This window comes from Pseudomonas trutticola BRTCR10 (genome assembly GCF_056155105.1).
Window position 1 is genome coordinate 2,489,661 of the sequence record NZ_CM149552.1, and the last position, 55,991, is coordinate 2,545,651.

The 55,991-nt window shown below is 59.6% G+C and carries 53 protein-coding genes and 1 pseudogene (2 of these 54 cut by a window edge); 27 read left to right on the top strand and 27 right to left on the bottom strand.

Translation table 11 applies throughout. The annotated features are described in order from the left end of the window. Both ACVVH8_RS11160 and ACVVH8_RS11165 read left to right on the top strand, forming a co-directional pair. Positions 1 to 358: the final stretch of an HvfB family MNIO-type RiPP peptide maturase gene (locus tag ACVVH8_RS11160; RefSeq protein ID WP_475230091.1), read on the top strand. Its footprint begins 482 nt before the window's first position; the window shows 358 of its 840 coding nt (coding positions 483-840); the start codon falls outside the window, past its left edge; the stop codon is at positions 356 to 358. Next, the gene (locus tag ACVVH8_RS11165; RefSeq protein WP_475230094.1) at positions 351 to 1,100 is read left to right on the top strand and encodes an HvfC family RiPP maturation protein; all 750 of its coding nucleotides are present in this window, start codon (positions 351 to 353) and stop codon (positions 1,098 to 1,100) included. Before ACVVH8_RS11160 ends, ACVVH8_RS11165 begins: the two co-directional genes overlap by 8 nt. A gap of 120 nt (positions 1,101 to 1,220) precedes the next feature. Here the strand turns inward: ACVVH8_RS11165 and ACVVH8_RS11170 are convergent, their stop codons facing one another. Both ACVVH8_RS11170 and ACVVH8_RS11175 read right to left on the bottom strand, forming a co-directional pair. Then, on the bottom strand, positions 1,221 to 2,528 hold the full coding sequence (locus ACVVH8_RS11170) for an ATP-binding protein (RefSeq protein ID WP_475230097.1): 1,308 nt from the start codon (positions 2,526 to 2,528) through the stop codon (positions 1,221 to 1,223). Next, positions 2,525 to 3,265, bottom strand: coding sequence for a response regulator (locus tag ACVVH8_RS11175; protein ID WP_064392669.1), 741 nt, complete (start codon positions 3,263 to 3,265; stop codon positions 2,525 to 2,527). The genes ACVVH8_RS11170 and ACVVH8_RS11175 overlap by 4 nt, the downstream gene beginning before the upstream one ends. A 295-nt stretch (positions 3,266 to 3,560) precedes the next feature. Here ACVVH8_RS11175 and ACVVH8_RS11180 point away from each other — a divergent pair, with 295 nt between their 5' ends. Genes ACVVH8_RS11180 through ACVVH8_RS11190 form a run of 3 tightly spaced genes read left to right on the top strand, consistent with a single transcriptional unit; the run spans position 3,561 to position 5,324 of the window. Continuing rightward, complete coding sequence (locus tag ACVVH8_RS11180; RefSeq protein ID WP_103306915.1) at positions 3,561 to 3,824, top strand: DUF2790 domain-containing protein; 264 nt, start codon at positions 3,561 to 3,563, stop codon at positions 3,822 to 3,824. Positions 3,825 to 3,851: 27 nt separating this feature from the next. Beyond that, on the top strand, positions 3,852 to 4,064 hold the full coding sequence (locus ACVVH8_RS11185; protein WP_475230100.1) for a hypothetical protein: 213 nt from the start codon (positions 3,852 to 3,854) through the stop codon (positions 4,062 to 4,064). A 48-nt stretch (positions 4,065 to 4,112) separates the two neighbouring features. Beyond that, positions 4,113 to 5,324: a cytochrome c biogenesis protein DipZ gene (locus ACVVH8_RS11190; protein ID WP_475230102.1), complete on the top strand. Its 1,212-nt coding sequence runs from the start codon at positions 4,113 to 4,115 to the stop codon at positions 5,322 to 5,324. Between the two features lie 17 nt (positions 5,325 to 5,341). Here ACVVH8_RS11190 and ACVVH8_RS11195 read toward each other — a convergent pair whose 3' ends face one another. Then, positions 5,342 to 5,803 (bottom strand): GNAT family N-acetyltransferase, encoded by a 462-nt coding sequence (locus ACVVH8_RS11195; RefSeq protein ID WP_401299925.1) that lies wholly within the window; start codon positions 5,801 to 5,803, stop codon positions 5,342 to 5,344. Positions 5,804 to 6,040: 237 nt separating this feature from the next. Here ACVVH8_RS11195 and ACVVH8_RS11200 point away from each other — a divergent pair, with 237 nt between their 5' ends. After that, positions 6,041 to 6,313 carry a DUF4242 domain-containing protein gene (locus ACVVH8_RS11200; RefSeq protein ID WP_103306919.1) on the top strand — a complete coding sequence of 91 codons (273 nt, stop codon included), beginning with the start codon at positions 6,041 to 6,043 and terminating at the stop codon, positions 6,311 to 6,313. A 33-nt stretch (positions 6,314 to 6,346) separates the two neighbouring features. Then, positions 6,347 to 7,159 (top strand): class I SAM-dependent methyltransferase, encoded by an 813-nt coding sequence (locus ACVVH8_RS11205; protein ID WP_401299922.1) that lies wholly within the window; start codon positions 6,347 to 6,349, stop codon positions 7,157 to 7,159. A 145-nt stretch (positions 7,160 to 7,304) separates the two neighbouring features. On the opposite strand, the gene pcsA is transcribed toward ACVVH8_RS11205, so the two are convergent. After that, complete coding sequence (pcsA, locus tag ACVVH8_RS11210; RefSeq protein ID WP_213028257.1) at positions 7,305 to 8,027, bottom strand: phosphatidylcholine synthase; 723 nt, start codon at positions 8,025 to 8,027, stop codon at positions 7,305 to 7,307. 260 nt (positions 8,028 to 8,287) lie between these two features. Between pcsA and ACVVH8_RS11215 the strand changes: the two genes are divergently transcribed. The 8 genes from ACVVH8_RS11215 (at position 8,288) to ligD (ending at position 20,583) form a co-directional block, all read left to right on the top strand. Then, the gene (locus ACVVH8_RS11215) at positions 8,288 to 9,037 is read left to right on the top strand and encodes a tellurite resistance TerB family protein (protein WP_475230104.1); all 750 of its coding nucleotides are present in this window, start codon (positions 8,288 to 8,290) and stop codon (positions 9,035 to 9,037) included. Positions 9,038 to 9,392: 355 nt separating this feature from the next. After that, positions 9,393 to 12,983 (top strand): toxin VasX, encoded by a 3,591-nt coding sequence (locus ACVVH8_RS11220; RefSeq protein ID WP_475230107.1) that lies wholly within the window; start codon positions 9,393 to 9,395, stop codon positions 12,981 to 12,983. Then, on the top strand, positions 12,973 to 14,103 hold the full coding sequence (locus ACVVH8_RS11225) for a hypothetical protein (protein WP_475230110.1): 1,131 nt from the start codon (positions 12,973 to 12,975) through the stop codon (positions 14,101 to 14,103). The genes ACVVH8_RS11220 and ACVVH8_RS11225 overlap by 11 nt, the downstream gene beginning before the upstream one ends. Further along, positions 14,100 to 14,345: a hypothetical protein gene (locus ACVVH8_RS11230; protein WP_475230113.1), complete on the top strand. Its 246-nt coding sequence runs from the start codon at positions 14,100 to 14,102 to the stop codon at positions 14,343 to 14,345. The genes ACVVH8_RS11225 and ACVVH8_RS11230 overlap by 4 nt, the downstream gene beginning before the upstream one ends. Next, a complete protein-coding gene (locus ACVVH8_RS11235; RefSeq protein WP_475230115.1) occupies positions 14,335 to 15,444 on the top strand; it encodes a hypothetical protein in 1,110 nt (369 codons plus the stop codon). Before ACVVH8_RS11230 ends, ACVVH8_RS11235 begins: the two co-directional genes overlap by 11 nt. Positions 15,445 to 15,623: 179 nt before the next feature. Next, on the top strand, positions 15,624 to 17,000 hold the full coding sequence (locus ACVVH8_RS11240; RefSeq protein WP_475230118.1) for an iron-containing redox enzyme family protein: 1,377 nt from the start codon (positions 15,624 to 15,626) through the stop codon (positions 16,998 to 17,000). Positions 17,001 to 17,011: 11 nt separating this feature from the next. Then, positions 17,012 to 17,965, top strand: a complete 954-nt coding sequence (locus tag ACVVH8_RS11245) for a methyltransferase (protein WP_401299906.1) — start codon at positions 17,012 to 17,014, stop codon at positions 17,963 to 17,965. 17 nt (positions 17,966 to 17,982) lie between these two features. Beyond that, positions 17,983 to 20,583 carry a DNA ligase D gene (ligD, locus tag ACVVH8_RS11250; RefSeq protein ID WP_475230121.1) on the top strand — a complete coding sequence of 867 codons (2,601 nt, stop codon included), beginning with the start codon at positions 17,983 to 17,985 and terminating at the stop codon, positions 20,581 to 20,583. Here the strand turns inward: ligD and ACVVH8_RS11255 are convergent, their stop codons facing one another. From ACVVH8_RS11255 to sodC, 3 genes are all read right to left on the bottom strand, one after another. Beyond that, positions 20,584 to 20,985 (bottom strand): hypothetical protein, encoded by a 402-nt coding sequence (locus ACVVH8_RS11255; protein WP_315448186.1) that lies wholly within the window; start codon positions 20,983 to 20,985, stop codon positions 20,584 to 20,586. A gap of 80 nt (positions 20,986 to 21,065) precedes the next feature. Further along, positions 21,066 to 21,380 (bottom strand): DUF2388 domain-containing protein, encoded by a 315-nt coding sequence (locus ACVVH8_RS11260; RefSeq protein ID WP_103303299.1) that lies wholly within the window; start codon positions 21,378 to 21,380, stop codon positions 21,066 to 21,068. Between the two features lie 140 nt (positions 21,381 to 21,520). Beyond that, positions 21,521 to 22,042, bottom strand: coding sequence for a superoxide dismutase family protein (sodC, locus tag ACVVH8_RS11265; protein WP_213028265.1), 522 nt, complete (start codon positions 22,040 to 22,042; stop codon positions 21,521 to 21,523). Positions 22,043 to 22,288: 246 nt separating this feature from the next. Here sodC and ACVVH8_RS11270 point away from each other — a divergent pair. The 3 genes and pseudogenes from ACVVH8_RS11270 to mqo all read left to right on the top strand — a co-directional run. After that, positions 22,289 to 23,044 (top strand): annotated as a pseudogene (locus ACVVH8_RS11270) (MCP four helix bundle domain-containing protein); the annotation flags it as partial. A gap of 132 nt (positions 23,045 to 23,176) precedes the next feature. After that, complete coding sequence (locus tag ACVVH8_RS11275; RefSeq protein ID WP_475231156.1) at positions 23,177 to 23,902, top strand: methyl-accepting chemotaxis protein; 726 nt, start codon at positions 23,177 to 23,179, stop codon at positions 23,900 to 23,902. A 586-nt stretch (positions 23,903 to 24,488) separates the two neighbouring features. Continuing rightward, complete coding sequence (gene mqo / locus ACVVH8_RS11280) at positions 24,489 to 26,135, top strand: malate dehydrogenase (quinone) (protein WP_103303302.1); 1,647 nt, start codon at positions 24,489 to 24,491, stop codon at positions 26,133 to 26,135. 81 nt (positions 26,136 to 26,216) lie between these two features. Here mqo and ACVVH8_RS11285 read toward each other — a convergent pair whose 3' ends face one another. Further along, entirely contained in the window at positions 26,217 to 26,645 is a 429-nt protein-coding gene (locus tag ACVVH8_RS11285) for a nuclear transport factor 2 family protein (RefSeq protein WP_213028266.1), read from the bottom strand. Positions 26,646 to 26,804: 159 nt separating this feature from the next. On the opposite strand from ACVVH8_RS11285, the gene ACVVH8_RS11290 reads away from it, so the two are divergent. Both ACVVH8_RS11290 and ACVVH8_RS11295 read left to right on the top strand, forming a co-directional pair. Continuing rightward, a complete protein-coding gene (locus tag ACVVH8_RS11290; protein ID WP_177431377.1) occupies positions 26,805 to 26,972 on the top strand; it encodes a hypothetical protein in 168 nt (55 codons plus the stop codon). 86 nt (positions 26,973 to 27,058) lie between these two features. Next, positions 27,059 to 27,505 (top strand): NUDIX hydrolase, encoded by a 447-nt coding sequence (locus ACVVH8_RS11295; protein WP_475230123.1) that lies wholly within the window; start codon positions 27,059 to 27,061, stop codon positions 27,503 to 27,505. Between the two features lie 39 nt (positions 27,506 to 27,544). On the opposite strand, the gene ACVVH8_RS11300 is transcribed toward ACVVH8_RS11295, so the two are convergent. The 11 genes from ACVVH8_RS11300 to ACVVH8_RS11350 all read right to left on the bottom strand — a co-directional run bounded on the left by ACVVH8_RS11300 (position 27,545) and on the right by ACVVH8_RS11350 (position 39,077). Next, a complete protein-coding gene (locus ACVVH8_RS11300) occupies positions 27,545 to 28,306 on the bottom strand; it encodes a PoNe immunity protein domain-containing protein (protein WP_475230126.1) in 762 nt (253 codons plus the stop codon). Further along, on the bottom strand, positions 28,306 to 29,082 hold the full coding sequence (locus tag ACVVH8_RS11305) for a PoNe immunity protein domain-containing protein (protein ID WP_475230129.1): 777 nt from the start codon (positions 29,080 to 29,082) through the stop codon (positions 28,306 to 28,308). The genes ACVVH8_RS11300 and ACVVH8_RS11305 overlap by 1 nt, the downstream gene beginning before the upstream one ends. A 93-nt stretch (positions 29,083 to 29,175) precedes the next feature. After that, the gene (locus tag ACVVH8_RS11310; RefSeq protein ID WP_103303307.1) at positions 29,176 to 29,376 is read right to left on the bottom strand and encodes a hypothetical protein; all 201 of its coding nucleotides are present in this window, start codon (positions 29,374 to 29,376) and stop codon (positions 29,176 to 29,178) included. 152 nt (positions 29,377 to 29,528) lie between these two features. Continuing rightward, positions 29,529 to 30,917, bottom strand: a complete 1,389-nt coding sequence (locus ACVVH8_RS11315; protein ID WP_475230132.1) for an amidohydrolase family protein — start codon at positions 30,915 to 30,917, stop codon at positions 29,529 to 29,531. 13 nt (positions 30,918 to 30,930) lie between these two features. Beyond that, positions 30,931 to 32,286, bottom strand: a complete 1,356-nt coding sequence (locus tag ACVVH8_RS11320; RefSeq protein ID WP_103303309.1) for a nucleobase:cation symporter-2 family protein — start codon at positions 32,284 to 32,286, stop codon at positions 30,931 to 30,933. 246 nt (positions 32,287 to 32,532) lie between these two features. Beyond that, a complete protein-coding gene (locus tag ACVVH8_RS11325) occupies positions 32,533 to 33,594 on the bottom strand; it encodes a CobW family GTP-binding protein (RefSeq protein WP_401299875.1) in 1,062 nt (353 codons plus the stop codon). A gap of 87 nt (positions 33,595 to 33,681) precedes the next feature. Continuing rightward, complete coding sequence (locus ACVVH8_RS11330; RefSeq protein ID WP_475231158.1) at positions 33,682 to 34,296, bottom strand: UbiX family flavin prenyltransferase; 615 nt, start codon at positions 34,294 to 34,296, stop codon at positions 33,682 to 33,684. A gap of 11 nt (positions 34,297 to 34,307) precedes the next feature. Continuing rightward, on the bottom strand, positions 34,308 to 35,693 hold the full coding sequence (locus ACVVH8_RS11335) for a UbiD family decarboxylase (protein ID WP_475230135.1): 1,386 nt from the start codon (positions 35,691 to 35,693) through the stop codon (positions 34,308 to 34,310). Between the two features lie 323 nt (positions 35,694 to 36,016). Continuing rightward, on the bottom strand, positions 36,017 to 36,922 hold the full coding sequence (locus ACVVH8_RS11340) for an amidohydrolase family protein (protein WP_103303313.1): 906 nt from the start codon (positions 36,920 to 36,922) through the stop codon (positions 36,017 to 36,019). Positions 36,923 to 36,926: 4 nt separating this feature from the next. After that, positions 36,927 to 37,856, bottom strand: coding sequence for an amidohydrolase family protein (locus tag ACVVH8_RS11345; RefSeq protein ID WP_103303314.1), 930 nt, complete (start codon positions 37,854 to 37,856; stop codon positions 36,927 to 36,929). Positions 37,857 to 38,186: 330 nt separating this feature from the next. Further along, positions 38,187 to 39,077 carry a LysR substrate-binding domain-containing protein gene (locus ACVVH8_RS11350; protein ID WP_103303315.1) on the bottom strand — a complete coding sequence of 297 codons (891 nt, stop codon included), beginning with the start codon at positions 39,075 to 39,077 and terminating at the stop codon, positions 38,187 to 38,189. A 118-nt stretch (positions 39,078 to 39,195) separates the two neighbouring features. On the opposite strand from ACVVH8_RS11350, the gene ACVVH8_RS11355 reads away from it, so the two are divergent. From ACVVH8_RS11355 to ACVVH8_RS11380, 6 genes are all read left to right on the top strand, one after another. Beyond that, positions 39,196 to 39,660, top strand: a complete 465-nt coding sequence (locus tag ACVVH8_RS11355; protein ID WP_475230138.1) for a (2Fe-2S)-binding protein — start codon at positions 39,196 to 39,198, stop codon at positions 39,658 to 39,660. Further along, positions 39,660 to 41,873 carry a xanthine dehydrogenase family protein molybdopterin-binding subunit gene (locus ACVVH8_RS11360; RefSeq protein ID WP_475230140.1) on the top strand — a complete coding sequence of 738 codons (2,214 nt, stop codon included), beginning with the start codon at positions 39,660 to 39,662 and terminating at the stop codon, positions 41,871 to 41,873. Before ACVVH8_RS11355 ends, ACVVH8_RS11360 begins: the two co-directional genes overlap by 1 nt. Before the next feature lie 6 nt (positions 41,874 to 41,879). After that, complete coding sequence (locus tag ACVVH8_RS11365) at positions 41,880 to 42,764, top strand: LysR substrate-binding domain-containing protein (protein ID WP_103303318.1); 885 nt, start codon at positions 41,880 to 41,882, stop codon at positions 42,762 to 42,764. Positions 42,765 to 42,998: 234 nt separating this feature from the next. Next, entirely contained in the window at positions 42,999 to 44,495 is a 1,497-nt protein-coding gene (locus ACVVH8_RS11370) for a PAS domain S-box protein (protein WP_475230142.1), read from the top strand. Between the two features lie 136 nt (positions 44,496 to 44,631). Next, on the top strand, positions 44,632 to 44,889 hold the full coding sequence (locus tag ACVVH8_RS11375) for a DUF1652 domain-containing protein (RefSeq protein ID WP_103303320.1): 258 nt from the start codon (positions 44,632 to 44,634) through the stop codon (positions 44,887 to 44,889). 1,149 nt (positions 44,890 to 46,038) lie between these two features. Next, positions 46,039 to 46,635, top strand: a complete 597-nt coding sequence (locus tag ACVVH8_RS11380) for a trimeric intracellular cation channel family protein (protein ID WP_475230145.1) — start codon at positions 46,039 to 46,041, stop codon at positions 46,633 to 46,635. Between the two features lie 3 nt (positions 46,636 to 46,638). Here the strand turns inward: ACVVH8_RS11380 and ACVVH8_RS11385 are convergent, their stop codons facing one another. From ACVVH8_RS11385 to ACVVH8_RS11395, 3 genes are all read right to left on the bottom strand, one after another. Further along, entirely contained in the window at positions 46,639 to 47,745 is a 1,107-nt protein-coding gene (locus ACVVH8_RS11385; protein ID WP_475230147.1) for a Gfo/Idh/MocA family protein, read from the bottom strand. Between the two features lie 132 nt (positions 47,746 to 47,877). Then, positions 47,878 to 48,645, bottom strand: coding sequence for an SDR family oxidoreductase (locus ACVVH8_RS11390; RefSeq protein ID WP_041480848.1), 768 nt, complete (start codon positions 48,643 to 48,645; stop codon positions 47,878 to 47,880). Positions 48,646 to 48,667: 22 nt separating this feature from the next. Next, positions 48,668 to 49,735, bottom strand: a complete 1,068-nt coding sequence (locus ACVVH8_RS11395; protein WP_475230150.1) for a phosphotransferase family protein — start codon at positions 49,733 to 49,735, stop codon at positions 48,668 to 48,670. Positions 49,736 to 49,925: 190 nt separating this feature from the next. Here ACVVH8_RS11395 and ACVVH8_RS11400 point away from each other — a divergent pair, with 190 nt between their 5' ends. Further along, positions 49,926 to 50,321, top strand: coding sequence for a DUF4280 domain-containing protein (locus tag ACVVH8_RS11400; protein WP_103303324.1), 396 nt, complete (start codon positions 49,926 to 49,928; stop codon positions 50,319 to 50,321). Between the two features lie 143 nt (positions 50,322 to 50,464). Here ACVVH8_RS11400 and ACVVH8_RS11405 read toward each other — a convergent pair whose 3' ends face one another. The 5 genes from ACVVH8_RS11405 to tssH form a co-directional block, all read right to left on the bottom strand. Beyond that, positions 50,465 to 51,007 carry a toxin-antitoxin system YwqK family antitoxin gene (locus ACVVH8_RS11405; RefSeq protein WP_475230153.1) on the bottom strand — a complete coding sequence of 181 codons (543 nt, stop codon included), beginning with the start codon at positions 51,005 to 51,007 and terminating at the stop codon, positions 50,465 to 50,467. Between the two features lie 12 nt (positions 51,008 to 51,019). Next, positions 51,020 to 53,029 carry a type VI secretion system Vgr family protein gene (locus ACVVH8_RS11410; RefSeq protein ID WP_475230156.1) on the bottom strand — a complete coding sequence of 670 codons (2,010 nt, stop codon included), beginning with the start codon at positions 53,027 to 53,029 and terminating at the stop codon, positions 51,020 to 51,022. A 16-nt stretch (positions 53,030 to 53,045) separates the two neighbouring features. Beyond that, positions 53,046 to 54,074 (bottom strand): endonuclease/exonuclease/phosphatase family protein, encoded by a 1,029-nt coding sequence (locus tag ACVVH8_RS11415; protein WP_103303327.1) that lies wholly within the window; start codon positions 54,072 to 54,074, stop codon positions 53,046 to 53,048. Between the two features lie 84 nt (positions 54,075 to 54,158). Beyond that, positions 54,159 to 55,022 carry a hypothetical protein gene (locus tag ACVVH8_RS11420; protein WP_103303328.1) on the bottom strand — a complete coding sequence of 288 codons (864 nt, stop codon included), beginning with the start codon at positions 55,020 to 55,022 and terminating at the stop codon, positions 54,159 to 54,161. Between the two features lie 47 nt (positions 55,023 to 55,069). Then, a protein-coding gene (tssH, locus tag ACVVH8_RS11425; RefSeq protein ID WP_475230159.1) for a type VI secretion system ATPase TssH crosses the window boundary here: on the bottom strand, positions 55,070 to 55,991 show its 3' end. 1,619 nt of this gene lie beyond the right edge of the window; only the last 922 of its 2,541 coding nucleotides appear in the window; its start codon lies beyond the right edge, outside the window — the gene reads right to left on this strand; its stop codon occupies positions 55,070 to 55,072.

Consider the following 55,991-nt stretch of genomic DNA (forward strand, 5'->3'; position numbering starts at 1 on the left):
CACCAACGCCGTGCTGCGCGAGGCCGATTGCGACCTGCTGCTGGACGTCAACAATGTCTACGTCAATTCGATCAATCACGGCTTTGATCCACAGGAATTCCTCGCGCGGATCGAGCCGGGCAGGGTGGTCGGGATGCACGTGGCCGGGCATTTCGATGAGTCCGACACACTCAAGATCGACACCCATGGCGCCTCGGTAAAACCCGTGGTCTGGTCATTGCTGGCCGAGGCTTATGCCCGGTTTGACGTGCAGCCGACCTTGCTGGAGCGGGATTTCAATTTTCCGGCGTTCAGCAAATTGGTCGCCGAGCTACAGACCATCCGCCGTCTGCAAGGCGCAGGAGTTCAACGTGGATAACCTTCAACAGCAACAACAGGCGTTGACGCGCTATCTGCGTGATCCTGACCATCAACCACCACCCGCCGATATGAACATCGCGCGGGTCAATGTCTACCGCGATCTGCTGTTCAACAATCTCTCGCAATTGTTGAGTGGCACTTTTCCAGTACTGATCCGGATCATCGGCAAACAACGCTGGAACCTGCTGGTTCGCGGTTTTTTGCGCGACTATCGCGCACAAACGCCGAAATTTTCTGAGATTGCCGAAGCGTTCCTCGACTATCTTGCCGCGCAGCCTGACGTGTTGCGTGAAGGTCAGTGGCCGGCGTTTCTGCTGGAGCTGGCGCATTACGAATGGGTCGAGATGGTCCTGCAGCAATCCGACGCCGAGCCGTTGCCGGCGACGGATGCGCAGTTGTTACTGGAGCGGCCATTGCAGGTCTCGGCACTGGCGTGGCCACTGGCGTATACGTGGCCGGTGCAGTTGCTCGGGCCGGATCACCAACCCTCGGTCGCACCGCAACAACCGACGTTGTTGTTGGTGCGGCGGGAGGCGGATTTCAGCGTGAAATTCTCGGAGCTGAGCCCGCTGACCTGGCGGTTGTTACAGCGCATCGGCGAGTTTGCGGGATTGACCGGGCGTGAGCAGTTGCAGGGTTTGGCGCAGGAGGCGGGGCAGTTGGCGGACGCGTCGTTCATGGATAGCGGTTTGGCGCTGTTGCAGCAAATGCATGAAAGCGGCGTTGTCGGCATCCTTTAAGTCACCGCAAGACTCTGTGGGAGCGGGCTTGCCCGCGAAAAGGCCGGCACAGTCAACCTCTTCATTGACTGTCCAGACGCCTTCGCGGGCAAGCCCGCTCCCACAGGTATTCAGGTGTTTTCAGGACCTCAGCGGCAGCTTGAGCTCGGCGCACAAGCCGCCGCCCTGGCGATTGCTCAGAGTCAGCGAGCCGCCCAGGGCCATCGCCAGTTGCTGAGCGATCGCCAGACCCAGCCCGGTGCCGCCGGTATCGCGGTTGCGCGAGTTTTCCACGCGGTAGAACGGCTGCATCACCTGCGCGAGTTCCGCTTCGGCAATCCCCGGACCGCGATCCATGACGGTGATCGACAGGCTGCCCTTGTTCGCTTCGACCCACACTTCAGCGGCGCCGGCGAATTTCAGGGCGTTGTCGGTCAGATTGACCAAGACCCGGCGCAACGCGTGCGGACGGGTGTCGACGACTGCCTCACTCTTGCCGACAAGCTGCACGTCTTTGCCCATGTCCTGATAGTCGAACACCAGGCTTTCGAGAAAGGAGTCCATGTTGGTGCGCCGACTTTCTTCGGTCGAACCATGGATGCTGCGGGCGTAGGCCACGCCTTCGCGCACCAGGTGTTCCATCTCGCCGAGGTCGTTGCACAGTTTGTCTTTTTCCGCCGAGTCGTCCATGAATTCGGCGCGCAGTTTCATCCGTGTGATCGGGGTTTGCAGGTCATGGGATATCGCGGCCAGCAGTTGCATGCGCTCTTTCAGATAGTCCGCAATCCGCGCCTGCATCGCGTTGAACGCGCGGGCGGCGTAGACCACTTCGTTCGGGCCTTTCTCGTCCAGATGAATCGGGTGGGCGTTGGGGTCGAGGGTTTCCACGGCGTTGGCCAGGCGGGTGAGGGGGCGAATGGCAATGCGCACCGCCAGCCAGGTGCAGGCAATCATCAAGGCCAGTTGGCCGAGCAATACCGCTGGCAACCAGGGCGACAGCGGCACCATCGAGGGGCGCACGTCGATGGTTACCGGGCTGCCGTCGCTCAGGCGCAAATGGCCCTGGAAGTGCTTTCGCGGGCCGGGAATGTCGGTGAAGGTCAACGGGTATTGGTCGCCGATGGCATCTGTGATCGAGGTGACTGCAATCGGCACCTCGCCCAGCCCGATGGGCGTACCGGGTTCGCCTTCGCTCAACAGATACCCGTAGTTGGCCCGCGCCAGACGCTTGAGCCACGCCGGGCGCTCCTCGGCGGGTAAGCGGTCGAGGATCGCAATCGAGGTCGAGACGTCGGTTTCCAGATTGCCCAGCATGGTGTTTTTCGCGCTCTGGTAACGCTCGTAATACTGCGCGCCGAACGACAGCGCCTGGGCGAGGATCAGGCCGATCAGGAAAATCAGCGACACCCGCGAGGCGAGAGTGCGCGGCCAGTGCAGGTTGAGGCTCATGCCGGGGCACCGAGGATCTCGACCGGCAGTGAAAACACATAGCCTTCGCTGCGCACGGTCTTGATGTAGGCCGGTTCGCGGGCGTCATCCAGCAGGCGCTGGCGCAAGCGGCTGACCAGCAAATCAATCGAGCGATCAAACAGATCGGCGTCGCGGCCCTGGGTCAGGTTGAGCAATTGATCGCGGCTGAGCACCCGTTGCGGGTGATCGAGAAACACCCGCAGCAAGCGGTACTCGGCACCGCTGAGGGCGACCATGGTGCCGTCCTTGTCGAGCAGGTGGCGAGCCGAGGTGTCCAGCTGCCAACGGCCGAACGCCAGCAAACGGCCGGCTTCGGTGACCACCAGGTTCGGCGGCAGCATCCGCGTGCGGCGCAGCACGGCGTTGATCCGGGCCAGCAATTCACGGGCGGCGAAGGGTTTGGTCAGGTAGTCGTCGGCGCCCATTTCGAGGCCGATGATGCGGTCGGTTTCATCGTTACGGGCGGTGAGCATCAGCACCGGCGTGGCCTTGTGTTTGCCCACGCGTAATTCGCGGCACAGCTGCAGGCCATCGTCACCGGGCATCATGATGTCGAGCACGATCAGGTCGACGGTGTTGGCCTCGAGAAAGCTGCGCATCTGCCGGCCATCGGCGACAACGGTGGTGCGCAGACCGTTTTTCTTCAGGTAGTTGCCGACCAGTTCGCGAATTTCGCGATCGTCGTCGACGATGAGAATGTGATCGACATGTTCCATCGGGCCAGGCCTCTTTAAAGGGGGAATGCCGTGCAGTCTATCGAGCCTTTACGCGCTCGCCTGCCTGCCTTTGTATTGCAGTGTATCTGGCGTCGCAGACGATACACGGGAACGCAAAAAGACGATTTTTTCCGGCTTTTGTATCGCTGTGTATCCCCGGGCGGCAGGGATACATAGCCATTTATAGCCGCTCGTTTCCGACACATTCGCGATACCTCGCGAGGCTTCAATGAGCTCCATCGAGGCACACCATAACGCCTCGGCTCAAACCCACTGAAGCCTTGAGGAACACGCCATGAAAAATACATCGGTTATCGCCGCCTGCCTGTTTGCCGCCCTGAACATCTGCACCCTGTCGGCCCGCGCCGAAGCCACTGTTACTCCACAAACCTACAACTACGGCACGCACCTGGACATCCAGAAAGTGATCTCGCTGACCCAGGACAATTCGGTGATGTGCGGCGTCATTGATGCGCGCATGACATACCTGGATTCGGCCAACAAAACCCACGTGCTGGATTACCGCAAGTTTGCTGACGACTGCAACAACGACAACTGATTCGTCACTTTTTTGCAGGAAAGAACCATGAATAACCTCTCTCGTCTCCTCACTGCCGTTGCTTTCTCTTTCGCCGGTGTCGCCGCGCATGCCAACGCTGCGGTCGAACCGCATAGCTGCCATGGCAACAGCTGTTTTCAACTGACGCCTATCACCAAGCCAGGCGCCGACGCCTTGCTCGCCGCTGACGGCTCCAACCGCACGCCGCAAGGGCTGAGGCTGGAAAGCCAGAACGCCTGACTCCCTCGCCACAGGGCTCAGTGCTCACATCTATTCAGGGTGACCCTTATGTATCTCATCGCTTTCCTCGGCGGTCTTTTGACCGTCCTCAGCCCGTGCATCCTGCCGGTGGTGCCGTTCCTGTTTGCCGGGGCTCACCGCAGCCGCTCTTCGATCCTGCTGACCCTCGGCGGCATGACCCTGACTTTCGCGCTGATCTCCAGCCTGGCCGTGGTCAGCAGTGAGTGGGTGATTCAGGCCAGTAACAGCGGACGCCATATCGCGCTGATCGTCATGGCGCTGTTCGCGCTGTCGCTGATCTCGGCGCGTATTGGTGACTGGCTGGCGCGACCGTTTGTGTGGCTTGGCAACCGACTCGATCCCGATGCGCAGAAAAAGGCCGGCCCTTTGGGCTCGCTAATGATCGGCGTCGCCACCGGGCTGTTGTGGGCGCCGTGTGCCGGGCCGATCCTCGGGGTGATCCTCACGGGCGCCATGTTGCAAGGCGCCAACGCGCAGACCAGCCTGTTGTTGCTGGCCTATGGCGCGGGCAGTGCGTTGTCGTTGGGCACGCTGATCTTCGCCGGTCGCGGGTTGGTCAACCGCTTGAAACCGTCGATCCCGTTCACCGCTTGGTTGCGCCGTGGCGCCGGTGTCGCGGTACTCGCGGCGGCGGCCGTGATTTCCACCGGCACAGATAAAACCCTATTGGCCGGAACATCCTCGGAAGGCGTCGCCAGTGTCGAAAAAAGCGTGCTGGAGAACGTGCCGAAAGTGCTCGACTTCCTCGTCAGCAAAGTTCGCGCCGATTCGCTGACGGGCGACAGCAAAGGCGCGATGCCGTCGCTGGCCGGGGCGGTGCAATGGCTCAACTCGCCGGAACTCAGCGCCGAATCCCTGCGCGGCAAAGTGGTGTTGGTGGACTTCTGGACCTACGACTGCATCAACTGCCAGCACAGCCTGCCGTACGTCAAGGACTGGGCGAAGAAGTACGAAAAGGATGGTCTGGTGGTGATCGGCGTGCACACCCCGGAATACGGCTACGAGCGGATTATCGACAACGTCAGGGAGCAGGTGCGCAAATTGGGTATCACCTACCCGGTGGCCATCGACAACAACTACGCGATCTGGCGCAACTTCGATAACCAGTACTGGCCGGCGCACTACCTGATTGACGCCAAGGGGCAGGTGCGTTTCAGCCACTTCGGCGAAGGCCGCTACGAGGCTCAGGAGCAGGTGATTCGGCAATTGCTTGAAGAGGCCAAGGCGCCTGCGGCCTGATCAATCCGGCCAATGGCTCAGAGGTCGCGCACCATGAGCCATTGGTCGTTGTCCCAGGCGCGAAAACGCTCCAGCACCTGCCAGCCGCGTTTGCCGTAGTAGTCCTGCTTGCTCTGCGTGTGCAGATAAAGACGCGCCAGGCCACGGTTTTTCGCTTCCTGACAAATCCCTTCGATCAATTGCTCGGCCAAGCCTTGCCCGCGAGCTGCCGGGTCGACGAATACGCAGGCCAGCCAAGGGCCGAGATCGGGCCGATGCGCGAGATCATCGCGAGCCAGCGCTGCACCGCCGACCAGTCGTTCACCGTCCAAAGCGATCAGGCAAGACCAGTCACCATTGCTTTGACCTTCGGCAAATTCCCGTTGCCATTCGACCAAGGGTTGATGGGCGTACTCGTAGTGAAATTGCTGGTGGATCCAGGCGGCATAGGTGTCGCTGTGTTGCAGGTGGCGGGCCAGCCAGTCGAGGCGCACGGGCATGATTCGAGTCCGTTCAGAGGGCGAACGTGCATCAGAAACCAATCGACCGCTGCTGGCAATGCCGAGGGTGTTGCAACCGCTTAACAGATTTCCACCACTCATCGGCAAAGCCGCGGTTTTCCTGAATCTGCAGACGACTGGCAGGGACGCCGGCCGCGCTCGGCGCGATAGTGGACGAGCAGGGCCACTGCCGGCCCCGCCACAGACGCCATACAACAAGAAGAACGCGAGGTTGCCATGCCGAAATTCGTGATTGAACGCGAGATTCCAGGGGCCGGAAAGCTGTCGGAGCAAGAACTCAAAGCCGTTTCACAAACGTCCTGCAATGCGTTGCGTGAACTCGGGCCACAGGTGCAATGGCTGCAGAGTTACGTCACTGCCGACAAAATCTACTGCGTGTACATCGCCCCCGATGAAGAGCAGGTGCGCGAACACGCTCGCCTCGGCGGTTTCCCCGCCAACAGCGTGGCGCGGGTGATGACGGTGATCGACCCGACTACCGCCGAATGAAGCCAGTTTCCACCTGTTGCGGAGCACCTCTTCATGAGTACCCCGATTGATCTCACTGCCTTGAAGGAACGCCAGAAGGTCGCTTGGGCCAGTGGCGACTACTCCTTGATCGGCACGACCTTGCAAATCGTCGGTGAAAATCTCGCCGAAGCCTGCGACCTGCGTTGCGATGAGGAAGTGCTGGATGTCGCGGCCGGTAACGGCAACGCAACACTGGCGGCAGCGCGGCGCGGCTGTCTGGTCACCTCGACTGACTACGTGGCAGCCCTGCTGGAGCGCGGCCAGGATCGCGCCCGGGCCGAACACCTGGACGTGACCTTTCAAGTCGCTGACGCCGAAGCACTGCCGTTCGCCGACGGCAGTTTTGCAGCGGTGCTGTCGACGTTCGGGGTGATGTTTGCCCCGGATCAGGACCAGGCGGCGGCCGAACTGGCGCGGGTTTGCTGTCGTGGCGGGCGGATCGGACTGGCCAACTGGACGCCGGAAGGTTTTGTCGGCCAGATGTTCAAGACCCTCGGTCGCCATCTGCCACCGCCGGCCGGTGCTCAGCCACCGTCGAACTGGGGCACGGAAGCGTGGCTCCACCAGCATTTCGATGACCGCGATTTCGTCGTGCAGGTGACTCGCCGCGAGTTCAATTTCCGCTATCGCTCGGCGGCGCACTTCATCGATATCTTTCGGCATTGGTACGGGCCGGTGCACAAGGCCTTTGCGGTATTGCCACCGGAAAGCGGCCAGGCGCTGGAGAGTGATCTGGCGGATTTGCTCAACCGCCTTAACCGGGCAGGGGAGGACTCGCTGGTGGTGCCGAGCGAGTATCTGGAGGTGGTGATCAGCAAGCGCTGAGTCGAACTCGATCCTTCATCTGAAGGGAGATCCTTGTGGGAGCTGGCTTGCCAGCGATAGCGGTCTGTCGGCAATGAATATGCTGACTGACCTTCCGTCATCGCTGGCAAGCCAGCTCCCACAGGTTTTCGGGTATGTCTTGGGGCTATTTCGCTTGGGAGCGATCAAACCATTCCAGTGCCGTGCGCCAGATGCAGATCCCCAGGAAGTACGCCGACATCAGCAGCCACAAGCCCATCACCATTGGATTGATCACCGGGTGATTGAGCACCAGTGACAAGCTGCACAGCAGCCAGATTGCCGTTACCGCAATGTTGATCGGCATGAAGCGGCGCACGCGGAACGGGTGGAGGAACTTCATCCGCGTTACCGTCAGCAGCGCCAGGCCGATCACGGTCAGAAAGGTGATCCACGGTCCTGGCCCGATGATGTACAGGCACAGTGCGACCACGTTCCACGCGGCGGGGAAACCGACAAAGTAGTTGTCCTTGCTTTTCATGTTGACGTTGCAGAAGCAGAACAGTGACGACACCAGAATCAGCGACACCGTCAGCAACAGCGTGTAATCCGGCAGCGGAATGTAGCGATAGATAAACAGTGCCGGAATGAACACGTAAGTCAGGTAGTCGATGACCAGATCGAGGATCGAGCCATCGAAACTGGGCAGTACTGATTGCACATTGACCTTGCGTGCCAGTGCGCCGTCGAGGCCGTCGACGATCAGCGCCACGCCCAGCCACATCAGGCAGTGGACGGGCTGGTTTTCCAGCAGGGCGAGGGTGGCCAGAAACGCCGTGACCACGCCGGTCGCGGTAAAGCCATGGGCGCCCCAGGCCTTGAGCCTGGCAATGTGGACGGTGGATATCACGGGGGCGTTCTCCAGAAAGTGAAGCAAGCCGGGTAACACCCTTGGACAGCAAGGGCGCCGGCTAACCGGGTCGGGGTTGCAGCTATCGACCGGTCATGCCGGGATAAGGTTCACCCACCATGAATCTTAGCTCGCCACTGAAAAAATACGCAGGCGAAAGCTGTAGGCCTTTTCTGTGTCGGCCAAACGGTGCTGGCGCAATGGCCGCAGCGGTCTATTGTTGCCAGACGCAGTCACTGCCAATGCTTGAGGATGACGTCATGAATACCAGCGATTTGCTCGAACAACTGCTGCGGGGCCAGGCCTCGACGGGTCAACAAAGTGGTGCCGCCGGTGGTGGTCTGGGTGGCCTCGGTGGTTTGCTGGGCGGGCTGCTTGGTGGCGCGGACTCCACCGGCACTCGCGGCGGCTCGCCTGCCGGAGGGGTTGGAGGTTTGGGCGGATTGCTCGGTGGCTTGCTCGGCGGCGGTGGGTTGGGCAGCGTTTTGGGCGGCACTGGCGGCACGCAAAGCCGTTCCGGAGGCACCAATTATGCGGCACTGGCATCGTTGGGCATGATGGCGTTCCAGGCGTATCAGGCATGGCAACGCAGTCAGGCCAGCGCAGCGCCACAGCAGACGCCGCAAACGGCCAATCTGCTCGCCGGCCCCGAAATCGAAGAACACAGCCATGCCGTGCTGCGCGCGCTGATCGCGGCGGCCAAGGCTGACGGGCGTATCGACGATAGTGAAAAACAGCTTATAAGCAGTGAGATCGGCAAGCACACTGATGATCCGCAGCTGAAGCAGTGGCTTGATGACGAAGTCGCCAAGCCCCTTGACCCCAATGAAGTGGCGCAGTCGGCAAACAACGACCCGGCGGTGGCCGCGGAAATGTACCTGGCCAGCGTGATGCTGGTGGACGACCAGCAGGACGCCGAGCGCAGCTATCTGGATGAGCTGGCGGCGGCGTTGCAGATTGATCCTGAATTACAGGTGCATCTGGAGCAGCAGGCCAAGGGCACAGCCTGAGGCAGGACGTCGCTACCCCGTGCAACAAGTGGATCGCCTTTTTCTGCGGTAATGTCTGTAGGACATTCTGCGTGAGACTGTCCGTCTTATCCTAAATGGAACCGTCCTACATAGAGCGTCGATTCATCTGACTTCACCAATTTAGCCATCACGCCCCACAGTCCTGTGCCTTAAACAGACACAGGGACATGTGGATGCTTACCGTTGGCAGGTTCATCGTTTTCATACGGGGTAAAGAAGGTTTTTTCAGCGGTTTTCGCGTGTGCGGGCATGCCGGGCTTCTGCTGGCTCCTGGCGGGTGCGGTGCGCTGGCCGCTGATCTGGCGCAGCGCTGGGCTCGTCAGGGGGGGCGCCAATGACCCATCCCGCCATTCTCGACGCCGCAGCGGCTTCGAAAGCCCCAATTGCTACTCCTACGGCGTGCCCGCTACGACAAACCCACGTGCAACTGCTGCCGCTGAGTTACGGCTTGGTGGAAAGAGAGCACGATCCCGGCGCCGAGCTGAATTTGCCGTACACCCTGAGCGCGCGCCCGATGGGCATCCGCCGGTTGCGCGACGGCTGGTTGTACATCATCGACAGCCTCAGCGGCGATTTGTACGAATACCGGGTACTCGACGGCATCATCACGGCGTTGCTGCATCAGGGGAAATCGGTCAATGAGGATCAGCGCGGAGCCATTGAAGAGCGCCCGGCGCTGATCTTTTCGCGCAAAAGCACGCTGTACGTGAGCTTCGCCGAGGTGCAGTGGACGGCCCGCAAATGCTCTCAGGTGCTGGACAGCGCTGAGGAGCGCGGGCATTTCATGCAGCCGGTCGATCTGGGGCCGGTGAATTGTCTGGTCGGTGGCGAACATTTGCTGACGGTTGCTCAGGCGAAAAAATGGCTGGCGGAAGTGGCGACAGGCGCTGAGCCGGTCGCTGAAACGGACGCAACACGGATGCCTGCCGTGCAGGTCAGCGATGCCCCCGAGCATGAACGCGAACCGTATTTGTGGGAGCAGCCGAAGCGTTTTCGTGCCGCACACATCGGCGAGTTTCTCGGTCGGGTACGCGGGCCTTATCAGGACGACACACTGTTTCTGCTGGTCAACGATGATCTGGGCGTGCTGCGCGATCTGGCCGAGTATCAGGACCGCGTGGTCGGCTGGGTCGAGGCGTGGAGCAACACTGATAACAACGAGCGTGATTATCTGCTGGCCAGTTACATCGAATCGCTCAGCCAGCTCAACGACAAAGATTTCGACAGTCTGGCCAACGCCAGTGACCAACCGCAGGCCAAAGCCCTGTTTGCCGATATCGAGCAGTTGCCGGAACCGGATCGTGAGAACACGCGCAAGGCGTTGCTCGATTATTTGAACAAGGGCGGCAGCATCGAGCCGACCTCTACAGACGCGACGCCGGAACTGAATCAACTGCGTGAAAAGGCCCTCGATCAGTCACTGGCCCTGAACCGTTTCGACGGCGTCGCGCCAGATTTCACCGCCCATGATCGCGCCACCGCCGAGGCGGATCGCCGTTACTACACGCGTCAGTATTTCGAGGCAGTCGCCCCCGAAGATTTCGTCGAGCGACACCTGTCAGCGCTGGTCGATCTGGGCAAGGATCAGGATCGGCGCATGCGCGATGTGCTCGACGGTCCGGTGCTCAGCGGCAAACGCGGGGTCAACGACCTGATCGACCGCCCGGCGATGGACGAGCGATTGAACCTGCTGCGCGATGACCTCGGCCGCTGGAACCGCCTGCTCGAACGCATCACCGCCGACCGCACGCAACTGCTGGTCGCCGGCCGCTTCCACCGCGCGGCGTGGTACTACGACGCGCAAGAGGCGACGCAGCTGCACCAGGCCCTCAGCACCGAATACGCCTGCCTCAAGGACCTCTGCCGCAGCGACGCGGCGAGCGAACAAATGCTCGGTTATCTGGAACAGCACCCGGAACTGACCCGAACGCTGTTCTACACCTTGCCGCTGCGTCTGCAAGCCGAGCAGGCCGGGCAATATGCGTTCCTGTTCAACGCCGGCATGGCCACGTTCAACAACCTGCCGGACTGGCTGGCGAAACTGAAAAAGATCGAGCAACCGCACCTGCCGGCCCTCGACGACATGCCCGAACACAGCCGCACGGTCGCGGCCGCTGTGCAGGACACCTACAGCCCGGCACTGAACCTGGGCCTGAACCGCGTGCTGGAGGGCTTCGATCTGTCGGGCGAGAAAATTCCCGATCTCGATGAGCTGTTCCAGCGCCTGCCCAAAGGGCTGAAATTGCGCCTCTTCGATGCCGCCAAAACCAGCGGCGTGACCTTCACCGTCGCCAGCCCCGCAGAACAGTCCGCCCTGCAAACCGCAATCAAGGAACTGCTGCGCGAACGCGACTACCTGAAAACCCTCAACCGCGAACGCAACCAGATCACCCACAACAAGAACCGTCAAGGCCACAAAACGCCGAGAGCGCTGGAGTTGCAGGAAGAGATCCTGCGCGTGCGGGCGCAGTTGACGGTGATTGAAGGGCGACTGGCGGCGGCGCTGAGCCCGATTGAGGAAGTGCCGGATCGCTCGGCCCGCTTGTACGGCGCCACGCCCGCGCGGGCAGGGGTGACGGTAGTGTTTCCGCCGGCGCAGCAGGGGGAGTTAAGAAGTTTGCTGGGAAATATTCGGTTGGGGGTGGGTGGTATTTCGGCGGGGAGTCTGGTGAAGACGGAAGGGATGGGGTTGGTGGTGGTTTTGGTGCAGGTGGTGAATTTGGTTGAGGTGTTTAAGGAAACCTTCAAGCAATCAAAGAACAAGAGAGCGATCGGGCCGATTTTGTCTGCTGTTGCCACGACTGGGGCGGCTGGTTTCATTGCTGCGCAAAGTCTTGCGGATACGGCAATGAAGGCTCGTAGTAAAGCCCTTATTGATGCACTCCAGCATCATGGTTTGCAGCATGCATATGTACAGATGGGGAAATTGCATATTGGATTAGGCATGCTCACCTATGGCCTTGGTCTGGTGTCCTCAGTAATCAGTCTTAAGAAGCAAATCAAAAATTGGCAGCAGGCCATTCGCAGTGGAAACCGGTCGGCGGAGGATGCAGCCGCGCTGGCCACATTGGGTGCTGGTGGAATGACTGCTGCCAATGCTTACGGTTTGAGCAATACCGTACACGCCACATTCAAGGTATTAACCGCGCCAAATAGTGCTGCTAGAACTGCCGCATGGGCCGCCGCCGGCACTCGCCTTTCTACCGTGTTTTTTCGCTTCAATCTGGCGGGCGCGTTATTTACCGTTTTGGAACTCAGTGGTACTTGGCTATTCAATCGCTACAACATTAGTGCTCACGACAAATGGCTGAAACTCACACCTTGGAGCCGGGACGCAGAGACGCGCGGCGATCATTCACTGGAAGACTATCAAAGTTACCTGGCTTTTCTGATTCACGCGCCTTACGCCCAACTTGGGCCAAACCCATACGACTCCTGGCTGAAGAACTTGCTGTTCAAAGCCAAACCCGGCGATATCCATCTGGTGCTGCCAAGACTGACGTTGAGTGATCTGCTGCCTCCTTTTGGCGGTAAGCCGAAATATCGTTTGGGCATCGGCGCGCACCGTATTTCCATTCCTCTTCACAGTCGAGGAACACCGCGGGAGCGCAAGGACGTCATCAGTGATGAAGTTGTCAGGAGCTTACGCATCGTTGAGTCCACTCCAGAAAAACTGGTGCTCTGCCTTCAGTACCCGGTAGATGTCGACTCTGAATTTACTCCGGCAAAAGAAACGCTGGAGTTGGCAGTTTGCGTTCAAAGAATGAACGACAAAGGTGAGTGGACATCGAGAACTCAAGTCATCCATATGGATCCTCGCGGTGAAGGTCATTTTTCGGTGGTCGCGCCCCAACTGGTCAAGGAGAGCCCGCCCATGTTGTTGGTTGAAACCCAATTTCTGGAGCAGGCCGACTATGGCGAATGATCTCTACAGGCTGATCGATCCGCCGCCGCTTGAACAACCAAAAAAAGCGGGCGACATCGAACCGTTTCCCAGTGGAAAAATCACCTATCTCGCGCCATTGCCATTACCCACCCCAATGCCGCCTTTTGGGCCACATATTGGTGAACTGAACGATTTGTATATGGACTTTGGATTGGGGGCACCACAGGTTTTTTCTTGGCAGGTAATTTTAGGTGGGCCTATAACGATGATCTTTATGTGGTCCATCTTATTGCCGTTATTCAGTTTGGGTTTTGGCCTCATATCAGGATACGACTGGTTGTACTCCTGGGAATTTGCAGAAGAATTGTTTTTCCCATCAACGAAACTTGGATTGCAAGCGGCGGCTGCCATGTTATTTATTGGCCTATGCGTCTGGCACCATAACGACAAAAAACGCGCCTCAATCATCCCGACCCGCTTCAACCGCCAACGCCGCGAAGTCTGCTTCATGCCCGAAGGCGAAACCGAACCCGTCTTCGTCCCCTGGGAATCCCTCTCCGCCTGGATCATCGAAGCCCAAGGCGCGACCCAATATGGCATCCACCGTCAATACGGCATGGGGATCGGCTTCTACCACGGCGAAACCCTCACCAGCCTCGAATTCCCCTGCGCCGGGCTGCCGCTCGCCATCAGCCATTGGGAAGCCATTCGCGGCTACATGGAATACGAGGTCAACGACCTCAAATCGATTCAGGACCTGCAAGACCTGCAAGGCCCCGACGACCCGCCTCACGAAGGCCTGCACACGTTTCGCAACGCCCGCGCACGCATGCACCAGCAGATACGCGATGGCTCGCGCACTCGGCTGTCAGGGTTTTTCTGGTACCTGTACCACGTCATGACTCTGTGGACGATTCCCAACCGTCTCGTCGAATGGGAAGTGCGGCGCCTCGAAAGGATTGGCAAACAGACATTGCCCGAAGCCATGCGCGAGTGGTCCGAGCCTTTACCGGAAGATCAATGGGCCAAGCCGAGTGAGGAGTTGCTGCGGCTGAGTGAGCAGGTGCGGCAGATTCAAAAGCGTCAGCCTCACCGGCCGATTACCGAGATCTTTGCCGAGGTGCAACACTCGGCTGCGACTGGTAAGCGTCGCGCATGAGTGATTCCCCCGTACTGCTCACTGACGTTGAATTCACTCCGGCGAAAGAAATACTCGAACTGGCAGTTTGTATTCAAAGAATGAACGACAAAGTTGAGTGGGCATCGAGAACTCAAGTCATCCATCTGGATCCTCGAAAAGAAGGACATTTCTCTGTAATCGTTCCTCAGTTGGTAAAAGAAAATCCACCGGTATTGCTTGTTGAAACCCAGTTCTTGGAGCGAGCCGATCATGCCGAATAATCTCGACAAGCCAACAGGTACACCGCAGCTTGAACAGTCACGAAAAGCAGGCGATATCGAGCCATTTCCAGGTGGGAAAATTACCTATCTCGCTCCGCTGCCCTTACCAACACCGATGCCACCTTACGGGCCACATATTGGGGAGTTGAATCAGGTGTACATGGATTTTGGTTTGGGATCACCGCAGGTATTTTCATGGCAAGTTATTTTGGGTGGTCCACTCAGTGTTGCTTTTTCGGCAGCGTTTCTGCTTCCGCTGATCGGTGGCTTCATGTTCTTTTTATTCGGGCAGGGCTGGGACGACGTTTCTCATGCCATAGAAGGGCTTTTCAATGAAGGTAAAGGGGTTTCATTCCTGGTGGGATGCTTGATGCTCCTTATCGGCCTTTGCGTCTGGCACCACAACCACAAAAAACGCGCCTCAATCATCCCGACCCGCTTCAACCGCCAACGCCGCGAAGTCTGCTTCATGCCCGAAGGCGAAACCGACCCCGTCTTCGTCCCCTGGGAATCCCTTTCCGCCTGGATCATCGAAGCCCAAGGCGCGACCCAATACGGCATCCACCGTCAATACGGCATGGGCATCGGTTTCTACCACGGCGAAACCCTCACCAGCCTCGAATTTCCCTGCGCCGGGCTGCCACTCGCCATCAGCCATTGGGAAGCCATTCGCGGCTACATGGAATACGAGGTCAACGACCTCAAATCGATTCAGGATCTGCAAGACCTGCAAGGCCCCGACGACCCTCCCCACGAAGGCCTGCACACCTTTCGCAACGCCCGCGCACGCATGCACCAGCAGATACGCGATGGCTCGCGCACTCGGCTGTCAGGGTTTTTCTGGTACCTGTATCACGTCATGACTCTGTGGACGATTCCCAACCGTCTCGTCGAATGGGAAGTGCGGCGCCTCGAAAGGATTGGCAAACAGACATTGCCCGAAGCCATGCGCGAGTGGTCGGAGCCGCTGCCGGAAGATCAATGGGCCAAACCAAGTGAGGAGTTGCTGCGGCTGAGTGAGCAGGTGCGGCAGTTGCAAAAGCGTCAGCCGCAGCGGCCCATCACGGAAATTTTTGCCCAGGTGCAGCGAGTGGCATGAATGCCCGGGATTCGCCCCGGAATGCGCTGCAGATGTAGCCTTCGGTCTCGTTCACGGATTCATCAACTGCTCCGTCCGTCCGGGCATTTTTCAGCTCGATTGAATTTTTGCCATGCGCAACCCCTCTGCTGCTGTAGAGGCGCGAAACAGCGTCCTGACAATCGACCGAGAATATTGCCATGACTGTCCTGACACCCCTGCAATCCGTGCCAGCCCAAGAACAAGCGATCGAACCCGCCGGGAATATCCGTGGCGTCTATGAAGCGCTGCTACGGGAGGAAAACCCGCAAGCCCTTGCGCAAACGTTCCTGCACCAACAGCTGGAATGTGCTGCAGCGTTGCCCGAAGAGCTGCCGCAAGACCCCTCTACCTGGCACGCTTGGGTCGCCGCGCATTGCGCCGATGTCGCTCGGCAATACGCTGATTATCTGCAACAGCGCAAGGCCGGCGGGCCACGGCAGTTCTTCAGAAACAAGGCTCAGGCGTTGTACTTCCTGCAAGCGGTGGGCCCGACCAAACTGGTCGATGGTGCCTGGTTGTACGGGCTGTTGCAGCATTGGCGCGATCCACGTTTCAGCGGTTTGCTCTGCACCTATCTGGAAGAGCTTGGTGAGGGCAATCCGGCGCAGAACCATGTGGTGATCTACCGCAAACTGCTGGCCGAACACGACCTCGACCACGCCGGTCCCATTACCGATGAGCGTTATCTACAAGGCGCCCTGCAACTGGCGCTCGGCGTCTGCGGCGATGAGTTTTTGCCAGAAGTCATCGGCTACAACCTCGGCTACGAGCAGCTGCCGTTGCACTTGCTGATCAGCAGTTACGAGCTCAGCGAGCTGGGCATCGACCCGTATTACTTCACTTTGCACGTCACCATCGACAACGCCAGCACCGGCCATGCGCAGAAAGCCGTACAAGCGGTACTTGACCTGTTGCCGCTTGAGGCTGATCGCGCCAATTTTCTGCGGCGGGTATCGCTGGGTTATCGACTCAATGATCTGGGGCAGGGCAGTCGCGCGATCATCGAAGGTTTCGACCTGGAAAACGAATTGCTCGCGATGCTCGAGCGCAAGTGCCCGTTCGCCCAGCACATGCACTCGGACTATTGCCGTTTCGAAGGCAAAACCGTCAACCAGTGGCTGGCAGAACCGGCGCATTTGCCGGGCTTCCTGCAAGCCCTGCAGGACAAAGGCTGGATCAAGCGTCATGAAGACCCGCAGGCCAGTCGCTTCTGGCAGTTGATCGACGGCGATGGTGCAGCGATGTTCGGCGTGTTCAGCGCCTACGAGAAACAGCTGGTCCACGACTGGATTGCCGGCGACTGGAAACCGGCGCGAAAAGCCACGGCGTTGCGCCGACACGCGCCGGCCAACTCACCAATTGAGGTGCCTGAACAGGACCCCGACGTGCAGCAGCTCAACGCCGCGCTGGAAGGGCTTGATGGCCACGCACAAATGGCCGCGCTTATTCCGTGGCTGGCGCCGGCGCGGCATGCGCATCCTGCCGGGCTACTTGCCACTCGCCGGTTTATCGAACTCAAATCCCGCCTGCCTTAAGGACATCAGCAATGAATCAGGAAGAACAACTGTCCACCGACGATCTTGCGTTGCTGCAACTGGGCCGGCGCTTGCAGGCTGACGGCTATCGTTTCATCACCCCGACGCCGCTGACCCATCAGCGGGTCAATCAGCGTGACGAAGGCCAGTTCGCTGACTCCCTGCGCGATGTATTTGGCTGGTCGCGGCCCTTTGCGCCGGGCCTGTTGTCTGCCGATGAGCAACGGCAGTTACAGGATGCGCAAGTCATCGATTGCTACGAAGGTCACCTGAAAAGCCGCGTACGCTGGTCGAGCCTGGACGACTTGCTATTCGTGCATTCGGCGTATCCCACCGACGCCGCCGATTCAGTGTTTTTCGGTCCGGACACCTATCGTTTCGCCCAACTGATTCACGCCCATTTGCAACAGAACTTCGCACCGATCCATCGTGCCGTGGATATCGGTTGCGGTGCCGGCGTGGGCGCCATTCTGATCGGCCGCGCCCGCCGCGAAGCGCAAGTGTTGGCGCTGGATATCAATCCCGCCGCGCTACGCCTGACCACGATTAACGCGGCATTGGCGGAAGTCGCCAACGTCGAAGCCCATGCCAGCGATCTGCTGCAAGGCGTCGACGGCGAGTTCGATCTGATCGTCGCCAACCCGCCGTACATGGCCGATCCCGCCGCGCGGGCCTACCGGCATGGCGGTGGCACGCTGGGCGCCGGGCTGTCGTTGCGCATCGTCGAGCAAGCCCTCAATCGGCTCACGCCCGGCGGCTCGTTGCTGCTCTATACCGGCGTGGCGATGGTCGATGGTCGCGATCCGTTTCTCGACACGGTGTTGCCACGACTCGATGAAGCGCGGTTTGCCTGGACTTACCGGGAAATCGATCCGGATGTCTTCGGCGAGGAACTGCTCAACCCGGGATACCAACGGGTCGACCGGATCGCCGTGGTCGCCTTGACTGTGACTCGTATTGGCTGAAACAGGGCAGGTGCGCCATGAGCAGAAACCTTGACGACTACAACCGCATGCGCGATTTCTCAGCGACGTCGGAGCCAGCCGCAGTCAAGCGTTCGAGCAAGAAGACCGCAGCGGATCACGCCCTGCAGTTCTGCATCCAGAAGCACGACGCCTCGCACCTGCATTACGACTTTCGCTTGGAGCTCGATGGCGCGCTGAAGAGCTGGGCGGTGCCGAAAGGGCCATCGCTCGACCCCAAGGTCAAGCGCCTGGCAGTGCATGTCGAAGACCACCCGCTGGATTATGCGACGTTCGAAGGCAGTATTCCCGAAGGGCATTACGGCGCCGGGGATGTGATCGTCTGGGATCGCGGGGTATGGATCCCACTGGAAGACCCGCAAAAGGCCTACGTCAAAGGCAAGCTCAAGTTCGAGTTACAGGGCGAGAAACTCGCCGGGATCTGGAATCTGGTGCGCACCCACATGCCGGGCAAGAAGGAGAACTGGTTTCTGATCAAGCATCAGGACAGCGCCGCCCGCCCGCAGGATGATTACGACGTGCTGGTGGCCGAGCCGGATAGTGTTTTAAGTGAGCGCACTCTGGTCGATAAACCCAAGCTTGCAGCCAGGCAGGTCAAACCCATCGAGAAGCCTGCCGCGAAACCGCGCAAAAAGGCTTCGGGCACGCTGACCGGCGCGCACAAGGCGAAAATTCCCGCGCAACTGAAACCGCAATTGGCGACTTTGGTCGACAGCGCACCGGAAGGTGACTGGAGCTACGAGATCAAGTTTGACGGTTACCGGATCATGGCGCGGATCGAGGGTGAACAGGTTCAGCTCTTCACCCGTAACGGTCACGACTGGACGCACAAGTTGCCGAAACAGGCAGAAGCGCTGGCTGCACTGAAACTGGAGTCAGCGTGGCTCGATGGTGAAATGGTGGTCGCCGACGAACACGGCGTGCCGGATTTTCAGGCGCTGCAAAACGCCTTCGACTCCGGCAGCAGTGCCAACATCCTCTATTACCTGTTCGACATGCCGTATCTCAACGGCGTCGACCTGCGCGAAGTCGCTGTCGAGGAACGCCGTGCGGCACTTTCAACGGTGCTCGGTGCTCATGAGCAACCGCTGTTGCGCTTTTCCCAAGCCTTCGACGAAACCCCTGATGCGCTGCTTAACAGCGCCTGTCAGATGCAGATGGAAGGTCTGATCGGCAAACGCCTCGGCTCGCCGTACGTTTCACGGCGCAGCAGCGACTGGATCAAACTCAAATGCAAACATCGCCAGGAATTCGTGATCGTTGGCTACACCGATCCGAAAGGCTCGCGCAGTGCCTTCGGCGCGTTGCTGCTGGGCCTGCATGATCGTGATAGCGGCGAGCTGCGCTACGCCGGCAAGGTCGGCACCGGTTTTAATGAAACCACCCTGAAAAGCATCCTCGCGCAACTCAAACCCTTGCAGGTGAAAAAAGCTGCCGTGGTCAATCCACCGGAAGGATTCGAAGCCAAAGGCGTGCACTGGCTCAAACCGAAACTGCTGGCGGAAGTCGCGTTCGCCGAAATGACCAAGGACGGCTCGGTGCGTCATGCCGTGTTCCATGGTTTGCGCGAGGACAAACCGGCCAAGGACATCACTGAGGAGCGAGCGAAACCCGTGAAGACTTCAGAGAGTAAAACCGCCGCGAAGAAAGCCCCGAAAAAAATCGCTGCGAGCAAATCCGAACCGGCGGAGACTGCGCCATCGCAGCTCGGCCTGGCCAGCGGCAAAGTGCGCATTACCCACCCGGATCGGGTCATCGACGCCGTCAGCGGCACTACCAAAATGCAACTGGCCGAATACTACGCCAGCGTCGCCGAATGGATCCTTCCTCAACTCAAGGACCGCCCGGTTGCGCTGGTGCGGGCGCCGTACGGCATCGCCGGCGAACTGTTCTTCCAGAAGAACGCCGAACGTCTGGCGATCCCCGGCATCACCACGCTGGACAAGGATGTCACCGGGCAACCGGTGATGCTGATCAACAACGCCGAAGCGCTGATCGGCGCGGTGCAGATGAGCACCGTCGAACTGCACACCTGGAACGCCACCACGGTTGACCTCGACAAGCCTGATCGCTTCGTCCTCGACCTCGACCCGGATCCGGCGCTGCCCTGGAAAAGCATGGTCGAAGCCACCGCGCTGACCCTCACGGTGCTGGATGAACTGGGGCTCAAGGCGTTTCTCAAAACCAGCGGCGGCAAGGGCATTCATCTGGTGGTGCCCTTGACCCGCAAGCTCGGCTGGGATGAGGTCAAGGATTTCAGCCATGCGATCGTCAGTCATATGGCCAAGCTGTTGCCGGATCGATTTTCGGCGGTGTCCGGGCCGAAAAATCGCGTCGGGCGAATCTTCATCGACTATCTGCGCAATGGTCTCGGCGCAACGACCATTTGTACTTATGCCGCGCGCACCCGTGAGGGTTTGCCGGTGTCGGTGCCGTTGTTCCGGGAAGAAGTGGCCGAGATCAAGGGCGGCAATCAGTGGAATATCCACAACGTCCATGAACGCCTGGCAGAAGTCGGCGACGAGCCCTGGGCGGACATGAAGAAAACCCGACAGAGCATCACCGCAGAAATGCGCAAACGGGTCGGGATGAAGAAGTGATCAGGTGTCGCGCAACAAGTCGTGGGCGTTGAGCAGTTCGAAGGCAATTTCCGGATGGTTTTCCAGGCCCCGGCGAATTGCGGCCGGAATTGCCTGACGGGTCTTGCGACACAGCCCCGGCAGCTCTTCGATCTGAATGGCAATACCACGCATCGTGCGCACTTCGTTGAAACCGGGGGCGACTTCGACGCGGATACCCAGTTGTTCAAACATCCGTTGTTGCAGATGCCTGAGGTCGGTTAGATCCTTGAGCATCTCCAGACGCGCGAGCAGACGTTTTTCTTCCTCGCGCGTCAGGCGCAGGATGCGCAGATCCGCGCCGGGTTTCTCCAGCAGCGGGTCTCGCCCGCAATTGCAGGCGCCGGGCGGGCAGGGTGAGCGCAACGGCACAGAAGTCGTCATGGCCTCCATCATAGAGGCCGTCGGACATTTTTGCCTATGCGCCGTCAGCAGCCGTCCATCGGCCGCTTCGCTTCTGACAGCTACTGATTCAGACCTTCGTAATGCACCAGAATCGCATTGGCGAGGTCTTCATCGCTGGCGTTGATGCCAGGGTTTTCCTGGCGAACCTGTTGCAGCACCGACTCAAGATAAACCCCACGAATGGCCCCGCCACTGGCGACGAATGCAGACAAGTCGTCACGGGCCGGAATCACCATTTTGTGATCCTTGAAGGTCGAGTACAGCGACGCGGAGACACCTGCCGAAGTGGCGACATCGCCCGCATCGACGCGGGCCAGTGCCGAACCGACGGGCAGGCATAAGAGTAAAGAAGAAACGAGCACTAACTTGCGCATGACGGTATTCCTCCACAAGCGCGAAGCAAAAGGGAAGTACTACATAATGTGAGAGGTGCGCGGAGGGCGGGAGTTCCGTGGGAGATTCATATGGAGTGCGGGCAGCGCCGTTGCGGGCTGCCCGTTCCTATATGCAGTGGTCAGATCACGCCACAGGCCATGCGGTCGCCGCCACCGCCAAGGGGCTTGGGCATGTCGGCATGGTTATCGCCGCCGGCATGGATCATCAGTGCATGCCCCTTGATCTCACTGATTTTCTTCAGCCGCGGCGCCAGCACCGGATAGTTGGCGATGCCGTCGGCTGTCACGTAAACCGCCGGTAAATCGCCCAGATGGCCGTCAGCGTACGGGCCGAGATGCTTGCCGGTTTTCTGCGGATCGAAATGGCCACCGGCCGCGAGTGCCGCGCCTTTGACGCCGTCCTTCATGCCGGGCTCGCAACTGCCGTTTTCATGGACATGAAAACCATGCACGCCGGCCGGCAGGGATTTCAGATCGGGAGTGAACAGCAAGCCATACGGCGTTTCACTGATGGTGACGGCGCCAATCGCCTGCGGTGCACCATCGGCGCTGACCAGATTGATGGCGACTTTCTCGCTCGCCGCCTGAGCGGTGCCAATAGCGAGGGTGCCGAGTAGTCCCAACCAGAGTGCGCGTTTCATAAGCGTTTCCTTGTGCTGCACGAGTTTTCAGAAGGACCGACTCAATAGCCTTTGCCCATTAACAGGCGATGAAGGCGCGATCCCGCGGCGTTCAAAGTGAGACTCTTCGCACAATCCGAAAGTTTTGCCGGTGCTGCCGTTCTGCGTTGACATTCGCTGACACGCTCTGGCGCGGCAGATTGGCGCAAATAGGCTTAACTCAAGGTCTGACAGGGCTTTCCAGCGTGCCCGGGGAGGATTTGCAAGGTGTCGATCAAACTGCGTTTAGTGTTGCTGATTGTTACCAGTCTGCTGACAGCCTTGATCATGGGGGTGGTCAGTTACTTCGGTAATGTGCACATGGCTTCAGCGGTCAATGACAACGCCGTCAGCATGAGCGCGCTGCGCAACCACATGGAGGCCGACATGATGCACGACGCCCTGCGCGCCGACGTCTATTCGGCGATGCTGGTGGGGTTAGGCAAAAGTACCGGGACAGCCGCCGAAGTGCGCGACTCGATCAATGAACACACCGGGCATTTCCGCGAGGTCCTCGACGACAACCTCAAGTTGCCAATCAACCCGACCCTGCGCACGGCGCTGGAGCAGATCAAGCCGAGTCTCGACACATACATCAACGCCGGTGAGCGGATTGTCGGGCTGGCACTGGACAACCCGGATGCGGCGCAGCAGGAACTCGCTACGTTCAATACCGCGTTCAGTCAGCTCGAAACGCAAATGGCGGCGCTGAGTGAATTGATCGAAACCAACACCCGACAGACCAGCGAAGGCACCGAAGCGGCTATCCGCAATGCCAATCTCGCTCTTGGCCTAGTGCTGATTGCCAGTCTGTTGTTGCTGCTGGCGCAGGGGCGCTGGGTGATGTCGAGCATCCTCGGGCCACTGAAAACGGCCAGCCGGATCGCCGAAAGCATCGCTCACGGCAATCTCAGCGAGTCCATCGCCGAGCCGTCCGGCAAGGACGAGGCCAGCGTCTTGATTCGGACCCTGGCGACCATGCAGCGGGACTTGCGCAACATGATCGACGTGGTGCGCCGAAATGCCCATGGTGTCAGTGGCATGAGCGAGCAGTTGAGCCATGGCTGCCATCAGGTCGCCGACAGCAGCCAGCAACAAAGCGTCGCCGCCGGGACCATGGCTGCCGCCGCCAGCCAGATGACCGCGAGCATCGAGGAAATCACCCGACACGCCGAGCGCGCGCTGGGCATGGCCAACCAGGCCGAGTCATTGGCGAAGAATGGCGGGCAGGTGATCCATCAAGTGGTCAGCGACATGGATGATATTGCGCGCTCGGCGCAACAGTCGGCGCAGGTGATCCGCACGCTGGATCAGGAGTCCGAAGCGATCTTCAACATCATTCAGGTGATCAAAAGTATTGCCGACCAGACCAACCTGCTGGCGCTGAACGCCGCCATCGAGGCCGCGCGAGCAGGTGAGCAGGGCAGGGGCTTTGCGGTGGTGGCGGACGAAGTGCGCAGCCTGGCGGCGCGAACCAGCGCGTCCACTCAGGAAATCGCCGCGATGGTCGCACGCATTCAGCACAGTACTCGCGAGGCCGTCAGCAGCATGGAGGCGGGCGTGGCGCAGGTCGACAAGGGCATGGCGGTGACGGCTGACGTCGAGCGGGCGATTCGGGAAATTCTTCAGGCGACGTTGAGCACTACACAACTGGTCAATGACATCACCCGCACCATCGGCGAGCAGAGCCAGGCCAGCAACGAGATTGCCCATCAGGTAGAGATGATTGCCGGGATGTCCGAGGGCAATAGCCGGGTAATCGGCCAGACGGCGAACACCACAGATGAGTTGTCGAGTCTGGCGGGGCAGTTGGCGCAGTCGGTGGATCGGTTTCGGTTGTGAGTGCTGCAGCAGGTGTGCAGTAACCCTGCGAACACCACAACCCAATGTGGGAGCTGGCTTGCCAGCGATAAGGCCGGCACATTCAATATTGATGTTAACTGACACACCGCTATCGCTGGCAAGCCAGCTCCCACATTGGACTTTGGTGTAAACACAAGTGTATTCACAACATCAAAACGATGACTTTAAGCGAGAGGATTCAGCCAAGGGCCGCGCTGGGGTCATGTTCGGCACTTGCCAGCCGATAAGCCCCTGAGCGGAAAAAGACTCTCAAGTCGGGAACAGACGCGCGGGTTTGTCCTGACGTGATATTCTTCGCGCCAACTTGGTTTGACCTTATTCAGTTTGCTTGCCTTTTGGGCGGGCCGACGGAATCCCTGTCGCTCAAGTAGCTGAAGCCAATAATGATAAGAAGTCAGTTCAGAAGGGACATTAACTGAGGTCGATGCGGTACATCGGCCTTGTGTGCCCACCCGTCAAAATTGAAGTGTGCCGGAACCCGCGACGCTAGCCTGAGCGTTGCAGAAGAGGGGCCTCACACGCACAACAGCGGCGGGCGGAAGGCGTTTTATCATAGGTGCAACAGATGTTTAAAAAAGTGAACACAGCCCTGCTGGGTCTGGCTTTGGCGATGGGGATGACATCCGCCAATGCTGACGAAGCAAAGAAAGTCGACGTCCTGCTGATCGGCGGCGGCATCATGAGCACCACCCTCGGTGTGTGGATCAATGAGCTGGAGCCAAGCTGGTCGATGGAAATGGTCGAGCGCCTCGACGGCGTCGCCCTGGAAAGCTCCAACGGCTGGAACAACGCCGGTACCGGTCACTCGGCTCTCGCTGAGCTGAACTACACCCCGGAAGACGACAAAGGCAACGTGACGATCCCGAAAGCGGTCGAGATCAACGAAGCGTTCCAGGTCTCCCGTCAATTCTGGGCCTGGCAGGTTCAGCAAGGTGTTCTGAAGAACCCTCGCTCGTTCATCAACACCACTCCGCACATGAGCTTCGTGTGGGGCGATGACAACATCAAGTTCCTGAAAAAGCGCTACGAAGCCCTGCAAGCGAGCCCGCTGTTCGCTGGCATGCAGTACTCCGAAGACCCGGCTGTGATCAAGAAGTGGGTCCCGCTGATGATGGAAGGGCGTGACCCAAACCAGAAAATCGCGGCCACCTGGAGCCCGTTGGGTACCGACATGAACTTCGGCGAAATCACCCGCCAGTTCGCCGGTTACCTGCAGACCAAGCCTAACTTCAACTTGAAACTGTCCAGCGAAGTGCAGGACATCACCAAGAACGAAGACGGCACCTGGCGCGTCAGCTACAAAAACCTGAAAGACGGCACCAAGACCGAAACCGACGCCAAGTTCGTGTTCATCGGCGCGGGCGGCGGTGCACTGCACCTGCTGCAAAAGTCGGGCATTCCCGAAGCCAAGGAATACGCTGGCTTCCCGGTAGGCGGCTCGTTCCTGGTGACCGATAACCCGGCCATCGCCGAGCAGCACCTGGCCAAGGCCTACGGTAAAGCCTCGGTTGGCGCACCTCCGATGTCGGTTCCGCACCTGGACACCCGTGTTCTGGACGGCAAGCGCGTTATCCTGTTTGGCCCATTCGCGACCTTCAGCACCAAGTTCCTCAAAGAAGGCTCGTACCTGGACCTGCTGACCAGCACCACCACCCACAACATCTGGCCTATGACCAAGGTCGGCATCAAGGAATACCCGCTAGTCGAGTACCTGGCTGGCCAACTGATGCTGTCGGATGAAGACCGTTTGAACGCGCTGAAGGAATACTTCCCGAACGCCAAAGCCGAAGACTGGCGCCTGTGGCAAGCCGGCCAACGCGTGCAAATCATCAAGCGTGATGAAGCCGCCGGCGGCGTGCTGAAACTGGGTACCGAAATCGTTGCTGCTCAAGACGGCTCCATCGCCGGCCTGCTGGGCGCATCGCCAGGCGCGTCGACCGCTGCTCCGATCATGCTGAGCGTGCTGCAGAAAGTCTTCAAAGACAAAGTCGCGACCCCAGAATGGCAAGCCAAGCTGCACCAGATCGTTCCAAGCTACGGCACCCAGCTGAACAGCGATCCAGCCAAAGTGGCTGCAGAGTGGGCTTACACCGCCAAGATCCTCGAACTGCCGACACCTCCAGTGATCGGTCAGGCTGCTGCTCCGGCTGCACCTGCGGCTGAGAAAGCTGAAGCTCCGAAGGAAAACGCTGCACGTGACATGGCTCTGTAACCAGACGCCTGACACACAAAGCCCACTGAACCGGCGACGGTCAGTGGGCTTTTTTGTGGCGAAAATCCTGTAGGTGCGGAGTCAGGATCTGGTTTTTGCCAGGTAGGCACCGAGGCGCTGGCCCATTTGTTCACCCAAGGCTTGCAGGCCGCTGAGGGGACGCACCATCACCTCGAATTCGACGATCTTGCCGCTCTCATCGAAACGAATCATGTCGATGCCTTTGAGCTCCTTCGAACCTATCTTGGCACTGAACTCCAGAATCACATTCAGCCCATCAGCGGTCGAAAGCTCACGGTGATATCTGAAATCCTCAAACACTTCGAACACCGTGTTGAGAATCATCGAAACCACCGGGGCGCCCGGATAAGGCGTGTGTGCCATGGGCGAGCGGAACACGGCGTTGGCATCAAGCAGCGCGGGCAGGGCGCTCAAGTCGCCGGTACGGATCATTTCGTGCCAGCGGTTCAGGGATTCGGCGACATTGGGCCGCAGGTTCAGGTCAGTCATTTGCACCTCTGGATTTTTGTTGTTCTTCGACTCTAGATCAAAGCGCTGTCAGGGCAAACTTAATGTCGCTACTGAATATCACCCTACAGATCAGATTTCATCTGATACGCTTTTTTCGTTTCAATCTGCCTCTGTCATCGGTTCAGATGCAGGATCAAAATGCCCCGGCAGTTCGGTCACTCACGACAAACCTTCATTCCGAAGTGTCCAGTGCACCGCAAGCTCAGCATTGAGGAGAGCAACATGAACAAAATGGCGATTTTCCTGGGTGGCTTCCTGACACTGACCATTCTGATTGGCCTGCTCGCGACGATTTCTCCGGTCTGAGATACGGCCACAAGATGATGTCCGGGGTGTGCCGCGCGAATCGTGTTTAAATGCCGCGCCTTCACACCTCGAAATGGACGTCACCCATGGCCGAACAACGGATCCGCGCCGTCGCACTTTGCGTTTTTCATCACAATGGAAAAATTCTGGTCAACGAGTTTCGTGACCCGGTCAGCCAGCAGACCTGCTTTCGTCCCATCGGCGGCGGTATCGAATTCGGCGAAACCAGCGCCGAAACCATCGTGCGCGAAGTGCAAGAGGAGTTGGGTCTGTCCATGACGGACGTGCGCCTGCTCGGCACACTCGAAAGCCTGTTCATCTACAACGGCAAACCCGGACACGAGATTGTGCAGGTCTACGACGCCAGGTTTGCCGACTCCGGCGTGTACGCGCAGGCACAGATCATTGGCCATGAAAGCGACGGCGCACCCTTTACCGCGCGCTGGCATGACCGCTCAAGCTTCAGCGAGCAGGCGCCTCTGGTGCCGAAGGGTCTGGGTGATTTGCTCAAGCGCGCCGGATTGCTCGATTGACGTAGCAGCGACCTCCTTTAAGAACAACGACGCATGGTCTCAACGATGTCGTGCGTACTCGACAAGATCCCTGGGATAAACCATGTGATCGATCCTGCTGTCATCAATGCCGTACAAAAACGCGATGGCAGCGGCTTCAAACGCCCAGTAACCGGCATAACTTCCTTCGTCGCCGTCCAGGTGAGAGTCGTACCAGGGCGCGTGGGTGAAGGCGCCATACCATTGCTCGCAATAGGTCGCCAACAAGTCGGCAGCCTCTTGCCTGTCATCCGCGTGAATCGCCTGTATCAACGGGGTGTAGACGTCGTGAAACCACTCATCGATGTCTTCTCTGTCCTCGACTACCTTGCACAGCAGATCTTCGTAAAGCGCGTCTTCGCCCTTGTAGCCGGCATTGTCGATAAGACGGATAAAGCGCTTTAAGAGGTCGGTTCGATGCAGTAGTACGCACAGGCTGACTACCTGAATGCACTCCTCATATTGATCAAGCCAGGTATCGATGGCCAGAGGCGAGATATCGACTATCTGTTCACTGATTGCCAGTTTTTGCTGGCGCACTTCGTATAGCGAGATCAACTCTTCGAGAAGGGGTTGCAGCGCAACGAATTCGACACCCGCGGTGTAGGAGATCAACAGCTTTTTAAAGGCCACGCTTCTGAAATGGCTCGCTCGCAGAGAGGCTTCCTGTTCGGCAGAGTCTGAATCAAAGGTGTGGTGCTCCCAGAACTCTCTGGTCTCTACGCTGTAGGCCAGAAAGTCCTTGTATCGGAAGTCGCTGAGAAACTGTTTGTTCTTGTTCATCAGTGTTCACATGTTGCTGAGCGCCGCGCGTATTGGACCAGATCCCTGGGATAAACCATGTGATCGATCCTGCTGTCATCAATGCCGTACAAAAACGCGATGGCAGCGGCTTCAAACGCCCAATAACCGACATAACAGCCTTCTTCACCCTGCAAGTGCGTGTCGTGCCACGGGGCGTGTTCAAAGGCGCCGTACCATCCTTCGCAGTACTGTTGCAGCCGGGACGACGCCTCTTCGGGCGTATCGACGTAAACCGCTTGAATAAGGGGCGTATAGACGTCGTGGTACCACTCATCAATATCGTGACGGTCAGGCAGCACCTTCTTCAGCAGATCTTCATAGAGCGTGTCGTCACCGGCGTAACCCGCCTGGTCGATCAGTTTGACGAAACGCGCGAGCAAATCATGGCGGTGCAGGAGAACGCACAGTCCCATCACTTGAACCGCTTCTTCGTATTGATCGGGCCAGTCATCGATGGCCAGCGGAGAGATCGTTGGTGATTGCTCGTAGTCAGCGAGCGTTTGCTGGCGCACTTCGTACTTGTCGAGCAGGTCTTCAAGCAGGGGAATCAAAGACTCGACGGGCGCACCAGCGGTGTAGGTTACGATCAACCTGTCGAGTGCGAGGGTCTGGAAGTAGCTGGCACGCAGCGACGCTTCCTCAGCATCTGAGTCGGATTTGAATCGATGGATCTTGAAGAACTCGATGACTTCATCATGTTCTTTGAGGAAGTGTTCGTACTGGCTTTCACCGAGGAATTCCTGGCGTCGTTTCATTGATGTCGCGTCCCTTGCGTCCCGTGGAAAAGCTGCGGGATGGTGCAGCAATCCAGACGCTGGATCAAGGATTCAAACGCGGGATCAGTGCCCCTAGTCGTTTTGCGTGGCCGGGCCTTTGCGGCGCTCAGCACCGTCCGGATTGCCAACGTCCAGCAACCTTCTTTCCACCAATACGTTTTCCAGCGCCTGACGCTCGACCGGCGCCATTTGGTGCTCGCGTTTTTTCAGCTCCAGCAGGATAGGGCTGGACCAGGTGCGATAGGTCTGTTCGATGTTGCGGCGGGACGTCATCAGTCTCTCCTTGATGAAGAGCCCGGTGTTGCGGGCAGGGGCTCAATCCGATGAGGTATTAACCTTAGTCGACAAACCGGGAAGCCGCTAATGCCCAGGACTTTGTGGGAACTGGCTTGCCAGCTCCCACAGGGTTACTCATCGAATGGGGATCAGTCGTCGACCTTCATCATTTCCTGCACGCCTTCCCACGCTTCGCCACGCATGCGCTCGATGTCCAGGCCGGGTATCACGCCGTTATCCACGACGACCCGGCCGCCGACCAGACTGTATTTCACCGTGATCGGTTCGCCTGCCACTACCGGCGCGACGGCGCTGTCGTGGAAGCCGTAGAACCGTGGATGGTCGAGGCTGTAGATCACCAGATCGGCCGCCTGGCCGACTTCCAGCGTGCCGACGGCACCGAGTCCCAATACCTGCGCGCCGCCCGCTGTGCCCCAATGGATCACATCTTCCGCGGTAGTCGCCGAGGCGCCTTGTTCGGCGCGGTGGATCAGCCACGCGGTGTTGGCTTCGCCGACCATGCTCCCGGATTCGTTGGAGGCCACGCCGTCGACGCCGAGGGAAATCGGCACGCCGGCCTCGTACATTTGCGGCACAGGCGCGACACCGCTGCCCAAGCGTGCATTGCTCACCGGGCAGTGGGCGATGCCGGTGCCGGTCTGGGCGAGCATGCGGATTTCACTCGGTTGCAAATGCACGGCGTGGGCGAACCAGACGTCAGGGCCGAGCCATTCGTGTTCGGCGACGAACTCCACCGGCAGGCAGTTGTACTTTTCCCGGCAGAAATTCACGTAGTTTTGCGTTTCGGACAAGTGTGTGTGCAGGCGCAAGCCGAGGCCGCGCGCGGTATGAGCGAGTTCGCGCAGTAGGGTCGGCGGCAGCGAGAAAGTTGGCGTGGTCGGCGCGACCACGACGCGGCGCAGCGCATCCGGGGTGTCCTGGTGATACCGCGATTTCAGCCGCTCGATATCGCCGACCATCTGTTCGAGGCTTTCCGGTTGCAGTGCGGTTTTCGAGAAGCCCGGATGCGCGCTCGCTGATTCCAGCGCACCCCCCCGGCAGAGTACGAAGCGCAGGCCGAATTCATCGGCCAGATCGAACAGCAAATCACCGGTATCGGTGCTGCCGTGGGCGTGGTAGAGGTAGTGGTGATCGGCGCAAGTCGTCACGCCGGACAGCAACAACTCGACCATGCCCAGCCGTGCGGCGATCCGCGCCAGTTGTGGCGTGAAGCGATTAAGACGTGGGTAAGGCACGCTCGCCAGCCAGCCTTGCAGGTCCTGATTCAGACCTTCGGGCACGGCTTTGAGCAGGTTCTGGAACAGGTGATGGTGGGTGTTGATCCAGCCCGGGTAGACCACGCTGTTGCGCGCATCGAGCACCCGCTCACCGGGTTGCGGTTCCAGGTGGGCGGCCATTTCGGCGATGCGCCCGTTGACCACGCGGATGTCTACGGCACCCGCTCGGGCACGTGGGCCGCGCACGCCGGTCATCACCGCGACCGGGTTTTTGATCAGGATGTTTTGCAGTTGCGTCATGGCAGGCTCCAGTTCAGAGAATGTGCGAGGCGGATTTGCTGGCGGTGGTTTCCGGCACGCTGACGCCATTCAGCGCGGCGTTGAGCAGCACCGACACCAGGCAGGCGATGACCACGCTGCTGTGCAGAAACGGCTGCGACCACTCGGGTAATTGTTTGAACAGGGTCGGCGCGAGCACCGGCACCAGTGCGGCGGCGATGGTGAAACCGACGATCAGCACGTTGTAGCGATTGCGCTCGTAATCGACCTTGGCGAGGGTCTGAATTCCCGCCGCCGCGACCACGCCGAACATGGCGATCCCGGCGCCGCCCAGTGCGGCAGTCGGCATCGAGGCGATGATCGCCCCGGCCTTCGGCACCAGCGCAATCGAGCACATCAGCAAGCCGCTGACCGCGACCACCCAGCGGCTGCGCACGCCGGTGAGGATCACCAGGCCGACGTTTTCCATGAAGGCAATGAACGGGAACGCTGCGAACATTCCGGCGATAGTGCTGGCCAGACCATTGGCGCGCAGGCCGTTGATCACCTGTTTGTCTTCCACCGGTTTTTCGACGATGTCGCCGATGGCCACGAACAAGCCCATTGATTCGACCATCTGCACGATCATCACCACCACCATGGTTGCGATGGGGATCAGGCTGAAGGTCGGCAATCCGAAATAGAACGGGTAGGGCACTGTCAGCCACGGCGCTTCTTCGACGCTGTGAAAACTGCCCATACCCAAGCCATACGCCAGACCGGCGCCGATCAGCATGCCGATCAACACCGCCATATTGCGCAACAAAGGACTGCCATAACGGTTGACCAGCAGAATGGTCAGCAACACCACCACCGCCACGCCGAGAAACGCCGGCGCGCCGAAGTTGCTGGCGTTGCGACCGCCACCGACCCATTCGTAGGCTATCGGGAACAGTTGCAAGCCGATCACAGTGACGATGCAACCGGTGACCACGGGCGGGAAGAATCGCCGCAATCGGCCCACGAACGGCGCCATCAGCATGGTGAAAATCCCGGCACCGATCACCGCCCCGCAGACCCCGGCAAATCCCACCTCCGGGTTGCTGCCGATGGCGATCACAGGTCCCACGCTGCTGAAGGCCACGCCTTGCAGAATCGGCAGGCGTACGCCGAATTTCCAGAAGCCGACGGTTTGCAGGATGGTGGCAATGCCGGAACAGAACAGCGTTGTGCTGATCAGCACCACGGTGTCGGCGTGGGACATTTTCAAGGCACTGGCGACAATCAACGGCACGGCGATGGCGCCGATGTATGAGACGGCCATGTGTTGCAGGCCGAGGGTGAGCATTTGTCGCACCGGCAAAATCCGGTCGACGGGGTGCACGGCGGAGGAGGGAGTGGCTGACGACATGGGGAAACACCTCTGGCTGTTTTTATGCGGTTGAGAGGGGTATTCGTCTGATGCCTCTGACTTGGGAACACCGAAGATCCCTGTGGGAGCTGGCTTGCCAGCGATGGCGGTAGATCAGTCACCAATTCATCAACTGACAGTCCGCAATCGCTGGCAAGCCAGCTCCCACAGGTCTGGTGTTGTTCATCCGACCTGGCATCAGTCATTCGTGCCCGGAACCGCCATCCACCGGCTCCGATGCCTTGTTCAGCCTGCCAGGCAGGCGGCAAAGCCCTGGTTCAGGGCCGCGCGATCCAGGTCGCGGCCGATGAATACGATCTTGCTTGAGCGCGGCTCACTGCCCCACGCGGTCGAGGCGCGGAACTCAACCAGGCTGTGCACGCCTTGCAGCACGTAGCGCTGGTCTTCGTTGGCCACCGCCAACACGCCTTTCATGCGGTACAGGTTGTCGGCCTGGGATGAACGCAGTTCGCTGATCCAGCGATGGAACGCCATCAGGTTGACCGCGCCGTCCACGGCGATGCCCACCGATGACACGCTTGGGTCGTGTTGGTGATCCTGCTCTTCAATAGAGTGCTCTGCGTGATGGTCATGGCCATGCTGATCGTGATCGTGCTGGTCCGCGCCGATTTCCATCAGTTTTTGCGTGCACTCGAAGGCGCCGATTCCGAGGATCTTGCTCAGATCGATTTGCGCATGGGTCGAGGTCACCAGATCCGCTGTGGCGTTCAAGCCCCGGATCTTGCCGCGCAGGGCTTCCACCTCGTCGCTGCTGACCAGATCGACCTTGTTGATGACGATGCGGTCGGCGCAAACAATCTGATCCACCGCCTGATTGTCGACGCCGTCCAGTTGCAGGTCCTCCAGATGCTGGGCGATATGTTTGGCGTCGACCATGGTCACGATGGCGTCGAGTTCGACTTCCTCGGCAATCGGGTCGTTGATGAAAAAGCTTTGCGCCACCGGGTACGGGTCTGCCAGGCCGCTGGTTTCGATGAGGATGTGATCAAGGCGCACCGGGCGCGCCACCAGTTCGCGGACGATGCGCACCAGGTCCTCGCGAACCTCGGCGGTGCAGCACACGCAGCCATTGACCATCTCGTAGATTTCTTCGGTTTCGGAGCTGAGCACCAGATCACCGTCGATGCCGACCTCGCCGAATTCATTTTCGATCACGGCGATCTTGCGCCCGTGGTTTTCCTTGAGGATGTAATTAAGCAGGGTGGTTTTACCGGCACCGAGGAAGCCGGTGAGGATGGTCACGGGGATTTTGGTGTTCGGGGTGGGGGCGTTGAAGGGAGTATTCATTTGAGGCTCCTTGATGATTTACCGGTGCACGATGAAATGAGTGATGACGCTTTCTGTGGGAGCTGGCTTGCCAGCGATGGCGGTGTGTCATTCACCAGTGATGCCGACTGACCTATTGCTATCGCTGGCAAGCCAGCTCCCACAGGGGCCGGGGTTTTCTCTCCAGCGTGTGGCGGTGCCCGCATCGAGGCCAAACAGGTCGAGCACGCGGCCGAGGCTGTGGTCGACCATCTGCGCAAGGCTTTCCGGGTGGGCGTAAAACGCCGGCACCGGCGGGGCGATGATTCCGCCCATTTCGGTGACGGCGGTCATGTTGCGCAGGTGGGCGAGGGTCAACGGGGTTTCGCGGGCCATCAACACCAGCGTGCGGCGCTCCTTGAGGGTGACGTCGGCGGCGCGGCCGATCAGTCCCGATGAGGTGCCGGTGGCAATCTCCGCCAGCGTCCGCATCGAGCACGGCGCCACGACCATGCCCAGACAGCGGAACGAACCGCTGGCGATCCCGGCGGCGACGTCGTCGGCGCGGTGGTAGTGGCTGGCCAGCGCGGTAACGTCGGCGAGTTTGTAGTCGGTTTCGTGAGCCATGGTCAGCAGCGCGGCGCGGCTGATGATCAGGTGGCTTTCGATGTTCAGCTCATTGAGCAATTGCAGCAGGCGCACGCCGTAGATGAAGCCGGACGCGCCGCTGATGCCGACCACCATCCGTTGGCGGTTCACGACTCAAGACCTCTGAGCAACACCCGGGCGCGTTCGAGGACATCCTGATCGAGCTGCGCCTTGATCCCGTCAAAAGCCGAACCGCGTGTGGCGTCCAGGCCCATGCGTGAGGTGGTGCCGTTGACCGAGGACGACGGATCCAGCGGGCTGCCGGGCAAACCGTCGATGGTGAAAATATCCAGGTGCGGCTGGAAGTGCGTGGCCAGTGCCCACAACACCTGGCTGTCATCGCTGATGTCGATATCGCTGTCCACCGCGATCACGGTTTTCAGGTACGGGTCCCAGCCGAGCAGCGCCAGCATGATCTGCCTCGCCTCGCCGTCGCGGCTCTGATCCAGCGCGACGTAGCAATGAAAATGCGTGCCGGAGTTCGGATAATGCACGGCGGTGACGGCGGGGAAGCGCGCCTTGAGCTTCTCGCTCATTTCCGCTTCACGGGGCAGACGGGCGAGAGTCAGGTGTTCGGCGTAACGGCCACCCATCACGTCCACCAACCACGCATCTTTGCGCCGCAGCAGAGTGTCGACACGCAGCACGTTGTTGGTCGAGCGGTCCGAGGAGTAACCGCTGAACTCACCGAACGGACCTTCCTCGGCATACGCCGCCGGGTCGATGGCGCCCTCCAGCACAAACTCGGCGTAAGCCGGGACACCGATGCCGTAGCGTGGAGTTTTCACCAGCTCCAGCGGCGCGCCGAACAGTCCGCCCGCCACCGCCCGTTCATCACTGCCGTAGGGCAAACGCGCTGCAGCGGCAAGCATGAACAGTGGGTGCGCACCCACCACCATCGCCACGTGTAATTCTTCGCCGCGTTCGCGGGCGGTCTGCAGCATCCGCCACAGGTGGCCGCGCGAGTGCAGGCTGGTGGCGAGGGCCTGACGGGCATGGCGCATCGAGCGGTGGTAGCTCATGTTGGCGATGCCGGTGAGCGGGTCTTCGGCAATGATGATCGCGTTGGTGATGTAAGGCCCCCGGTCACTGTCGAAATGCTTGAGCATCGGCAGCAGCGCCAGGTCCAGCGCCTCGCCCTCGAAGACTTCATCGAGGATCGGGCCGGTGTCCACATAACGTGGCGGGATCGGTTGATTGGCGCGGCTCTGGAAGGTTTCGTGCAGTTGCGTCGGGGTGACGCCGAACAGTCGGGCGATACGAGTGCGGGAGGCGAACAGGTTGGTCGCCACCGGCACTTTCAGGTCGCCGACGTTTTCGCAGATCAGCAGCGGATCGCGGCCCTGAGCAGCAAGGGCATCGACCAGGGCGGTGACGTCCTGATCGGCGGAAATCGGTTGGGTGATGGTCAGCACATCGTCCGGAAACTCACGGCGATAGGCGTCGATGAAAGCGTGAAAGTCTTGGGAATCGCCGAGCGTCGAACGGGTCATGGTTTCACCTCGTAAAAAGCAGGCACGCAGGGGTGAGAGGGCGTTCGATCGAGCAGCCGTTGGCCTGCCGGTCGAACGAACGCCGGGTCATCTTCGTGCCTGTAAAGTCGCTGTGTTGCCCACATGAAACACTGGAGATCCCCTGTGGCGAGGGCCTTTGTGGCGAGGGGATTTATCCCCGATGGGCTGCGAAGCAGTCCTAAAACCCTTACACGTGGTCTGTCTGATACAACGCGGTTGCAGGTTTTGGGGCCGCTGCGCAGCCCATCGGGGATGAATCCCCTCACCACAGGGTTACCTCGTGTCCTAGGGATCTGCGTTAACTAGAGGTACGTAGTGGTCAGGCGAATATCCGCCTCGACCAGATCCTTCGGCGGCGGCGTCGGTTCGATCCCGCACAACCGGGCGATGTTGTTGCCCAGGTAGTCCTCGAGATGATCCTCATCAATCCCCAACCCCTGCGGTGCCGGCGAGCACAACACCTCAAGTTCGCGCAGCCACATCCCCGGTTCGTTCGGTGGTGAGTCGGTGCCGAACACGATCTTGTTGCGCGGCAGTTCCTTGGCAAACTCGACGATCCGCGACTGGAAGCACCAGCCCGATTCGCAGTACACGTTGGGCGTGTCCATGGCCATCCAGAACGCTTCGAACGAGTAGTTGCCGCCGGTCTGGATACCGAAGTGGCCGATGATGAAATTGACCATCGGGAACTCACGGATGATCGGGTAGAACATCGTCGGAATCGTGTACGGGCCGTCGCCGGTGTGGATCAGCACGACGATGTTGTACTTGGCGCAGACTTTCATCGCCGGACGCAGCCAATCGAGTGCGCGATCCGGCCGGTAGCCGTGCATGTTGGCGTGCAGCTTGAGCATCTTGAAGCCGTATTCCTTGATGTGGAATTCCAGCTCCGCCGCACCGTTTTCCGGTCCCCAGCGCGGGTTGAAGTTGAAGTTGCCGATGAAGCGGTCCGGGTATTTCACGCAGAGTTCGGCGATGTACGACATGTAGTCGCGTACGCCCTCGCGGCCGCGGCGGTTGCCGTCGCGATAACCGGTGTTGCCCGGCGGTGGCTGGATGAAGCCCATGTCGATGCGGCGCGGTTTGCCGTTGATCATGTACGGGCCGTCCATCAGCTTGAGCATGCGCTCGCCGGTGAACGGTTCGCCGGTGTGGCGCCAGGCCTCGTCGACCAGGTTGGTGGGGTGCAGATGGGTGTCGATGATCATCGGTTCAGCTCCTGGCCAGTTGGGTGGTGACGGGGCGCTTGAGTTGCGCCTCTGCTTCGGAAACGGAACGCGGCGGCGGGGTCGGTTCGAGGCCGATCATCCGCGCGGTGTTGTTGCCCAGATAGTCTTCAAGGGTGTCCTCGTCGAGGTTCAGGCCTTGTGGCGGCTCATGGCAGAGCACTTCGAGCAGGCGCAGCCACATGCCTGGCTCGTTCGGCGGGGTGTCGGTGCCAAAGAGGATCTTGTGCGTCGGCAGCACCTTGGCGAACTCGACGATCCGCGATTGCAGGCACCAGCCGGATTCGCAATAGACGTTGGGCAACTCCATCGCCCATTGCATCGGTTCGAACACGTAGACACCGCCGGTCTGCACGCCGAAATGGGCCATGATGAAGTTGACGTTGGGGAATTCCTTGATCATCGGCACCCATTCCGACGGGATGCTGTACGGCCCGTCGCCGGTGTGCAGCTTGACCGGGATGCCCAGTTCGGCGCATTTCTCGAAGCATGGGCGCACCCAGTCCAGCGCACGATCAGGCCGGTAGGCGTGCATGTTGGCCTGCATCTGGACCATACCGAAGCCGTGCTCCTTGACGTAGCGCTCGATCGCCTCGACGCCGTTCTGCACACCGCAACGCGGGTTGTAGACGAAGCAGCCGATGAAACGGTCCGGGTAGGTCTGGACCATTTTCAGGGTGTACGCCATGTAGGCGTCGATGGATTCGCGGCCCGAGAGTTCGCCGTCGGTCCAGGTGTAAATCGTGTTGCCTTGCGGCGGCTGGATGAAGGCTTTGTCGATGCGGCGAGGCTTGCCGTTGACCATGTACGGGCCATCCATCATCTCCAGCAGACGCTCGCCGGTGAACGGGTCACCGTCATGCCTCCAGGCGAGGTCCACCAGATCGGTGGGATAGCAGCTGATATCGATGATCATTGAAGTCGATCTCCTGATAGCGGGGAAGGGAGCCTTGCGGCTCTCGGCATCCACGTCCCGGGCAATCGGCCATTTCTATGCGCTGGACACGCGCATTCCCTCGCCTGTTTGCATCCGGCCCGGGTGGGTGGCTGCTGGGGGCGAGTATTGGAAAGGGGGGAGCGGTTCGTACAATATTAATTGGGCGTGGTGGTGATATGCGTTCGATATGGTTTTGCGGTGATGGGGCTGACCTCATCGCTGGCAAGCCAGCTCCCACAATGATCGAGGTGTTAATCCGATCTGCGGCGCAACACAGCAACTGTGGGAGCTGGCTTGCCAGCGATGGCGTCAGGATTGTGTACGCTGGGCCAATTGTTTGATCACTTCAACCACCGGCGCCACCCGCTCAGCCTGCCCATGCGGCCACACCGCATACAGGTTGTAATGCGCCGCAATCTGCGCCTCGTTCAACGCTACCAGCCGCCCATTGCGCAACGCATCGGCGGCCAGTAATCCCCGCACCAGTCCAGCGCCGACACCCGCCTCGGCAGCCGCAATCAAATTCGCCGCATTATCAAAAACCACCCGCGCCGGCGGCTCCACGGGCGGCATGCCCGCCGCATCCAGCCACGGAATCCACGACCGCCGCGTATACCCCAATAACGGCAATTGGAGGATCTGCGCCGGGCTCAACGGCACCTGCAACCCATGCCGTTCCAGCAAAGCAGGCGAAGCCACTGCCAACACCCGATCCCCGCAGATCTGCGTCATCTCGCAGTCGTCCCAATCGCCATAGCCATAACGCAACGCCAGATCGACCCGCTCGAATGTGCTGCGATCACTGCGCGGCATCGACAGCAGCGTCACCTCGTAATCCGGCAACCCATCGAGCAACTGCGGCAGGCGTGGGTTGAGCCAGCTCTGCGCCAGTTCGCTGTCCACGTCCAGCGTCAGGCGTTGCGCCACGCTGCGGTTTTTCACCGAGGACAAGGCCCGATCAATCTGCGCCAGGCCATCCGACAACACGCTGGCAAACAGCTGCCCGGCGTCAGTCAGATTGCTGCCGCCACCTTCACGCACGAACAGCGGCTGGCCAATGAAGTCTTCCAGTGCGCGGATCTGCTGGCTGATCGCGCTGTGGGTCAGATCGAGCTTGCGGGCGGCACTGGAAAAACTGCCGCTGCGCGCCGCGTGGATAAACGCACTCATGGACTGCACCGACGGGTATCGCTTGTACATGTTGTTAGTCCTGCTTACACCGGTTGGCAGAAATCGTCGCTGGCCGCGTGTTGCCAAGGCTCCCACTATTCGGTCACCAGGCCCGCACAAAGACGGGCCGCTCTTTTGGAGCCTGACAATGATTGCATTCACGGTTAACGGCGAACGACGCGAGCTGGATGAGGCGTCCCCCTCCATGCCCTTGTTGTGGGTCCTGCGTGATCAACTGAAACTTACCGGCACCAAATTCGGCTGCGGCATGGGCCTGTGCGGTGCCTGCACCGTGCATCTGGACGGTGTCGCGGTGCGTTCCTGCCAATTGCCGCTGGCCGCCGTCGCGGGCCACAGCATTACCACCATCGAAGGCCTTTCGCCGACAGAAACTCATCCGCTGCAACTGGCCTGGGTCGCCGAAGATGTGCCGCAATGCGGTTACTGTCAATCCGGTCAGATCATGTCCGCTGCTGCGTTGCTCAACACTGGGGCGGCGGTGACTGACGATTCGATCCGCAACGCGATGTCCGGCAATATCTGCCGTTGCGGCACTTACGGGCGGATCAACAAGGCGATCAAACGCGCGGCGAATACGCCGAAGGAGGCGTGATGCGCCTTCTAGACGACACTTTGATCGAACCGTCACGCCGAGTGTTTCTCAAACAGGCGGCGACGGTGGCTTCGGGGCTGGCGATTGCCCTGTATTTACCGTCCGGCGCAGCCGCCACTGACCCGAAGGCTCCCGCGCCGGCCAGCGAATTCGAACCCAACGCCTGGGTGCGGATCTTCCCCGACGGCACGGTGAAACTGGTGGTGCACAAGCACGATTCCGGCACGGGCACGCAAACGGCGCTGGCCGCGTGTGTCGCTGAGGAGCTGGACGTCAACCCGATGACCGTGCAGGTGATTACCCCGGAAGATCCGTTCTTCGACACCTACATTCACCCGATCTGGAAAGTCTTCTCCACCGGCGGCAGCACCAGTGTCTCGCTGGAATACGACCGTTTGCGCCTGTCCGGGGCCACGGCGCGGGCGCTGATGATCACGGCGGCTGCCCAGCAGTGGAAAGTCAGCCCTGACAGCTGCACCACCGAAGAAGGCCGAGTCGTCCATCCATCGAGCAGACGCAGCCTCGGCTACGGCGAACTGGTCGGCGTGGCGGCGCATTTGCCGGCGCCGGAGCAGGTCACGTTGAAGGATCCGGCGCACTTCAAGTACATCGGCAAGCTGCGTCACAAGCGCGATGCAGCAGCCAAGGTCTGTGGGCGTTTCAAGTACAGCATTGACGTGCAATTGCCGGGGATGCTGGTGGCGGTGATTCAGCGTGCGCCGGTGGTTGGTGCGAAGGTGATCAGCGTGGATTCGGCGGCAGCGTTGCAGGTGCCGGGTGTGCGCAAGGTGATCGCGATACCGGGGCGGCCGGATGTGCTTGGCGGCAATCTGGACGGCGTCGCGGTGCTGGCGGACACGTTCTGGGCCGCGCAACAGGGGCGCAACGTGCTGGCGATTCAGTGGAGCGATTCAGCGCTGGCCGGGTTCGACAGCGAACAGTTGGCCAGCGCTCAAGCCAAAGCCATCGGCGATCTGAAAATACAAACCGTCAAAGCCATGACCCACGGCGATGTCTCCGGGCAATGGCCGAGTGCTGCAAAGCTGATCGAAGCCGATTACACCATGCCCTACAAGGTGCAGAACCCGCTGGAGCCGATCTGTATCACCGCGCAGGTCAAGGATCAGGCGATCACCTACTGGGGCGGCGTGCAGGTGCCGTCGTCAGCACTGGAAGCGGCGCAAACCGTGTGCGGCATCGACAAGGCCGGGGTCACCATCAACGAGTTGGTGTCCGGCGGCAGTTTCGGTGCGCGAGAGGCCAAGTACTGGTTGTTCGAAGTCGCGTATCTGGCGCAACAGACCGGTGTGCCGGTGAAACTGCTCAACAGCCGCGAAGACGAAATGCATGCGTTATTCAATCACCCGGCCACCCTGCATCGGGTCAAAGGCGCGCTGGATGCACAGGGCAAACTTACCGCGCTGCAATTGCATGCCGTGTCGCCGGCTTCGCCGGAGCAGTGGGAGCCGGGTTATTTCGAACGCCCGGATCGCATGGATTACAGCACCACCGAAGCGATCACCGCGTGGGACTTTGCCTATCGCCCGCCACACCTGGACCTGAACTGGGTCAAGCACGAAAGCAACGTGCCCAGTGGCTGGTATCGCTCGGTGAGCTTTATTCCCAACGTGTTTGCTGTGGAAAGTTTCATGGATGAACTGGCCCATGCGGCGGGCACCGATCCGTTGGCTTTTCGCCTGGCCAACATGCAGGAACGGCCACGGCATGTGGCGGTGCTCAAACAGGCTGCCGAGCGGGCCGGATGGGGCCAGCCGTTGCCGCCGGGCACGGCGCTGGGGATCGCCACGAATCAGGGTTACACCAGTTTTATCGCGGTGGTGGCGCGGGTCGCGACCGTCGATGGCAAGGTTAAAGTCGAAAAGCTCACCTGCGTGGTCGATTGCGGGTTGGCGGTATCACCGGGCGGGGTCGAAGAGCAGATCTATGGCGGCCTGATGTGGGGCTTCGGCCACGCGTTGTTCGATCGGCTCGACATCAAGCAGGGGCGGGTGGTGCAGAGCAACTTTCACGACTATCGCGTCACGCGCATGTCCGATATGCCGCCCACCGACATCGTCGTATTGGACGGTGCGCCGAGCAAACCCGGCGGTGTCGGCGAACTGGGCAGCCCTTCGGTGGCGCCGGCCATTGCCAACGCGTTGTTTGCGCTGACCGGCGTGCGGCAGCGCTCGACCCCGCTGAATCTGGGGTAAGCCGCCATGGACCTGCGCTTGTTGCGTTACTTCATGGCGCTGGCCGATGAGCTGCACTTCGGCCGCGCCGCCGAACGCCTGCACATCTGCCAGCCGCCGTTGAGTCAGCAGATCCGTTTGCTCGAAGAGGAACTTGGCACGCCGCTGTTCGAACGCAGTCATCATCGGGTCGAGCTGACAGCGGCGGGGCAGATGCTCAAGGAGCAAGCACCGCTGGTGTTTGAGCAGCTTGAACGGGCGCTGGACCTGACCCGGCAAACCGGGCGCGGGCAGCTCGGTGAGCTGGAAATCGGCATGATCAGTTCGGTGATGGTCGGCGTGCTGCCCAAGGCTCTGCACCTGTTTCGTCAGCGCTATCCGCAAGTTAATTGGCGCCTGCACGAGATGACCCCGGCGGCGCAGGTCAAGGCGTTGAAGGAAAAACGCATTGATGCCTGCGTGTTCCGCGTCGGCTATGACGATCCGCAGTTGCGCAATGAATTGCTGATCTACGAGCCGATCCATGTGGTGATGCCGGCGGATCATCCGTTGGCCTGTCGCGCGGTGCTGGCCCCGGCGGATCTGGCGCAGGAGCCGTTCGTGGCGCTGGAGTTGAAGCAGTCGCGGTTTGCCAATTTTCTATATCAGTGCTGCATTCAGGCCGGGTTCACTCCGCAGATCCGCCAGCAGGTGATCGAGGTGCAGACCTTGCTCAGTCTGGTGCGCGCCGGGTTTGGCGTGGCGCTGTTGCCGGCCTCCATCGAGCAATTGGCGCCGGCGGGGCTGGTGTTCAAGTCGCTGACCCCGGCGCTGCCGGAAGTGCCGCTGTATGCCACTTATCGCGCGGACGATGCTTCCCCAGTCCTCAAACTCTTCCTCGACACGTTGCGTGAGCTGAAGCGGGCGGAGTGACAGTCATACTTCTTTTGGAGGTGCCGGCCTCATCGCGGGCAAGCCCGCTCCCACAGGTTCCGTGGTGTTCTGAAGATTGGTGTCACACCAAAATCCCTGTGGGAGCGGGCTTGCCCGCGATGAGGCCGATAAAGTCAGCATCCATGCTCCTGGCGCACCATTTCAGTCACTTCGCACGATCAGCGGCAGCTGCGGTCGTAACCTTCACATGGGCGTATCACTTGTGGAGATCCAATGAGCCAGGAAGTCCTGACCCGCGAAACCAATCGTCGCCAGTTGCAGCAAATCATTGCCGGGCTGTCCGACGGAGTGATCCTGCTCGAGCTGGATCAAAGCATTCTCTGGGCCAACGAAGCCGCGCTGGCCATGCACGGTGTCAGCCGGATCGGCGAGCTGGGCGCGAACGCCGAGGAGTATGCCAAGCGTTTCAGCCTGCGCTATCGCAACAACCACATGGTGCCCGCCGAGAATTACCCGATCAGTCGCGTGGCGCGCTGTGAAGTTTTCAGCGACGTGCTGATCGAGCTGTTCGCTGCGGATGACCCGGAGCGTGTCTGGGTGCACAGCGTGCGCAGCATGGTGCTGACTGACCGTGAAGGCCAGCCGGAGTCGCTGGTGCTGATCATGAGCGACGTCACCGACTGGGCCAACGCCGAGCAGCGTTTCGAGAAAACCTTCAACGCCAACCCGGCGCCGGCGGTGATCTGCCGGCTCAGCGATTTGCGTTATATCAAGGTCAATCCGGGGTTCCTCGAAATGACCGGCTATACCCGCGACCAGGTCATCGGCACCTCGGCCTATGAAATCGACATCCTCGAACAGGCTGAGCACAAGGATCTGGCCATTCAACGCCTGAAAGATGTCGCGACCATTCCGCAGATGCAGGCCGAGCTGCGCTTGTCCGATGGCAGTACCAAGCAGGTGATCGTCGCCGGGCAGCCGCTGCTGCTCAACGATGAGCAGTGCATGCTGTTTTCCTTCGTCGACATGGAACTGCGGCGCAGGGCTGAAGTGGCACTGCGCCAGAGCGAAGAGCGCTTCGCCAAGGCCTTCCGTCTGACGCCGGTACCGATCCTGATTTGCAGCGCTGACGAGCAGCAGGTGATTGATGTCAATCAGGCATTCCTCGATACCCTGGCCTATGCCAGCGATGACGTGGTCGGCAAAACCGTGACGCAACTGGACTTTATCGACGACGAGGGCGCCCGCACCCGGTTGCTGACGGCCCTGGCGAAGAACGGACGGATCGACCGGGTCGATGTGCGGCTGCGCAAGAAAGATACGGATGTGCTGGAGTGCGCGGTGTCCGCCGACACGGTCAATATTCAGGACATGTCTTGTTATCTGCTGGTGTTGATGGACATCACCGAGCGCAAGCGTACCGAGCTTGAGCTGGTGGCGGCGATTGAGGAGGTGATGAAGGACGCCTCGTGGTTCAGTCGTACGCTGATCGAAAAACTGGCCAATGTGAAGAAGGTCAATTCGCCGCAACTGCCGAGTGTGTCGTTCACTGATCTGACGGCGCGTGAACGCGATGTACTTGGGCTGATCTGCGAAGGGCTGGCGGACAAGGAGATTGCGGCGCGGTTGAAACTGGCGCCGAATACCGTGCGTAATCATGTGGCGACGGTGTATTCGAAGCTGGATGTGCACAGCCGCAGCGAGGCGATTGTCTGGGCGCGGGAGCGTGGGTTGTTTTCTGGTGAGTGGCGGGCCAAGGGTCAGCGTTAGGGTGCAAATGCACTAGTTCAGCCGGTGCAAATTCGGGTGTTGGCGGACGGGGACTGTTCTTAGTCTGTTGGGGTGCGATACGAGCCTTTTATGGCTTGGGATCGTGTCCCTTCGAGTAGTTAAAGGAACGGCCTCAATGATGAATCTTGCGCAGTTGCGCGCCCGGCTTGAGCACAGTTTTTCGCCGCTGGCTTGCGAGTGTTCGGTAGATGGGGATCATTCGCTGACGGTGAAGCTGTATCACGCGGTGTCCGGGCAGGTGGATCTGGTGATCAGTGGGTTGAAGCTGGATGCATTGCGTACGCCGGAGTCGGTGGACGCGTTGATTGATGAGTTGCGGTATGAGTTGCAGAGTAATTCTTTGCGTTCGTTCAGTGATATTGACTTGGCTTAGGTCCTTTGTGGGAGCTGGCTTGCCAGCGATAACGGCGGGGTGGGCGTCGATGGTTTGGCTGATGAGTGCATATCCGATGCTGCGGTAACGGCTGCTTAGGGTTCCGCCCTTACGGCGGGTCACTTTTTCCAGACGCCGAAAAAGTAACCAAAAAGGCTTTACCCTGACGTACGGCCCTCGCTGTGGCTCGGGTTCCTTCGCTCCGGGGTTCATCCGGGGCATCGCCTCCGGTTTGCTTCGCTGCACCTCCTCTCGATGTCCTCCCCGGATGAACCCCTCCGCTCAGCCTGCCGACGGGCGCTTTAGATCAAGAGCGGTACTCGAGCTAACGCTCATTGTGTTGAGTGGGGCGGCATGCGCCGCGTTTTGGGTGTATTCATTTCGTTGTGGGAGCTGGCTTGCCAGCGATGGCGGCCTTTAGGCCGACCTGGGTTCTGGCGGGTGAGTCTGGTTTCAAACTGTGGGAGAGGGCTTGCTCCCGAAGGCGGCCTGACAGCCGACCTGTTTCTGCCGGTTGTACTCAACCCTTGTGGGAGCTGGCTTGCCAGCGATGGCGGCCTTTAGGCCGACCTGGTTCTGGCGGGTGAATCTTGTTTCAAACTGTGGGAGGGGGCTTGCTCCCGAAGGCGGCCTGAGAGCCGACCTGTTTTTGTCGGTTGTACTCCACCCTTGTGGGAGCTGGCTTGCCAGCGATGGCGGTCGGTATGGCGAAGTTGGTCATGAGTCATTTTTCCTTCAAATCCGGCGCAAAATCGACAGCCCTGGCGCTTCGGGGTGGCCGGTTTACTGGCGCTTGCGGGGCTGTCGGCTATAAAGAATGAGTGGTCAGGTCTTCCGTGGTCGGTTCGGTCGCGGGAGTTTGTCTCTCATTTTCGCGGGTCATCCTATGAACAATCTTGGGAAACGCGTGTGTTCGCCATTGTCGTTGGCTTTTTCCGTGGCGCTGTTGGCCGGTTGTGCCAGTCCTCCGCCTCCGCCCCCTGTAACGCCGCCTCCACCGCCGGAACGTACTTGTCAGGTCATCGAAAACACTGAGGTGTCGGGTGACATGTACGTCGACGAACAAGTCACTCGTCACACCACGACCACCCGTTGCGTCACTCAATAACGCCGGCGGGGCGCAGGTCTCGGGTTGAGCGGATTGTGCTGGTGGCCGATCTGCTCGGCACGGCGGTGTTTGCTGTGGAAGGGGCCATTGCGGCGATGCGCAGTCAGCTCGACTTGCTTGGGGTGATGGTGATTGCGTTTATCGTCGCGCTCGGTGGTGGGGTGACGCGTGATTTGCTGATTGGCGCCACGCCGCCGAACGCGGTGGCCGATTGGCGTTATCCGGCGCTGGCGTTTTTCATGGGTGGACTGGCATTTGTGTTCCATGAACAGGTGCTGGGCTGGTCCGGGTCCACGCTGATCGTGCTCGATGCGGCGGGGCTGGCGCTGTTTGCCGTGGCGGGGGCGCAGAAGGCGTTGAATTTCGGCATTACGCCGTTTGTAGCCATGCTGATGGGTACGATTACCGGCGTCGGCGGTGGGGTGCTTCGCGACATTGTGTTGGCGCGGATACCGGTGGTGTTGCAGGCGGATTTGTATGCCAGTTCGGCGTTTACCGGTGCGGCGGTGTTGATCATCTCGCGGCGCTGCGGTGTGCCGCCGGTCGCAGCGGCGTTGCTGGCAGGCGCAGCGTGTTTGCTGCTGCGCCTGTTGTCCGTGCATTTCGGCTGGCAGTTGCCGAAGGTCATTGACGCCTGAGTGTCAGACTTCCTCGATGCGCACCCAGCGCTGCTCGCGCGCGGCGAGGCGAATCGCCGTGGCCAGACGCTCGACGGCCCAGGCCTGTTCGAAATCCGTGCCGCCCTGATGGGTGCCGGCCAACGCCATCAACACGTCATGCACCTCTAGCGTCTTCAGTTCGTTGTAGCCCAATTGATGGCCCGGGGCAGGGCTGAACGCGGCGTAGCCCGGAAGGTCGGGGCCGGCGAGCAGGCGCTGGAAGCCGTCCTGTCCGGCGCGGAACAGGCGCAGTTCGTTCAAACGCTCCTGATCGAAAGTCAGGGTGCCGCGCGTGCCGCTGATTTCAAAGCTCAGGTGATTTTTGTAGCCGTGTTTGAGCCAACTGCTGCTGAACGTACCTCGGGCGCCGTTGGCGAAACGCAGCAGGGCGTGGACTTGATCGTCGACGCTAATAGATTTTTGCGTGGTGCCGGCCGGTCGTTGGGTGTGGACGGTGTGAGTGTCGGCGCAAACCGCTGTGACTTCGCCCACCAGATAACGCGCCATCGACAGCAAGTGACTGCCCAGATCCGCCAAAGCACCGCCGGCATGCGCCGGGTCGCAGCGCCATGACCACGGCGAGTCGGGATCGGCCATGAAATCTTCGCTGAACTCACCCTGAAAGCTGATGATCTCGCCGAGTTCGCCGTCGCGAATCAAGTCATGCGCCATCGTGATCATCGGGTTGTGCTGATAGTTGTAGCCGACCCGCGTCACCACTCCGGCGTCTCTGGCTGCCTGACGCATGGCGCTGGCTTGTTCGAGGTTCACTGCCAGGGGTTTTTCGCAGTACACCGCTTTGCCGGCAGCCAGGGCGGCCATGGCCATCGGGTAGTGCAGGTGATTGGGGGTAGTGATGGCGACCAGATTGACCTTGGGGTCATCGATCAATTGTTGCCAGTCGCTGTGATGGGCGGCAAAGCCCCAGGCATCGGCACAGTGGCGGGCGCGCTGCGGATCGGCGTCGGCGAGGGCGGCGAGGGTGAGTTTGAACGGCAGTTCGAACACTGCACTGACATTGCGAAACGCCAAGGCATGGGCACGGCCCATGAAACCTGTGCCGATGAGACCGATACCGAGTTCGCGCATAGCCGTATTCCTTGGATTTTTCTTTTCAGGAAGGCTATTTATGGAATAAAAATTCTCTATATGCAAATTCTAGAATAAATATTCAACCCATGCAGGCGCTGCCGAGGCTGCTCCTACATGGGTTGGATGCGATCAGGACAGGAAGCCGCCGTCCACATTCAGCGCAACGCCAGTGGTGTAGCTCGACGCGTCACTGGCCAGATACAACACCGCCCCGGCCATTTCGCTCGGATCGGCCACGCGCTTGAGCGGGATCTGCGTCAGCGCCTGCTTGAGAATTGCATCGTTTTTCACCAGCGCCGAAGCGAATTTGGTGTCGGTCAGGCCCGGCAGCAGGGCGTTGCAGCGGATGCCGAACTGCGCGCATTCCTTGGCGAAGACTTTGGTCATGTTGATCACCGCAGCCTTGGTCACCGAGTAGATGCCCTGGAAGATCCCCGGCGAAATACCGTTGATCGACGCGACGTTGATGATGCTGCCACCGCCGTTCTCGCGCATCAGCTTGCCGGCTTCCACGGACATGAAGAAGTAGCCGCGAATGTTCACATCGACAGTCTTCTGGAACGCGCCGAGGTCAGTGTCGAGCACATTGCAGAACTGCGGGTTGGTCGCGGCGTTGTTGACCAGAATGTCGAGGCGGCCGAACTGTTCCTTGATCCCGGCGAACACCTGGCTGATCTGTTCCATTTCGCCGATGTGGCAGGCTACGGCGGTGGCCTTGCCGCCAGCGGCGATGATTGCATCGGCGACGTGCTGGCAGCCTTCGAGTTTGCGGCTCGAAACAATCACATGGGCACCTTGCTGGGCCAGCAGTTTGGCGATGGCTTCACCGATGCCACGGCTGGCGCCGGAGACGAAAGCGATCTTGCCGTCGAGGTCGAACAACTGAGTCTTGGACATGGGGGTTCCTTGGTGTGGGCCGTCAGAGGCTCGATTTTGCAATGACCTGCAAGCTCATCTGCTCCAGCAGTTTGTTCATGTGAATGAACTGCGCGAAGCGTTTGTCCTGGGTCTGGCCGTGATAGAAGCGGTAGTAGATCTGCTGCACGATGCCGGCCAGACGGAACAGGCCGTAGGTGTAGTAGAAGTCGAAATTGTCGATCTGGATGCCGGAGCGCTCGGCGTAGTAATCGACGAACTCGCGGCGGGTCAGCATGCCCGGCGCGTGGCTCGGCTGGCGGCGCATCAGTTGCACGGGCGCCGGGTCGCCGGCCTCGATCCAGTAGGCGAGGGTGTTGCCCAGGTCCATCAGCGGATCGCCGAGGGTGGTCAGTTCCCAGTCGAGCACGCCGATGATCTGCATCGGGTTGTTCGGGTCGAGAATGACGTTGTCGAAGCGGTAGTCGTTGTGGACGATGCTGGAGGTCGGGTGGTCGGCCGGCATCTTGTCGTTGAGCCACGCTTTGACCTGCTCCCAGTGCGGCGCATCCGGGGTCAGGGCTTTTTCGTAGCGCTCGCTCCAGCCTTTGATCTGGCGGGCGACGTAGCCTTCAGGCTTGCCCAGATCACCGAGGCCACAGGCCTTGTAGTCGACCCGGTGCAGTTCGACGAAACGGTCGATGAAGCTTTTGCACAGCGCTTCGGTTTTTGCCGAATCCAGGCCCAATTCCGGCGGCAGTTCCGAGCGCAGGATGATGCCGTTGACCCGCTCCATCACATAGAACTCGGCGCCGATCACCGATTCGTCGGTGCAATGCACGTAGGCTTTCGGGCAATACGGAAAGCCATCGCGCAGTTGATTGAGAATGCGGAATTCGCGGCCCATGTCGTGGGCGGATTTGGCTTTGTGGCCGAACGGCGGGCGGCGCAGGACGAATTCCTGCTCCGGGTATTCCAGCAGGTAAGTCAGGTTCGACGCACCGCCGGGAAACTGGCTGATCACAGGTAAGCCGCTCAGGCCCGGAATGTGCGCTTTGAGGTACGGATCGATCAGGCTGGCATCGAGTTCTTCGCCAGAGCGGATACGGGTGGACTGGTCAGTAAGCGCCATGCTTATCCCTTCTGCTTATTTTGGAGGCCAGACATCATTGGCTAATCTAATGGCGCGCTCGGGCGGTCACAAGCGCGGGTCGGTCTTATAGGTTAGCGTGTTGCACGATAATCACCTTTGGGAATGTGCGCGGCGGGCCGTGGGCGACTAAGGTTTAGCGGGTATGCCGTGTCCACGCAGGAGTCGTGAAATGGGCTGTCCGCAAGTCTGTGCCACCGCCACATTGCAATGCAGCTTCGGCGCCGCCCCGGCGATGCTCAACGTGCTGCCGGTCAACCGCACGCTGACCGGCGGGATGCCGGCGGCGAACATCATGGATCACATTCCGCTGGTCAATATCCTGCCGTTCGGCGTGTGCATGAGCATGGCCAACCCGATGGTCGCCGCAGCCACTGCGGCAGCGCTGGGCGTGTTGACGCCGATGCCGTGCATTCCGGCGACGGCCACGCCATGGATTCCCGGCGGCGCGCCGACGCTGCTGCTTGGCGGGATGCCGGCGATCGACGCCAACAGCACGTTGATGTGTAACTGGGCGGGGGTGATCAAGATTGTGGTGCCGGGGCAGATGCAGATGCTCATTCCCTGAAATCTTTGCTGAATGTACGGGCCTCATCGCGGGCAAGCCCGCTCCCACAATGGTCGATGGTGTTCACAATATTGCATTCACAACACAAACCCTGTGGGAGCGGGCTTGCCCGCGATGAGGCCAGTCGATACAAAACAAAAACTTCAAGCCTGCTGCGGATCCGCCCACCGGCGGAACCACCAACGCACCCGCGAAATCGGTTTGCCATCCGCGCCCAACGGCCGCCCATCCTCGGCAAAACCTTGCTCTGGCTCCAGCAACTGGCCATTCACATAGCGCGCCTCCACCGCCGTTTTCCCGTTCGGATGAAAGCGCTGATAGCGACCCTCACGCACGCCATCGCGATAAAACTCCGCCTCCGCCACTTGCCCATCCGCGAAGTAATTGAACGCCTCGCCATGCAATAACCCGCGTCGATAGGTGGCCTTGCGCTGCAAGCAACCCTCGGTCGAATAAAAACTCGCCACGCCTTGCACCTTGTCGCGCACGAACGGCATCTGCGCCGAGACTTTGCCGTTGGGGTGATAGAGCAGCGACATGCCCTGCAACTCCCCGTGGCTGTAATTCAGATCGGCCTGTTTGCGCCCGTCATCCTTGATCTGCAAGGCACCGTCGAGCTGACCATCCTGCAAACGACCCTTCATCTGTTTGTCATCTTGCTGCAAATCCAGCGGTGTGATTGCCATGCCTGCTCCTTGTCAGTTGACCTGCACCAGGCCGCCCTTGATGGTCAGCATGCCGCCGCCGTCCACGGTCTGCGAGGCCGCGCCCTTGTTGGTCAGGCTGATACCGGCGTCGTTGGTCAGCGTGGTGCCAGCCTTGTTGTCCAGTGAAGTCCCGGCCTGATTGGTCAAGGCAGTTCCGGCCTTGTGGGTGATCGAAGTGCTGGCCGAGGTCGCCAGATCGGCGCCGCTCTTGATCGTGAAACTGCCGCCGCTTTGCAGGGTGAGGGTGCCGCTGACTTTGATCGTCAGGTTGCCGTCCACCGTCAGGCTGTAATCGCCGGTGACCTTGTCGGTGTAATTGCCGCCGGTGCTGTGGTTCTGATCGGCGCCAACCTTCACCGTGCGGCTGTCCTTGACATCGAGGCTGTCGCTGCCGGTCTGGATGGTGACGCTGCGTTTGCCTTTCTCCAGGGTCACGGTCTCGTCGCCATCCTTGACCGTGCGAGTGCGGGCATTTTGTACGGTGAGGGTTTCGTCATGGCTGACCGTGGCGGTCGTGTCGTTGAGCACGTTGATCTTCAGGTCTTTCTGCGCCTGCAAGAACACCTCTTCAGCGTCCTTCTTGTCCTCGAAACGCAACTCGTTGAAACCGCCGCCACCCTTTGAAGACTGGGTCTTGATCCCCGACTGCGTCTGATTGGCCGGCAGCGCATAGGGCAGGGCGTTGTCACCGTTATAGACGCAACCGGTCACCAGCGGCCGATCCGGATCACCGTCGATAAACGTCACGATGACTTCCTGACCGATACGCGGAATGAACTGCATGCCGAACCCCTTGCCACTCCACGGCAGTACCACGCGCACCCAGCAGGAACTGGTTTCATCGTTCTTGCCGTCGCGATCCCACGGGAACTGCAACTTGATCCGGCCGTATTCGTCGGTCCAGATTTCCTCACCGGACTTGCCCACCACAATCGCGGTTTGCGGGTGCATGCGCGGTTTGGGGGTGGTGCGTGGCGGGCGGAACGGAGTGGCTTTGGGGATTGCTTCGAAGCGGTTGCGATAGCTTTCGTGGCTGGCGTCATGGGTCACCCGCGTCACCACCCAATCGATGTTCAGGCTCGCATCGTCATGGCCGGCGAGGGTGAACCAATGCCCGGGAATCAACCAGCGACAGTCACTCTCGCCGACAAAGCGTTTTTCCTCACTGCGCAAACCGTCGACGCGTCGCTTGGTCAACGTATCGCCGCGTGCCTTGGCGTTGTAACCGCCGGGATGCTCATAGATCGAACGCGGCCCGGCCACCGCTTCGGCCTGGCCATACAGCGATGTGGTCGGCGTAGTGAATTCGTAATCCGTCGCCCGATATACCCCGGCGACTGCCTGCAAACAGACTTGTCCGGAGCGGATTCCGTGCAGTTCACGTTCGCCCAATCCTTGCCCCAGATAACTGACTTTCGGCCCGTTGGGGATCGGCACGAAAGCGTCGTTGCTGTCGCCGAGCACTAGCGTGTGTTTGCCGTCCTCGTGGGTGAAGAACCAAAAGATTCCTTCCTCTTCCAGCAGTCGCGAGACGAAGGCGAAATCGCTTTCGCCATACTGCACACAGTATTCACGCGGGGTGTAGCTGCCGGTCAGCGAGAGTTTGAAATCGGTGAAGCCGTGGGCCTTGAAGATCGTCGTGACGATGTCCGAGGTGGCGAGGTTCTGGAATACGCGGTTGTTGCTGGCGAGGGTCAGCCACCAGAGCCAGGGTCTAAGCACAAGCTGATAGCGTTCGGCAGTTGAGTCGGCCGGGAGCTGGCGGATCTCGGCGACCAGCGCGTCGAACGGGCGCAACTGCGCGTCGTTGTGCAGGGTAGTGGTGACGTGAGTGGCGATGGCGCTGCTCAGGGTGAGAGTTGCACCGTCGTTGAGATTGTTAAGAATTTGCGTGCCCAGCATGTTCAGTGCTTCATCGCCGGACAGTGACTCAGGGAATAACGCTGACAGCGAAGTCGCGGTGAGGGAGAGACTGGTGTTGCTGTCGGTGGAACGTGGCATGGGGTGGTCTCAATGGCTAAAACATTGAACTGCCGTCAACGGGGGCGGGGCCGAGCGACGGTGATACCGAGGCACCAGTCGATACCGGAGCCAGTAATGGAGGGGAACCCGAGGATGTCGAGGGAGAAGACGGCACAACACCATAGGTAAAAAATACCGGGAAATGATCACTTCTTACGGACATGCCCAGGCAGATTTTCTGGATGACGGTTGTGCGGTGCCTGACTGACTCTCCCGATACAACGGTGTTAGCACTGCCTTCGCAAACGGCGCTCCATTTCTCCAGTTCATGTACATAGGCATAGTCCAACAAGCTTAACTGTGCTGTTGGATGCCGAGGTTTTGCATCGATGGCATGGTTCCATTTGTATTCTTCTTCAAAATATTTTTTTGGCGTGAGATTAAGGAAGTGGCCAAACTCCTGCATGTCTCTTAATTCTCTGCTGGAGGAACTCACGTCATCACTCAGGATGCTGACATGTGTATACCCCGCACCTGTTGGCGTGAGTTTCTGCATTTTCATTATTGCGTCAGGCTTGCCATCAGTGGGTACGTTCAAATCGCCACCAAAAAAAACCAGTTTGACCCTCATGCCCTGAATGTAATTTATTGCGTTGACGATATTTCCCAGTGCCACGCAGGACGCATTTGCATGATAGAAGCCATAACATAAATCGGTAGTTTTATGGTGAATAAGTAATGCTCCACGTTGCTCTTTGTCATCCAGTGGAACATGTTCTGAAATGTCGGTAAATTCACTGGCAATCGCGTTCTTTACAAAAACGATTGAACCCAATGTCGTGATTTTGTTTTTTGCGCTCTCGGGCTGAAGGATGCTTACTGGACTGTAATGTGCAGTCAGGTCCCTCACTAATTGGGTGTTGGCTGCGCCCGATTTACCTGTTTCGAACAAGGCGAAGATATCGGGCTTTCTTTGCTCAAGGTAATAAACCAGAAAGGCAAGTTTTTCTCTGTAAGCCTCGGATAGCGTCGAATTCTGTTCGTCGAAGTGTTGCGCGTTCCAAGTCATTATCGTGAGCGGCATTTTGATTTCTCACTTCGTTTTGTCAACTCGACGCACAGGTTGTGTATGCCGGCCTGCTGCGATTCTGAATTCCAATTGGCTCATTTATGGTGTCTCATTTGTAATGGGCAGTGGGTTGGCCACTTCCTGCAGGTTGGCAGCGGCGTTATCGATCAAACTGATAAACTTGGAGTTTTCAGGGTCTGGAAAGTAATAGCGGTGTAAATTGGGCACCGGCTGAGGGGTTGTTATCAACCGTGCCAGAAAACCAAAGCTAGAAGTAGGTCTGGATGAGAAGCCGAACAAATAAGAAGAACAGAAAGCGAAGAACTGGGAGTTGTTTATTTTCAAGAAAAGAATAGTAGCAGCCACAACTGACGGCATCGAGATGTGCACCTCTGCGACGACGACCTCTTCAAATGCGTTTCTTTGGTGGCTGTTACCTTTTTCGCAGTATGAGTTAAAATCGATGCTGGCAATTCTGGTTGTGCCCGGTAAGGGGGCAACGAGGCATTTACCGTTATTGTCATGCGTAAACAGCAAGCCATTATTAGCCTTGTCTACGCGCGCGACACAACCGCAAAAACCTCCTGATATTACGACTGTACCTATCGGCGCATCATAGGGGACCAGGCAGGAACCCGTTCCAAGGGTGCCATTGGTGGACTCGCCATTTGCATAATGAAAAACATACCAAGGACGGGTGCTGACAGCTCCTTTCGCCTTAATCATTATTCCATTACCTTCGGGGACGCTGATTTCTATTCCTCTAGGGACACTGACTTGCCCGTTGAGGCAAGTAGTTGCGTTGGGTGAAACATCGTCGGTGTCTTGGGTCAGTAAAATGGCTTTGCTTTTCAACAGGCTGTGAATGTTGGGGATGTTGAAATTTGTCGACAGCAAGGCATTCAGATGATTGAGCGCATTTGCCAGTTCTGTTTCTTTAGTGTCGGTGTGCGTATTTAACATAGTTCATCCTTGATTTTATTTGCACAGAACTGGAGGTGTCGTTTCTGTTACTCCAGCACCCACTCCGCCAACTTCCCCGTCACCTGCGTCATCAACACATTCTCGACATCCCGAGCACCCGCCGCGCTGCACTTGGCGAGCACTGCTTTAACGATTCCTGAATCAAACTCGAACTGTTTGCCGGTTGCAGCCTTGTATCGGCCGCGCAGTTTTTCCAACTTGGCGAGCACAATCCCTTCCAGCGTCGCTTCATCCAGCGGTCGATACGCGACCACGGTCATGCGCGCCAGAAACGCTGGGCGGAAGGCTTGCAGGAGGACTTTGTGCAGGGCCTCGTTGAAGGCTTCCGAGCCGAGTTGCGCCACGGGCGTATCCAGTAAAAGCTCCGCGCCGACGTTACTGGTGGCGAGCATCACGGTGTTCTTGAAATCCACCACCAATCCGGTGCCGTCCTCCATCAAGCCTTTATCGAAGACGTTGTAGAACGCCTCCAGCACATCCGGATGCGCCTTCTCGATTTCGTCCAGTAGCACCACCGAGTAGGGCTTGCGTCGTACCGCTTCGGTGAGCACGCCACCGCTGCCGTAACCGATATAACCGGGCGGGGCGCCTTTGAGTTGGCTGACGGTGTGCGCCTCCTGGTACTCGGAGAGGTTGATGCTGATCAGGTTGCGTTCGCCGCCATACAGGGCGTCGGCCAGCGCATACGCGGTTTCGGTTTTGCCGACGCCAGTGGGGCCGACCAGGAGAAATACACCGACTGGCTTCTGCGGATCGGTCAGTCCGGCGCGGTAGGCCTGCAAGCGCTGAGCGATGGTGTTGAGCGCGGTGCTCTGGCCCATCACCCGTTGGCCCATGCGCGCACCGAGGGTGCGCACGGCGTGGGCTTCGTCGGCGAGCATCTTGCCGACGGGGATGCCGGTCCAGCCTGCGATGACAGCGGCGACGGTTTTGCTGTCGACCTGTTCC

What these genes read in the sequence shown, in the direction of transcription:
- ACVVH8_RS11170 (WP_475230097.1), bottom strand. Translation starts at nt 2,528, where the DNA reads ATGAGCCTCAACCTGCACTGGCCGCGCACTCTCGCCTCGCGGGTGTCG.
- ACVVH8_RS11175 (WP_064392669.1), bottom strand. Translation starts at nt 3,265, where the DNA reads ATGGAACATGTCGATCACATTCTCATCGTCGACGACGATCGCGAAATT.
- ACVVH8_RS11180 (WP_103306915.1), top strand. Translation starts at nt 3,561, where the DNA reads ATGAAAAATACATCGGTTATCGCCGCCTGCCTGTTTGCCGCCCTGAAC.
- ACVVH8_RS11185 (WP_475230100.1), top strand. Translation starts at nt 3,852, where the DNA reads ATGAATAACCTCTCTCGTCTCCTCACTGCCGTTGCTTTCTCTTTCGCC.
- ACVVH8_RS11190 (WP_475230102.1), top strand. Translation starts at nt 4,113, where the DNA reads ATGTATCTCATCGCTTTCCTCGGCGGTCTTTTGACCGTCCTCAGCCCG.
- ACVVH8_RS11195 (WP_401299925.1), bottom strand. Translation starts at nt 5,803, where the DNA reads ATGCCCGTGCGCCTCGACTGGCTGGCCCGCCACCTGCAACACAGCGAC.
- ACVVH8_RS11200 (WP_103306919.1), top strand. Translation starts at nt 6,041, where the DNA reads ATGCCGAAATTCGTGATTGAACGCGAGATTCCAGGGGCCGGAAAGCTG.
- ACVVH8_RS11205 (WP_401299922.1), top strand. Translation starts at nt 6,347, where the DNA reads ATGAGTACCCCGATTGATCTCACTGCCTTGAAGGAACGCCAGAAGGTC.
- ACVVH8_RS11215 (WP_475230104.1), top strand. Translation starts at nt 8,288, where the DNA reads ATGAATACCAGCGATTTGCTCGAACAACTGCTGCGGGGCCAGGCCTCG.
- ACVVH8_RS11220 (WP_475230107.1), top strand. Translation starts at nt 9,393, where the DNA reads ATGACCCATCCCGCCATTCTCGACGCCGCAGCGGCTTCGAAAGCCCCA.
- ACVVH8_RS11225 (WP_475230110.1), top strand. Translation starts at nt 12,973, where the DNA reads ATGGCGAATGATCTCTACAGGCTGATCGATCCGCCGCCGCTTGAACAA.
- ACVVH8_RS11230 (WP_475230113.1), top strand. Translation starts at nt 14,100, where the DNA reads ATGAGTGATTCCCCCGTACTGCTCACTGACGTTGAATTCACTCCGGCG.
- ACVVH8_RS11235 (WP_475230115.1), top strand. Translation starts at nt 14,335, where the DNA reads ATGCCGAATAATCTCGACAAGCCAACAGGTACACCGCAGCTTGAACAG.
- ACVVH8_RS11240 (WP_475230118.1), top strand. Translation starts at nt 15,624, where the DNA reads ATGACTGTCCTGACACCCCTGCAATCCGTGCCAGCCCAAGAACAAGCG.
- ACVVH8_RS11245 (WP_401299906.1), top strand. Translation starts at nt 17,012, where the DNA reads ATGAATCAGGAAGAACAACTGTCCACCGACGATCTTGCGTTGCTGCAA.
- ligD (WP_475230121.1), top strand. Translation starts at nt 17,983, where the DNA reads ATGAGCAGAAACCTTGACGACTACAACCGCATGCGCGATTTCTCAGCG.
- ACVVH8_RS11255 (WP_315448186.1), bottom strand. Translation starts at nt 20,985, where the DNA reads ATGACGACTTCTGTGCCGTTGCGCTCACCCTGCCCGCCCGGCGCCTGC.
- ACVVH8_RS11260 (WP_103303299.1), bottom strand. Translation starts at nt 21,380, where the DNA reads ATGCGCAAGTTAGTGCTCGTTTCTTCTTTACTCTTATGCCTGCCCGTC.
- sodC (WP_213028265.1), bottom strand. Translation starts at nt 22,042, where the DNA reads ATGAAACGCGCACTCTGGTTGGGACTACTCGGCACCCTCGCTATTGGC.
- ACVVH8_RS11275 (WP_475231156.1), top strand. Translation starts at nt 23,177, where the DNA reads ATGGCTGCCGCCGCCAGCCAGATGACCGCGAGCATCGAGGAAATCACC.
- mqo (WP_103303302.1), top strand. Translation starts at nt 24,489, where the DNA reads ATGTTTAAAAAAGTGAACACAGCCCTGCTGGGTCTGGCTTTGGCGATG.
- ACVVH8_RS11285 (WP_213028266.1), bottom strand. Translation starts at nt 26,645, where the DNA reads ATGACTGACCTGAACCTGCGGCCCAATGTCGCCGAATCCCTGAACCGC.
- ACVVH8_RS11290 (WP_177431377.1), top strand. Translation starts at nt 26,805, where the DNA reads ATGCCCCGGCAGTTCGGTCACTCACGACAAACCTTCATTCCGAAGTGT.
- ACVVH8_RS11295 (WP_475230123.1), top strand. Translation starts at nt 27,059, where the DNA reads ATGGCCGAACAACGGATCCGCGCCGTCGCACTTTGCGTTTTTCATCAC.
- ACVVH8_RS11300 (WP_475230126.1), bottom strand. Translation starts at nt 28,306, where the DNA reads ATGAACAAGAACAAACAGTTTCTCAGCGACTTCCGATACAAGGACTTT.
- ACVVH8_RS11305 (WP_475230129.1), bottom strand. Translation starts at nt 29,082, where the DNA reads ATGAAACGACGCCAGGAATTCCTCGGTGAAAGCCAGTACGAACACTTC.
- ACVVH8_RS11310 (WP_103303307.1), bottom strand. Translation starts at nt 29,376, where the DNA reads ATGACGTCCCGCCGCAACATCGAACAGACCTATCGCACCTGGTCCAGC.
- ACVVH8_RS11315 (WP_475230132.1), bottom strand. Translation starts at nt 30,917, where the DNA reads ATGACGCAACTGCAAAACATCCTGATCAAAAACCCGGTCGCGGTGATG.
- ACVVH8_RS11320 (WP_103303309.1), bottom strand. Translation starts at nt 32,286, where the DNA reads ATGTCGTCAGCCACTCCCTCCTCCGCCGTGCACCCCGTCGACCGGATT.
- ACVVH8_RS11325 (WP_401299875.1), bottom strand. Translation starts at nt 33,594, where the DNA reads ATGAATACTCCCTTCAACGCCCCCACCCCGAACACCAAAATCCCCGTG.
- ACVVH8_RS11330 (WP_475231158.1), bottom strand. Translation starts at nt 34,296, where the DNA reads ATGGTGGTCGGCATCAGCGGCGCGTCCGGCTTCATCTACGGCGTGCGC.
- ACVVH8_RS11335 (WP_475230135.1), bottom strand. Translation starts at nt 35,693, where the DNA reads ATGACCCGTTCGACGCTCGGCGATTCCCAAGACTTTCACGCTTTCATC.
- ACVVH8_RS11340 (WP_103303313.1), bottom strand. Translation starts at nt 36,922, where the DNA reads ATGATCATCGACACCCATCTGCACCCCACCAACCTGGTCGACGAGGCC.
- ACVVH8_RS11345 (WP_103303314.1), bottom strand. Translation starts at nt 37,856, where the DNA reads ATGATCATCGATATCAGCTGCTATCCCACCGATCTGGTGGACCTCGCC.
- ACVVH8_RS11350 (WP_103303315.1), bottom strand. Translation starts at nt 39,077, where the DNA reads ATGTACAAGCGATACCCGTCGGTGCAGTCCATGAGTGCGTTTATCCAC.
- ACVVH8_RS11355 (WP_475230138.1), top strand. Translation starts at nt 39,196, where the DNA reads ATGATTGCATTCACGGTTAACGGCGAACGACGCGAGCTGGATGAGGCG.
- ACVVH8_RS11360 (WP_475230140.1), top strand. Translation starts at nt 39,660, where the DNA reads ATGCGCCTTCTAGACGACACTTTGATCGAACCGTCACGCCGAGTGTTT.
- ACVVH8_RS11365 (WP_103303318.1), top strand. Translation starts at nt 41,880, where the DNA reads ATGGACCTGCGCTTGTTGCGTTACTTCATGGCGCTGGCCGATGAGCTG.
- ACVVH8_RS11370 (WP_475230142.1), top strand. Translation starts at nt 42,999, where the DNA reads ATGAGCCAGGAAGTCCTGACCCGCGAAACCAATCGTCGCCAGTTGCAG.
- ACVVH8_RS11375 (WP_103303320.1), top strand. Translation starts at nt 44,632, where the DNA reads ATGATGAATCTTGCGCAGTTGCGCGCCCGGCTTGAGCACAGTTTTTCG.
- ACVVH8_RS11385 (WP_475230147.1), bottom strand. Translation starts at nt 47,745, where the DNA reads ATGCGCGAACTCGGTATCGGTCTCATCGGCACAGGTTTCATGGGCCGT.
- ACVVH8_RS11390 (WP_041480848.1), bottom strand. Translation starts at nt 48,645, where the DNA reads ATGTCCAAGACTCAGTTGTTCGACCTCGACGGCAAGATCGCTTTCGTC.
- ACVVH8_RS11395 (WP_475230150.1), bottom strand. Translation starts at nt 49,735, where the DNA reads ATGGCGCTTACTGACCAGTCCACCCGTATCCGCTCTGGCGAAGAACTC.
- ACVVH8_RS11400 (WP_103303324.1), top strand. Translation starts at nt 49,926, where the DNA reads ATGGGCTGTCCGCAAGTCTGTGCCACCGCCACATTGCAATGCAGCTTC.
- ACVVH8_RS11405 (WP_475230153.1), bottom strand. Translation starts at nt 51,007, where the DNA reads ATGGCAATCACACCGCTGGATTTGCAGCAAGATGACAAACAGATGAAG.
- ACVVH8_RS11410 (WP_475230156.1), bottom strand. Translation starts at nt 53,029, where the DNA reads ATGCCACGTTCCACCGACAGCAACACCAGTCTCTCCCTCACCGCGACT.
- ACVVH8_RS11415 (WP_103303327.1), bottom strand. Translation starts at nt 54,074, where the DNA reads ATGCCGCTCACGATAATGACTTGGAACGCGCAACACTTCGACGAACAG.
- ACVVH8_RS11420 (WP_103303328.1), bottom strand. Translation starts at nt 55,022, where the DNA reads ATGTTAAATACGCACACCGACACTAAAGAAACAGAACTGGCAAATGCG.